The organism is Lutimaribacter marinistellae (assembly GCF_042648365.1).
GTDB lineage: Bacteria > Pseudomonadota > Alphaproteobacteria > Rhodobacterales > Rhodobacteraceae > Lutimaribacter_A > Lutimaribacter_A marinistellae.
Genome location: NZ_JBHRXI010000002.1, coordinates 169,898 through 224,756, shown reverse-complemented (window position 1 = coordinate 224,756; position 54,859 = coordinate 169,898). Strand labels below are relative to the sequence as shown.

Sequence of the window (54,859 nt, the reverse complement as noted above, 5' to 3'; positions counted from 1 at the left end):
ACTGATCGCGGACCAGCACCCAGCCCTCGGAGCGCTGGCTGGCGATATAGGCCTCGCAGGCCTCCCGCTGGGCACGGAGCGAGTTGAACTCCTGCTCCAGTCCTTCCTCGGAGGATTTGCGGGTGTAAACTGAGCAGCGCAGTTTCCGGATAACCTTCGATTTGTCAGCCACCTTGGTCATGACCGGCCTCGCTGACGCTTTAACCCAAAGAAAACGAGCCCGTTCCAGCGCGTACCGGTGATGGCGCGCGCGATGGCCGAGAGCGACCTGTAGGGGCGACCCTGCCAGTCGAAGCCGTCCGCAGTGACGGTGACAATGTGCTCTGGGGGGCCTGATCTGAGTGGTCCAGTTTGATCGTTAGTGCATCACTGGCCTCGGTTCAATCGGGATGAGGGTTTCAGGAGCCGGAGGCCTGTAGCCCAATGCACTGTGGGGTCGTTTGGTGTTGTAGTGGTTCCTCCATCCTTGGATGATGATCTGCGCCTCCCTCACCGAGTAGAATATCTCGCGATTGAGCAGTTCGTCCCGCATCCGGGCGTTGAAGCTCTCGACGTAGCCGTTCTCCCAGGGGCTTCCGGGTTCGATGAAGGCGGTCTTCGCCCAATCTGCGAAGGAAGGGATGTGACCCAAGTCCTCGCGGACATGTTGCGAGCCAACCCACCGGGTCGGAATGACTCGACCGCTCGACAAGGTCAGCGTCGCGCCGAAGATCGTTTCCGCCATGAAGATACCTTCTGCGTGATGCCGCAGCGCGCGGTGTCGGAAATCCGCAGTAATTGCCTTGCTTTCATCGAACCAAGCGTGCACAGGCAGGTAGTCTTCAATGGAGCCGCCCCATTTCTTTACGGACGATAGCGCGTGGTGGTAGGGATGTGCCATTGTCGACCTCCTAGAATGCATATCGTTCGGCGTCGCAGTAGTCTCCGTGAATGAAGAGCTCGCCCGAAATTTTGCGATTGGCCACGTCGAGGCGAAATTCACCTTCTCCGCCCAAACCAATCTCCCAACCGCCATCGAAGTACTCGAAGAGGATGTATTCGATCGCGTCAGAAAGCGTGATGAGGCTTGCCGATCCGCTTTCCCGCCACAGTTCATAGTCGATGTGCGTCACCATTCGGGACGGGACGTCGGTTCTCTCACCCACGGCGATGGCCCAAAAGTCCTCGATCTGTCCGCTGTCGTCATATCCGTCGAAATAGCCCTCGACCGCGTCGATACCCGCCTCGCCGAGTGCCTCGAACAACACGTCGAGATTGGCATGAAACACCTCGTCTTCCGTCATCAAGACGACGGCACATTCTCCGTCCTTCGGGGATACCGGATGATATCCAGGGATTGAGGTTCCCGGGCCCAATGTAATCTCCAAACGCTTCGGTGGATCGCCCATGTCGTCGAAGGGAAACGTGAGCTGGTTGGTGCCATGATTGATCGGCGGGGCTTCGCGGTTTGAACTCCGGGTCGACATCGAGGTCGTCTCCTATCTTGGGAATGGAAGATTTCTGCTTCCCTTCTGAATTGAGTTCGTTCGAAGTCGTGCGGAAATCTTCCGAGCGATTTCTTTGCTTTCCGTCACGTCAGTTTGATTTTGGTCTCGGAGCGGGGCGAAGCCGGACAGCCCGCGACGAGTTACCCTCCCCGGGAGGAACCCGAGTTGCTTGGAGTTGTCACGTTAAGCGGTCGGCGATCGCGTGCTCTCTGATTGCCAAGTACGTCGCAGCGATGCAGGCACCTTCCATCAGCTGCCAACGGCACCGGTTCCCGCCCTCGATCATCGCCCACGCGGTCTGGCTGTATGTCCGGTTCAATCTGAGCCTGCGTGAGGTCGCGGGCCGCCGCTTGTCCGTTGCGGAACTCGTCCGGAAATGGATTGACGCTGCTATCGCGCAATCGAAAGCCGATCGCGAACGCGCCACCTGGATCATGGCGGCGAAAACGGGGCTCGCCGACGAGGCGTGCGATTTGGAGCGGAGTGGTCCAAGGCTTGCTCGCTACCGCCGAGGGTAATAACAGGCTCGCTGCAAGGAAACGCTCACCGCCTGCACGATGCCACCGAACTCGCTTGATATATGTGTAGCGATCTCGAGTCCGGGACGCTCGAGATCCTGTGGGCGCCAGTCGCATCGGGCCAGGTATGGGAGGCGTCACTCCCCGGGTGGAGTATTCGCCTTACAAGTCACCTGACATCATCGTCATGGCCTGGCTTGCGGCATTTCCCGGGACAGAACTCGGACTTGAAGGGCAAGGACGACTTGGCGGGATGGCATCGCTTCTGTCGTAGCCCTGCGTCCTTCGAAAACATGATAATCCTTTTGGTTGCGCAATGCCCGTATTCCGAAACCTCGACAAGCCCGATACGGTGGGAAAGGTAGTTTGTGGAGATCGGAAGCCATGCCGAAGAAGAACAATAGGCAATCGAGCCGGGTGGCGACTGCAAGCGAGATTGATGCCTTTGCAAAGGGGGGTGTGGATACCCTTGGTGCCGGCATGAATGATGAAGGAGAACTTCTGGTGCGGTCCGGACCCGTGTTCATCGACTTCGAAGCGTCATCGTTGAGCAAACGGAGCTGGCCGATCGAGGTTGGGCTCGCGTGGATCGAAACCGGCCAAGTGATCGTCGAAAGCAAGCTCATCAGGCCGCGAGAAGACTGGCCTCTCGACGACTGGAGTTTGAAAAGCGCGCAAATCCATGGGATCGGCTTGGAACCACTCGAGCAAGCTGACTCAGCGGATGCCGTTGCCGCCTGGGTTCTGCAACTGACCGGTGACGCAGTCCTGGTCTCGGACGCTCCGGAATACGACCAGGTCTGGCTCGATCGTTTGCTCGGGAGGGCAGGTCCAGAGGTGCGGAACTTCCATGATGTGTTTTGGCTCGCTTTCTCCCATTCCGGTGTCATAGCGCCAGGGCGACTCCATAAGGTTTACAAGAACAGGGCAAGCCGAAAGTCCATACATCGTGCGGGTTCCGATGCAGCTGATCTCTGCTACGCTTGGCGAGCGGGGCTCGGGAAATGATCCGGCGAAACCGGTTGAGCATGTGCGGTTTGGGACCGAAAAATAAACCGTGTCGATTTGCGATGAGCGCTGGATGTGATCGACGCTTTTGGGCTTCGAGGAGGATCGTGATGTTAATTCGGGCAGGCCGGCGCAAACCGTTGGTCTCGATGATGGTAAGCTCGTCTGGCAAACCTCGGCTTCGTTCAAGCTCGGCCCGCCGGTGAGCTTTGGGGCATGCCGTGAGATACACAAATTCGCTCCGCGCCCAGAACGACGGATGTCGGGGTCTTTTCCCTGAACTCGGCTTGACTGATGTGGGAATAAGTCGAACCTTATCTTGAAGGATAAATCTCACGGATTTGTCCACAGGAGCAGGTAACTTTATCTCACATGATAAATTACTCTTGATTTTGCCAATATGAGCCTTCACTTATCATGCAGGATAAGGAGTGCGACATGGCACGTTCGGCTGAAACCTTAGCGTGGGCAGAGAAAATCGGAACGGGCATCCGGTCGCGGCGCAAGCGCCTTGGGCTGAGCCTGGAGGATCTGTCGCGCCTCTCCGGCTCTACCGTTCCGACGCTCTCACACATCGAGCGCGGCACAAGGGACGTCAAGCTGTCGACCCTGGTGTCGCTATCTCTGGCCCTTAGCACCGAGCTTCCAGCTCTCTTTCAGGTCGACCAGCTCCCGTCCGCCAAGATGACCTCGCCTGATCCGGGGCAGGGCGGCTATGATCTGGAGGATGACTGATGGCGGCGCGCGAAACCATCACCGTTTTCTACGAGAGATTTGCCGTCGGGAGCATTCATCTATCCGCGACCGGAGAGCTTTCCTTCGAATATGATCCCAGGTGGCTCGGCACGCGGGGCAACTTCCCGCTCTCGGTGACGCTACCGCTTCAGCCCGGCCGTTTTACCGATGAAGTCATCACGCCCTGGCTGGCGAACCTGCTCCCCGAAGAGGAGCAGCTGGTCGCAATGTCGCGTGCGCTGGGTCTTGCCACTTCAGATGCGCTCGCCATTCTGCGCGAGATCGGCGGAGACACGGCCGGCGCCATCTCGATCGGCGAGCCCAGCATCCGGAAGGACTGGATCTATACCAGCCTGCAGGATCACTACGGCAGGATCACGGAAAGCGAAGCTCTGGCGCGCCATTTCGAGGACCTCGGCAAGCGGCCCTTTCTTGCTGGCGAGGATGGGGTGCGACTGTCGCTTGCCGGCGGTCAGAAGAAAACCGCTCTGGCCGTGCTCGACCAGGACGGGAAGCCGAAGCTCGGCTTGCCGCAATTGACAGATCTTCTCGCGATTCCCAAGAAGGGAGCGCCCTCAACCATCATTATCAAGCCCGACAATCCCCGCTTGCCCGGCATCGTGGAAAACGAGGCCTATTGCATGACATTGGCTGACCTGATCGGGCTGCCGGTTGCCGAGTGCACCATACTCGATGCGGGCGGCCGGACCGCGCTGGCCATCGCTCGCTATGATCGCGTCCTGCGCTCAGATGGCGCCCTTCGCCGCCTTCACCAGGAAGACTTTGCCCAGGCCAACGGCATCTATCCGGGGCAGAAATACGAGAAAGGCACGGTTCCGGGCCTCGACATGGCAGGCCTCTTGCTGACAGGTCGTCACTTGCCGCCGATCGACGCGCTCGCGCTCCACGACCAGGCGATTTTCAACCTCCTCGTCGCCAATACCGACGCGCACGCCAAGAACTACTCCATGCTCCTTGGCAATGAGCTTTCCATGGCTCCGCTTTATGACGTCTCCTCGGTGCTCCCCTGGGAGCATGTGAACCAGTACCACGCCCAGAAGATCGCTGGTAAACGGCGCAAGCCGGCAGATGTGGCTCCGCAACACTGGGATGAGATGGCTCGAAGCGCCGGGCTGAACGCCTCCGCTCTGCGCCGCCGGGCTGGCGAACTCATCGATGCCATGGTGGCCAATCGCGTCGAAGCAACCGAACGCATCTCGTCTCTTCCCGGGACGACGCCCGAGATGGTCGAGTATGTGGCGGAACTCGTCGAGGGCAACGCATTGCGCATCGGCGGGCGCCTCAGGGCCGCGGCCTGACCCGCATCGTCGCCGCCGACGAAGTGGTTGGGCGAGGATCGCGATGCAGACGATCTGGGTTTCTCCAGTCGTGGCTTCCCCATCGCAACCTCCACGGTCATCCTGGCGAGAAAACTCTCCTTCTACATCCACCAAGATCGTGGGGCATTACCTGCCGACACGGAAAAGGCGATCACCGCGCGCGGGAAACGGAAGCCCTTCACGCAAAGTAGGATGGTACGACTGTGCCTGCGGTCTTGCTATTGCTGGCCTGTCGCCGGATCAACTTGACAAGTCCCGTGGAACTCTTCCCGCATGGCTCCCTGCTCCGCGACGTTGGAGGACGGAAAGAGGTGTTCGAATTTCTCCAGCTTGGCGTCGATGTCTTCGGATCGTTCCATGGCGCTCCCCGTTCCTGCATCCCGACCTGCCGTGTGCGTCTGCCCGCGTCAATGGTTCGGATCCGACGAGAAGAGGTATATTGCGTCCTGGATCGACGCCATCTTGAAGCGACGCGCGGCGTGTGCCGCGTCGCTTCAAGATGGTTCGATTCCCGGACATCGGGCGGCGTGTGCCATCCGAAAGGAATGCTGCATGACTCAGCAGACTCTTGCCCTGTGGCAAGCAAATCTCACGCGTGGCGACGTCGTCGCTTTCCGGTTTCCCCATGAATATGACGGTCCCGAAGATGAGAAGACACGCCCCTCGCTGGTCCTGGGTGTGACCGAGTTAAGTGGCGAGCTCTTCGTCGATCTCGCGTACGGAACATGCCAGCCGCGCTCGAACAAGCGCGGCTGCGTGGTTTCGGTCACCGAACGTGACGAGTTGATCGCGGCCTCGCTCGTCGCGCCGACGAATTTCGACGTCGAACGGCGGCTCACCGTGTCGGTTCGGGACCCCGGGTTCGACGTGCATCCGACGTCTGACACGGCCGTGCTCGGAAAACTCAGTGGCGAGGCGTTGACGCAGCTCCAGCGCGTCACCGACCGGCTGAAGGGGAAGGCCGATCACAGGCCGCGCCCGCGTTTCCGACGCCGCCAGAGCCCTCGTCTGGTCCAGGTAGAGTATCGCCGGCGGGGCCGGACCGTGTCGCGGGAGACGCGCCATGTGTGAGAGACGAAAGAGCGAGGATCCGATGTTGGAGGCCATCTTCGATGCGCTGCAGAAATCCGAGCTCGCGAAGGGGATCTGCCTGCGTCTCGCGATGCTGTTCGGCAAAACGGAGGCCGCAGTGGCACGCGATCTCGCCAGGCGGATCGAGACGGAGGAGATTTTCCAGCCTGCGTATCTCGCCAAAATCGACGCGGTCCTCGGCGCGATGGAGCAAGAGATCGAGGCGGGCGTCGTACGCAAGGTCGAACACCGCGGGTCGCTCGAGCCTGAGCCCTACTGGGGTTACACCGAGGAAGCGTCGCAGCTGTGCGACGATCGCCGCGATCTCGATGCGTTCCGGGTTGCGCTCCGGCGCGTCTTCAACATGCGCCAGGCTGAACTGCTCGCGTTGAAACTCCGCCAAAAGGATCCGGACTGAGTTCGGCCGCGCCTCCTCTCCGGAGGCGCGGCCTTTCCTCGACAATTCCGGGCAGGGGTTTCCCGATCGGGATTGCCCCCAGGGTCCTCGAGTTGTTTGGGAGCGCAGCGTCTCGGTTTCGCCCGGCAGGGACAGGGTTTGGATGAGGATGCCGGGACTTTATCTTGCTGGATATTTTTTGAAGGTTCTCTTCATTCCGGTTCGGCGGATATTTTGACCGCCGGGGATTTGCCAGTCGATTCTCCGCCAACTTTATCGGCAACGGATTCGGCGCTAGCGCAGCCCTTTCTTGCCGCACAAACGCATGATCGTCGCCATAGGTGGCGACGAAGTCCTCTGGGCTGGGCGATTCGAGGTGCCGGTTCATGGTCAAGCGGACTGCCTGTGGAAGGATCTCGAGGAAGAGGCGCGAGTGCTCGCCCCACACCAACCGGCGTGAGGATCGATCCGACGTCGATCGCGGCTGGATGCAAGATCCTTGCCAGGTCTTCCGAGAGTTAGGTCCATTCGGACTTCCAAGACAAGGAGTGCGACTGGGCGCGGTAGGTCGGAACGACGAGATCCTCACCGATCCTGACAAACGGCAATTCGGGAGAGCTCGTCGCGATCCTGCAGACGAGTGCCATGCCTGCCCAAAGTGCATCTTCCTCCTCGTCGAAGGGAAACGCATCAGGGGTGCCAACACAGTCGGGCTGACCTGCAGGAACGTTTCGGAACTGGAGGTTTGCGACCCAGCCGCCGCCGTGCCGCTCGATATGCAAATCTTGCATGTTCTCGACAGTGAAATGCTGCGGCAGGCCGCTTTCCGGCCGTTCGCAGGGGAGCCGTCCGGCGGCGGCCAGTGCCTGCAGGATGAAATCCAGGTTGGAGAGTTGGTCTGGACGCTTGTTGGAGGGCGGGTTGACGTAGGGCATGGCGATAGTCTTTCGTAATGACATGAACGAACGAGACCATTCCCGCCGTTCAGGAGAGACGTGGCTTCGTGCCTCGTGTTTCGGAAATCGGTTTTCGGAAAAATATTGAATGACGTTGAGGAACCCGGGTTTCTGCGCATCGACCGCGAAGGAAAGCCTGCTCCGAACGTTCGTTTCGCCGCCCCCGTCGCGTTGCCTGGAAACGTCTCGGGGACCTCCCCGGAGACACCCGCGAAAGGCCATGGGTTCCCCCCGTACCGAACCAAGTGCACCACAACGAACGGCCTTTCTTCTTTTTCTTAGGTTCAGGATCTGTAATTTGCAGAGCTTGGCGGTGTTTCCCTTGAGGGTTTCAAGGATCTGTCCGCACTGATTGCTTTGAGGCGATCGCGCTGTATCGGGTTTCACAAGGCCGAACGTTGCATTGACTCGAAGCGGGCTTCTGAGCCCATCCGGTAACCTTGGCAGATCGTTCGTCCCTGCGTTCCCTCTCGGGACACCGCCCTCGAATCAGCCGTCCGGCTTCACCGCTGGCAAATGATCTCTATCTCACCTCACGCTTCGAACAAAGTGCCGTCACGCAGCATCGCGTGCAAAATGACGGCCAACCGCCTGGCAAGCGCTACGCGCGCCTTTCTGAGGCCTCGGCGTTTGGCGATCTTCTGGGCCCAGGTTTTGAGGGCGAAGCTGCCACGGCTGCGGGTCAGGATCGAGTTGGCCGCCTCGTAGAGAAGCTTGCGCACCATGCTGTCGCCCTGTTTTGTGATGCGCCCTTTCCAGTCGATTTCCCCGGATTGGTGACGCCTGGGGGCCAGTCCGAAGTAGGCACCGGCGGTGCGGGATTGCCGGAAGCGGTCAGCTTGGTCGATGGCCGCTGCGAATGCGGCGGAAGTTTGAACGCCGACGCCGGGGATGCTCATGAGCTGCCTGCAGGCCGACGATTGGTGAGCGAACTCACGCAAGACACGATCCAGTTGTCTGATCTGTTCCACCAATCCGGCTCTGGCGGTGAGCACCGCGAGACGCTCGAGCCTGAGTCCCACTGGGATTACACCGAGGAAGCGTCACAACTGCGCGACGATCGCCGCGATCTCGATGCGTTCCGGGTTGCGCTTCGGCGCGTCTTCAACATGCGCCAGGCTGAACTGCTCGCGGCGAAACTCCGCGAAAAGGATCCGGACTGAGTTCGGCCGCGCCTCCTTGCCGGAGGCGCGGCTTTCCCTCGACCATTCCGGGCCCCTGGCGAACCGTTTCCGCTGGCTTGCCTGCCGCCAGCGCCCTGAAATCGTTCCTTTTCCGGCGCGCGTTGCGCATGAGGGTCGCGACATCGGAGAAAGTGGCAAGACCGCGCCATGTCGCCGTGGTTCCAACTCTCATGCCGACCAGGCACAGATGATGCGGCCGTTGCCGCAAACGTAATTCAGAAGCGCAAGCGCGATGACAAGCGACTCGTCGAGATCCGATTGCCGTTCCAGGCATTCGGCGTGCAACCCCGTGAGCGAGTCCTCGATCGCGTCGAAACCCGGCAAGTCGTCGATGTTCTTTGGCGGCACTGCCCCCCGCTCGATCAGTGCCGTGGCCGCAAGGTCCAGTTGCTCCTCTCCGACCCAGAAGTCGCAAAAAATCGGGTTCAGGAGATCCCGCTCGTCGGCGGGGAGGGCTTGGAAGAATGTATCGGGGTTTCTCAACGAGAGAACAGTTTTCCGGCTTTTGCCGTCGAGGAAGAAGACATCAAGTCCCATTGCGGTTTTCCTTGTTCAGAGGGTTGGGTGTCGATTGGCGGAACCACGGCTGCGGCTCCGCAGGACATTGGTTTCAGCCGGATTTTCGCGAAACGTGGTTCACGGGAAAAGCGTTTCGAAAGAACCGGATGATTTCCGGCAGCCGGCTCCGCGGAGACCACGTCCGGCGCTTTCGGGCCGTACGCAGGCAAGTGCCCGCAGGATGAAGTCCGGGTTGGAGAGGTTGCCTGGAGGCTGATCGGTAGGCGAGGTGACGTGCGGAATGGTGTTGGTCCTTCGTGACGACATGAACGCACGAGGCCATGCCCCGCCGTTCAGGAGAGACTTGGCGTCGTGCCTCGTGCTGCGGAAACCGGTTTTCGAGAAAATGTTGAATGACGTTGCGGAAACCCGGTCCTCGAGTTTAACTGCGAAGGAAAACCTGAGCGTTCGTTTCGCCGCCCCCGTCGCGTTGCCTGGAAACGTCTCGGGGACCTCCCCGGAGACATCCGCGAAAAGCGTGGGTTCTGGGCCAGCCCGTGACGGCAAAGGTTGAAAGGGTTGTTTCTTGCGACGCTTGGCGTATATACTTTGATATATCCAAGGGGGCTCCTGATGATCGAAACCAAGATCCGCAAAGTCGGCAACTCCGCGGTCATGACACTGACCACCGAAATGCTGACGATCCTCGACGCCAAGGAAGGTGACACGCTTTTCGTTGTGCGCGGCGACGATGGTAGCCTCAAGATCACGCCGCACGATCCTGCGGTCGCTGCTGCACTCGCCGCTGCGGAGATCGTCATGGACGAGAATCGCGATCTGCTGCAGGCTCTCGCATGACGGAGCCGATTTGGGTTCCGCTTGCCGCCGTCATTGCTATCCATGATCGACAGATAACCCGCCACGGCGGCGCCTCCGGCATGCGTGATCGGGCGCTTCTGGAAATGGGCTGCGCCCGCGCGATGAACCTCGCCGCATACACCGACGCCGGCCTTGCGGAGATCGCAGCGGCCTATGCCTTCGGCATCTCCAAGGCACATGCCTTCGTGGACGGAAACAAGCGCACAGCCTTCGTCACCGCGGCCACGTTTCTGCGGCTCAACGGCTACTCTTTCCGGCCAACTCCGGTTGAAGGTGTCCGGGCGATGGAGGATCTGGCCTCGGGGCAAATCAGCGAGTCGGATTTTGCCAAGTGGCTCTCGAGCGGGATGACTTCGATCTGAAGCCTCGAAGGTTTCTTCGGGGCGCACAGTCACTCAAGTGCAAAGCCCCGCTGGAGAATCATCGGGGCTATCAACATTTGCCGTAAGGGGCTGGGGGGTTTCCCCCGCACCGAACCAAGTGCACCACAACGAACGGCCTTTCTTCTTTTTCTTAAGTTTCTCTTTTTTCGGAGGCGTATTTTAGCGATATGTTTCAACAGCTTGCGAGAAGGTACATGCAGTTATGTCAAAGCCGCATGCAGTTTGATCCAAAGAACGTGCAGTTTTTTCTGATCTGCGTGCAGTTTTTTCGCGCGTCGTGCAGTTTTTTCGCGCGTCGTGCAGTTTTTTCAAAAGAGCAGCCGTCCTCTCGGCGGCTCGGCTGCTGAAGAGGCTCCGAACGACGTTCTGCGCCCCGGCATCACGCTTTTCCTGAGCGCAGCTCTCATTCTCCTCTTCGTTACCCGGTCTATGCGGTGACGCCCGGGAACGCAGAGGAAACCGAGAGCTTCCGTTTCCCGGGTGAGCCCATTTTTCAACCGAGGAAACCATCATGTCCGATCCTGAAACGCTTGAGGAATTCAATCCCGGCGATCTTGTCGCATTTCGATTTCCGTATTCCGACAGGGGTTCGAAAACCCGCATCTGCGTGATCGTCGCGCGGGAGCCGGAACATGACGAAGTCGTCGTCGCGTACGGCACCAGAAACCTGCTGCTGCCGAAGCACAGCGCCGAGAACGCATTGATGCTTGTCGGGCAGCCGGACTACGCGGTCGCGGGCCTGCATGGCCCAACGCGCTTTCAGATCGACCGGCGCCTGCGCGTCAAGCACGGCGATGCCCGCTTCGAGCGCTGCAATTCACTGGGCACTGCGAAAATCGGTCGTCTCAAACCCGACCAGACACGCCGGGTCGCCGAGATTTACACGGGTTTGCCACGGGTTCGGCGTCGTGACGAAATCCACGGTGTCCATCCGGCCGAGACACCGAAACGCAGAGCATCCTTCCTTCGTCGCAGGACCACCGGTAAGCGCCCTGCGGCTGCGGTCTCATGATTTCCGGCCGCAGCCCGGCAATGATGCATCTGGAGATTCAAACCGCGTTGTTTCTGATGGACCGGCGCCGGACCCACCTCCTTTTCCACACGAGGAAAAGGAGTTTCCCCATGATCGTTCCCCCCGATGACATCTTCACCACCCGCGAAGCGGCGGAGTTTCTGAGAAAGTCCGAACGACAATTGCAACGCTACCTGAAAGACGAGCGATTGAAGGCGCAGTGGCGAAACGGCCGCTGGCAGATCACCGCGCTGTCGCTCTGGAAATTCCAAGGCATCGAGCAGGAAATGCAATCGATTTGGATCGATTACTGCGTTCGCATGTCGGAAAACGACGGTGAATAAAGTGTCATATTTTCAATGCCTTATTCCTTTCGGGGAAAGAAGTCGGTCTCCATTGTGTGGGAATGTGGACCACCCGCTGTGCCCCGGTGTCGCCGGATGTCGCCCCGGGTCGCGCGGTGGCGCGGCAGGGCAGGGGGTGTCCGCCCCTGTCGTGGGGGTCAGCGATGGTCCGCAAGCCCGTTTCCGTCGTGAACGAGTTTCCGGACCATTGCTGATCCCCAACAAGAAAGGAAAGAAAAATGCTGGACAATGCTCAAACTGGCGGCTCGACCGCGGACGTGATTGCGGTATTGCGGCTGACGCAGATGAGCGCCAACACGCGGGCGGCAACCATCGCCGCCGTGCGCACCCTGCGCGCGGCGCTGACCGGGGGACCGGACCTGGCCGCGTCGGATTTCTTCCATGCGCTCGAATATGTCACGCCGGAGTTGCGTGAGAAGCTCGGCGCGCGGCATAGTCAGATACTGAGCGATGTCCGCCGCGCGGAGCGGGCCTGGGCGGACATGTCGCGCCGGGAGCTGGCTTTGCGGCTGCGGGGGCGGCTGCCGACGCTCGAAGATGCCATTGCCGCATCCGGGTCGGTTTTGCGGCAGGATGCTGCGCAGCGAACGGAAAACGCATTGCGGCAGCTGGCTGCGAAACAAGCCACCGCGCCAGGTGAGATTACGGCCACCGCGGTGGTGATCGAGCCGCTTCTCCGGAGGCTGCGGCCGGAAGACCTGAACGTGACTTCGGCGAAATCGCTCAAGAACAAGCTCACGTTGATCCGTTCTGCGGCAAAGCTCGTGGATCCCAATGCGGTTTCGGGGCGCGAAGCGGATGTCGAGACCCTTCCCAAGGTCTGGCGGGAGTTTTTGAAGACGCTGGCGGATCGGACACCGGATCATGCGCAAGCCGAACTCGCGATATTCCGACGTCTGGCGCTGCGGGCTGACCGCGAGGGGTTGGTTCCGGGCGAGGTCCATCGAAGCTTCCTCGAAGACTTCACGGCACAGGAAATCGCCACGAAGTCCGACAGCCATCGCGAGAAGCTGCGCCGGGCGGGCCGGATCTGGACCGAGGCAGTCGAAGAAACGGGCCTGGCGGCCGCGCTGTTCGAAAATGCAGGGTCAGGGAAACGGTTGCCGGACGTATCCTGGTCCGACGTGCCCGAAGCCATCCGGGCACGAGTAGATGCACTGACGGACCGAATGGTGGCGCCGCAAGGCGATCTGCCCTGGTCATCCTTCATCGAAGAGGACGAAGACGATCTGGGGCTGGGGGATCTGGTGGTCGGCGGCGCGGTGTCGGAACCGATGCTGGCGCGCGAGCCCGGAACGCAGCGCAACCTGCGCGACGCGGTGAAGCGCGTGTGGCACGCTTCTGAAACTGCCGCGGCGGTCAAAACAAGGCCGCGGGTGCTCGAGGACCTGTTCACACAAGAGTGCCTGCTGGCCACCGTTGCGGCGATCCGTGCGAAGCGCAGGGCCCGCGTCGAAGCGCGGGGGGAGAGCTGGGAAGCGCACAAGAAGGGACGCTACGAATGCTCGATCGTGCAAGCGCTCTACAGCGTCGGTAAGTCCTGCGATCTGCACGAAGCGCTCCTGGAACCGGTACGGGCGCTGACGATCAAGCTCGATCCCAGCGTTGTCGGGTCCAAGCTGAAAGCCGACGGCTCCGTTGGCTACGTCTACGAAGACCGCAAGATCGGCAGACACCACGAGAACATGCTTCGCCAGTTCAACGACGACTCGGCGCTCCGGCGCTGGTTCGAGGCACCGGGCGAATTGTGGAAACAGGCCGAACGCTGGGTCCGGCAGGGCAGGGAGAGGCCGACCCTGGCGCAGGCTGGTCTGGCGCGGTCTGCGGTGATCGCGCAGCTCGAACAGCGCGTCACGCCGCTGCGACGGAGCAATCTCGCCCGCCTCCGCGCTTTCGGCGACCAGAGCCATCTAAGTCTGCCGATCGGAGAAGGGGAAGGAACGTTGATCCTGCCGGCTGCGGAAATGAAGAACCTGCGATCGGTGCATGTCACCATCGATCCCGAGACCGTGCGGATGCTGAAACGGTTCATCGCCGTCTATCACCCGGTCTTTGCGGAACACGCCGGGGCGCATCCGGAGAACGAGCACCTGTTTCCAGGGGCCGCGCGCGAACGCAAGGAGCGCGGCGAAGGGGGCGGCTACGCACCGGGCTTCGGCTACATGACGAAGGAGAAACTCAGCCAGCGTTTCCGGCAGCATGTCTGGAAGCACTGCCAGCTCCGCATGGACCTGCAAGTGATGCGGCATATCGCGGGGAAGGTGATCCTCGATATGGATCCGAGCGCAATGGGCCTCGTGCAAGAAGTCCTCGGTCACAAGAAGATCGAGACGACGCGGGCGTATTACGCCGAGGTCAGCAAGATCGTCGCGCAGAAGAACTACCTGAAATTGCTGGACCAATACAGCCGCCGGGTGATGTCGCATGTCGATTTCCGGGTCGCTCTGGAACAGGATCTGGAGAACTGAACCATGCCGAAACACCGACTTTCCCTCCCCCCGTCAAATTGGCCGGACGACATACGTGCGAGGTTTGACGCGGCTTTTGCCAAAGCTTCGAAATACCAACGGCCGCGGCTTGAGCAAGGCCTCGGCCGCTGGCTTCGGGCTGCGGCGCAGGACGATCTGCCGCCCGATTTGATTACGCCGAGCCTGGTCGAGCGAAGGCTGGGGGATCTGCGTCCGGAAATGCAGGGCGCCGCCCGCCAGGCACTGCAGGCGGTCTTCCCGGAGGACAATGTCTTCGGGCGTGAAGCCAGAGTCGAGGTCGAGAGCAAGCGCGCAGCCCTGCAGCGCGAGATCGCGCGCAACTGGCACCGTTTGCCGGAACCCTGGCAAACGGCCGCAAGGCCCAAGCTGTTTTTCTGCGCAGAAGGGCTGAACGACGGGCTGCTGGTCGAGGCCTGGACGGTCGATACGCTGCAATCGCGGTTGCAATCCGCCTGGGCTTTCTTCGATTTCTGCCGTGAGAACAGCCTGCCCGAGGATGTCACCCGGCGGACGGTGCCGCTGCGCCTGGACGCGCGCCAGCGCGCGTTCCGCAGGGGCGAGGTCGCGATTTCAACGGTGCGGGGCGAGATGCAGAGTCTGAAGCTGATGGGATTGGCCCTGTTCCCCGACCGCGACTGGGGCTGGATGGATCCGGTGCTCAAGCTCCTGAAGAAGCAGGCCGCATGGCAGCCGTCGCGCAATGACGGGCGGATCGTCGATCTCGCCGAGCTGCGTGCGGCGGCTCTGACTTGCGCCGATGTGGCGTTGCGCCAACACGAGGCGGCGGCGGCTCACAAACCGCGTATCCGCGCGAACAAGCTCGCGCGCACCGGGTTGGCGCTTAGCCTGCTCGTGAATTCACCGATCCGTCGCGAGTCGCTCGCGACGCTCGATCTGAAAGAAAACTTCGATCCGGGGCTGACGACGCTCTACCTTTCGCCGGAGGAGACGAAGGACAAGAAGCGCGACCAGAGGCTGTTGACGCGTGACTTGCGTCGGCAGTTGCAGGATTACGTCGCGCATCACCGCTCGGTCGTGGCGCCGGCGCAAGAAACGGCACTTTTTGTCGGCAGCCGGGGGAAACCGGTGGCGCGGGGCTACCTGAGCCAGTCGCTGGGCGATCAATGCGAAAAGCTTTTCGGAAAGCGCGTGACGCCGCAGGTGATCCGCAACATCATCGCGGGTTTCATTGTCTCTCAAGCGCCGGAGCAGGCCGCGCTGGCATCCGAGGTCCTGAACCACACAACCCCGGCGACGACGGAGACCTATCGAGCCAATGCAAGCCAGGTCCAGGCGGGGCACAAGCTGCGCGAGGCCAATGACAGGGGCAGGGTAACCAGCGGCGCCCAGGACACCCCGCGCGCAAAGCGCAAGGTCCGAACCAGGCGGCCGGTTCGGGCCCGGCGACAGGGCAGGGCGGGATAAGGACAGTTCAGCGGGCGCGACCGGCCAGACGGCATCCCGCCCGCAGAGCAGTCGCCTGAAACGCGAGCCGCCTGAACGGGATGGTCGCAACCCGGCTACCGGCCCGCCTGTCGAGGGGAAGCCCGAGAAGGTTTGACGAGCAACCCCCTCGGTCGGAACGTCGAACGATCAACTTTGGCATTCGGCAAAAACTCCGAACAAGGAGCCGTCGCGAAGGAAGTACTGACGTTCGAGACGCGCGGCATCCGCTGGCTCGAGATCGAATTTCAGGTAGAACTCGGTTGTGAGAAAATCGCTTTCGATGAATTTGGTTTCCTGTCCCGGGTAGGCGGTGGCCGCCGCCAGGGCCACCTTCTGAATTGCAAGCCGTTCAACCATCTGCTGGTAGGACGCATTCGTGCTGCGTCGCCAGATCAACAACATCTCGGCAACGAATGCGGCGATCGCGCCGATTGACAGGCTCATGACAATGCGGTTCGGCACGCTTTCCCCGAACCAGCTCCCCTCCACGGCCGATTTGAAACCGACAAAATCCGGGTGCTGCGTGATCGTCTCGTAAGCCGTTGCATGTTTCAGGTAAGCCTCGAAGAAGGCCTCCGGCACACCATCACAGCTTTCTTGCAGGAGGATGGAGCCAGCTTCCGCCATCGCGAAAAGCAGGGTTGAGATCAGGTCCACAGAACAGCACAGATCGCCGACATAGTGGTTTCCTGCATCTGCGATGGCCAGGCCAATGGGGTCGGAGATAAGTTGATTGGGCATTTCGTTTCCTCAGGTTCAATGTTTCAAGGTGACAGTGAAGTGGAACCGAGGCGGAATTCTGAGAAACGGGTTTTGAACTTTTTTGCAAGTACACGGCGTAGGCCGCCGTCAGATGGCTTGGCGTAGCTTTGAGGACTGGCAGTACCGATGTGGCGGGGTTAGAACCTACGAGGCGGCCATATCGGGTCGCCGGCTCGGAAGATTGACAGTGTTCACCTTCGCGGTGTCGATCAGCGAAAAGATGCTGTCCCAGCTGACGGTTTCCTGCGCGGCAGAGACCGACGAACTCTAAGCCTTACGGAATCCCTGAATGGAGGATTAGACCGGTTTTCAGGACGGGTCCTCGCCGCGCAGAATGCGCCAGAAAAACGTGGGATTAACCTGTCTCAGCTTCACTCTCGAGAGGCGTTGCGCTCCTTGCGGTGCGATTTATTTTCAGAATTTTTTGGTGGCGTAGAGCTTTTGGATTAACCATGCGGGTGGCCCAGCTTGGCAGCCTTGTGTCCTCAAGGTTCCGGCAGAAGATCGCGTTCGCCGCCTCGTAGAGGCATTTGCGGCCGAACCGATCTCCGCGTTCTTACGCCCGTCCGTTTCGGCTGATCTCGCGCAACTCGTAGCGCCTCGGTGTCAGTCCGAGATAGGCGCTGGCACTGGAGGATGGGCGGAACCGGGCGGCAGCGTCGAAGGCAGACACGACCGCCATGGCGGTGATCGGCCCCATTCAACATGCGGATCCTCTCCGGGATCTCGGGCGAACTGGTCGGCTACCTCTACGAGTGGAACAATGGCGATCTGCAGCCTGCCTGGTTCGATGACAAGGTACAGGACGTGCTCTTCGAACCTATCTCGGCGACAGCGTAGCCTGTTTGACGGGGCAGGATGTTGCACGATAGCGTAGTACTAGAAGCTTATCCAAAGCCCTTCAGGGCCATTGTTGCGCCGCATGCATGACGCGGAGCACAGTGACCATTGTCGGCTCTTCGGAACACACGACGAGGTAGTTGGGTTGGACAACCAGCTCGCGGGTTCCCGGCACTCTGCCGGGGCGGCAGCGCTTCGGGTGCTCGGCAAGTTGAGCGACCTTGGTTTGGGTATCATCCATGAGCTACAGCGCGGCCGCGGGATGATCATCCGAGATGTAGTCGACGATCGCCATAAGGTCTTCGACCGCGACCGCCTTCCACTCAACTCCTGTTACGCGACGACCTCCCGTCGATCAGTGCGCGCGTCTCTGCCATGACCTTGTCGTGCAAAACCGTAGGCCGGTCATCGGCAAGGGCCTCCTGAACTTTGGCGCGAAACCAGGCGTCATAGGCGTCGGGATCGGTCGTGAGGCCCGCTGGCAATCCTCCCTCGGCAGCGACACGCGTCAGCAGAATGCGCACGGCGTCGGAGAGAGTCAGCCCGACGCCGGCAAGAGCATCCGAGGCCTGAGCCTTGAGCTGATCGTCGACCCGGACGTGAAGCATAGATGTTTGAGCGGGCATGGTCCGTCCTCCTGTGCTGCATTTGCTGTATCTCAATTGAGATACTATTCAACAGTGCAGCGACAACCACACGGGTGTTTTCCTCGCGTCTCCAGCACAGGAGCATCGTTATTTATTAACTCATGGCGTTCGAAGCGCATGCGGCCCGCGATCTGTTCGGGAGACCAGCCGGCCTTCAGCCCGACCTCAACGGCATCCTTCTGGTGCGGGTAGATGCTCACCTTGCGGTGCAACGCGCGGCGCTGCTTGTATACGTCGTGAGCGTTCACCGTGTAGTAGCCGTCCCCGTTGACCCTCTATCTGAGGGACGGGATCGACCAGTTTGCCGGGCAACGCGCCGGGAGCCAGTCGCAGCGACTTCGCTCGGGCGGTAGGGGAGGCTCGGGCAATGCCGATGTCACGAACTATCCCGGCCAGGTTCTTATGAATCTGAACTGGACACTGCCGGTAGCGGTATCGTCGCGCAGGTGGGCCCGCGTTTCCTTCTGGATCAACCCGGACGGCTCGCTGGGTTCGGTCGACATTATCGACGGATTCGGTTCGTCGGAGATCGACAGAGCCGCCAAGACACAGGTGCGCCGCGGTGTTCCATTTCCCAAACCTCCGCAGAGGAAAGGCCGGCTACTGACATTCGTTTACTGGACCTGTCACGCTTTGATGCCGCTCCGGTTCCGGCCGGCCCACCTGATGACGCCGGCCGAGCTGGAGAAAGCCATTGCGGAACTACGACGGCGCTGCATGAGCAATCCGAAAGCGGTCAACCGGCTGGACAGTCTAAAGAAGTTCCTTTCCGAGAAGTCGCGGCGAAAGACCGAAACAGCAATTGACAGAGCCAAACGCCTGCGCACACGGATCGCGTGGGAAACGGCGCAAGACAAACTGGAAAAGAAGAAGAGGCTCGGCCGGTATGCGGACCCGGCACTTCGATACTGGAAATTAAGACCGCCCGAAATTCGCGCCAAACGAATTTTTTCTGTGAAAAATCGTAGTTTGTGGCCTTCTCCGTTTTGATCAGTTCAGGGGTGGATTCATCTTCTACAGGAAGGGGCAAGAGCAGCCGGAAACCCTTCCCGGCAAGGAAAAGGAAGAACAACATGAAGATCGAGAAGAATACTGCAGACTATGCTCTTTACCTCGAAGAGCGCTCCATCTGTTTTTCGCGCGAATGGTCCCAGACCAATGCCACGGTGCCGCGCCGCCTGATCGAGCGCGCCGGCCTCATGTTCGAAACCGTCCAGGGGCATTGCCAAGTTATCTGCAGTGGATTGGAACAAGCGTGAGAATCGCGCAATCAGGCCGATATTTCGGCAGCATAACCTTCCCACAGTTTGAACGCGTCGGCTCTGGCATGGCGGTAGGAGAGAGCGGAAAGGCGATAGCGGCGGGGACGAAAGATCGTACTGATTGGGTCGTTGGCGACGAGAAATCGTTGTGCCTGGCGTGGTGACTTGAACCGACCCATCATATTTTCTCGCTTTCGCGTTGCCCGGTGTAACCCTTCGATCCTGTTGTTAAGACCCTTGTGCGCCCGGTGGTCGGCGTCCGGAGTGATGGCCTTGATCGGCTTGGTATAGCTGCGCAGCTTGCCCGTGACCACGACACGCGGTTCGCCATAAGCTGCAACCAGTCGGCCGAAGAAACGCATGGCGGCTTTGGCGTTGCGGCGAGGCTGGATCAGAATGTCGAGTACATCTCCATTGCCATCGATTGCACGCCACAGCCAATTTCTAACGCCGTTGATCGGGACGACCATTTCGTCCATATGCCATTTGTCGTGCGGCCGAGGCCGGTCGCGTCGGATGCAAGCCGCGAACTGAGACGCGAAGAGGTTCACCCAGAGACGAACCGCTTCACGACTGAAAATGACGCCACGCTCCGCCAAAAGGTCCTCGACATCCGCCGTGCTGAGAGCAAACCGGTGATATGCCCACACCGCATAGGCGATGGCTTCGCGAGGAAAACGGAAGCCCTTCAGTCGCGGCAATGAGGTCGGTATGGTTATGGTAACGCGCTATCCGAGAAGCACAACGCGAACAACTTGGCAATGCCGTTTGGACTGCAGGGCTTCGGCGAGATCATCGGCCGTCCGTCCGTAGGGCGAATGTTCCGGTCAGTTGCCAAGTGCCGCTTCGAGTTCGGCCAGTTTGGCGGTTGCCTCTGCAGGAAGGCTCTGAAGGGACGAGAGCAGTTCTGTGATCAGGTCTTTCGATCGCGCGGAAAGGTTACTGGCTTCGACGGTTGCGAGCGCGTTGTCGAAATTGATCCCTTCTTCGGTCACGACGCCTGAAGATTTCCACTCTTCCATCAGCCGGCGAAGCTCCTCCTTGGTTTCCTGCGCCGATGAATTGACTTGCTCCATTACGGTCGCAGCCATGTTGATCGCGCTGTCTTGAAGCTCGGTGGTAGCGGCTTGCAATTCGTCAGCCGCGGCATCGCGTGCCTCATTGGCCGCATCGCCAAGCGCCTTCACTGCATCTTCCACGGCTCCCGAAGCTTCTCCGACAGCGTCCGACAGTCTTTCCTGGGGAGTTGGCTCGGGGCGTGTCAAAGCGAAAATGGCAATACCTATGGCGGCGACGGCGAGGATCCCGATGATTGCGGTCTTGTTCATTTTCCAGTTTCTCCATCTTTTCCTGATGAAAAGGCGGTTCCAAAAGCCAATCGCCGCCCTTCCATTGTGCCACCGATCGGGTCGATTGGGATGCGACCCGAAAAGAGGACACGCTTGATGCTACTCTAACAGCTCAGGATCTCCAGAGCGCCAAGTTTGTCGAACCAAGGCTCCAGACGTTCCAAGGAGCGCATTATCACGTTGAAGCCTTGGCCCGGCACGGTCTGCGCTCACTTGTGTTCCCACCCGTCCGGCGCCTCGGATGCGAAACAGATGACAAAGCTGCCCTCTTCATTTGCTTTGAGTCCCGGCTGGTTCGCGTCGATACCACCCGACTGCTGATTTGGTTCAAGAACCGATCGCGTCTGCACGCTGTGGAGTACTAATGATGCTCTACACTGCATTGAATTGGATCATTCGACTTTTTCGAGGTCGCCCAAAATCCAGCCGCTCTCCAACCAACCCTCTTCCGGGCCGTAGAGACGGAACAGAAGGAAGTAGGGTTCGGTGGTCGGGATCCAGTTGCTTTCCTTGCCCTCCGGCGCTTCCGGGCCGAAATAGATGTCATAGGAGCCATCGTCATTGGCTTGCATGGTGTCGGCATCGCGTTCGGACAGCCCGACAGGTTCGACATTTCGGATGAAGCTTTTCGTCTCCATCGAGTAGACGATGACGGACCAGAAATCTTCGGCTGGCGTATCTGCCGGTACGCTCAGCTTGTACGTGGTATCGTGGTCGTACATCTCGCCGTCGCTGTCGCGCAGGCCGGTCAGGTAGAATGTTCCGCCACCGAGTTGTTTCGGCAGGTAGGTGATCCAGAAATAGCTGCCGCCGGCACGTGCATCGACCAGCACCTCTGTATCTGTCTCGTATGGGAAACCAGCCTCAGGTTGACCTTCGGCGAAGTCCCATATCAGCCATTGCGACTTGAGTTCATCATTCTCGTCGACCCAAAGCGGTATCATCGCTTTGCCCGGCGTCACGAAATAATGCTGCATCGAGGCGTAGGCCAGCAACAGGCCCTCTTCCATGGCCTGCAATTGTCGTTCGGTTGGCTCGAACGGCTTCCCTTTCTCGATCCCCAGATCCTTGAGAAGGTTCACCATCACCTTGTCCTGAGGACGGATCGGGTTGTTCTGAACGTAGTCGTTCAAGTCCTGAAAGAAGGTTTCGTTGTAGTAAGGTAGCGAGTCGTAGGGCACCTCGGACGCTTCGTGATAGGTGTTCGGGGGCGGATTGTCGGCCTCTGAAAGATAATAGATCCTGATGGTCTGAGCGTATTCCGCAGCGTCAGCATCCGTCCCGCCGTTGGTCAACTTGGGGCGAAATGAAAATCCGGACTCGTAGGTATCGGTCTCGAAAGGAAGATACCCGGCCTTGGTGAGGTCCTCGATCGACATCTCGCCGTCATAGCCGGGCGGAAGCAGAAGATACTTGCCGCCGGCGCCTTCATCGAACCCGTCCGGGCCCACATCGACGATCGGTACGTCCCAGGCATTCACGATTGTACCGAAATAGTTGACCTTGTCGGTGGCCGCCGGAACCTCGATTACGAGAGGCCCCGGTTGCGTCGTCATCGAGGACCACGCATAGGCTGTTACGTCATTGGCCGTCAGAAAGCCGTGTTTCGAGTCCATCGGTTTGTTCAGATAGACAACATCGTTGTAATCGCCCCCAAGGTCGCGGCGGATGCCCTTGAGGAAGTCGATCATGCCCGTGGCAGGCATGCCCCAGATCGCCGTCTGGGTGGCGCGCTGCACCATGATCTTGTACTCGATGTCTTCGATTTCGGCGGACCGGTCGAGGATATCTCCGGTATCGTTGAACGACTGGGCCGTTACGGGAGTAGCGGCAACGCCCATGCCGACCGCAACGGCCAGAAGTTGCATCGAAACGCCTCTGAAAAATGGCTGGAGTGGTCCCATGTCGCAAAGCTCCCTGTTGTTTCAGAAAGATTTGCATATCTGGAAAACGGATGCGTATCATTTCACGACAGGGGCCCGAATGCGGGGAATGACCGGGTGGCCCCATCACGGACGATTTCGGCAAAAGCGTTGGGTGCGGCGTTGGATCGGGTTCCCTCGTTCAGGCAATTTCATTCACGGATAGCGACTGCATCGTGCCCAGATCCACCGCAAGCTTGGCTGCCTGCCATGCGCCTCGTAGAGTGCTGGATATGGGATACGTGACGTCGCTTTTCGCACGCAAGGTGGTCGCTGCAGCGGGCGAAGGAATTGATGCTGCATCGATACTGTCCAGCATCGGTCTCACTCTCGATGATCCTTTGGACACCGGGAAGATGGTTCCTGCCGAGCGGTACTATGACATGCTCGAAATGATCGCCGAACGGATTGACGTGACGGACCTTCCGGTGCGGACAGGAGCCTCGATGTGGCTTGACGACTACGGCGCGCTTGGGCTGGCGTTCAAGGCGGCGACCACGCTCAGGGCGTCTTATGCGAGGGTGGAACGTTATGCGCGTCTGTGGACCAGCGTTGTCGAATACGAGCTGCAAGAAACGACCGAAGGTACCCTCTTTATCATGCGTCGAGCGGGCGAGCGGCGCCTTGGGATGCGGCTTTCCAACGAGACAACTCTGGCGAGCGCCGTCTCCATCGCAAGGCAGGTCTGCGCGGAGCCGCTCACGCCTGTGGAGGTGCTGCTGCGGCATCCTGCGCCTCGCTCGATTGCTGCACATGAAGACTGGTTCGGTTGTCCGGTCCGCTTCGGGGCGCATCTTGACGCCCTCCTCTATGCCGACGAGACACTGGACCGGCCCAACATCCTCGGAGACGAGGGCATCTCACGCTATCTCATGACGCATCTCGACGCTGAACTGTCAGAGATCACCCACGAGCCCGAGTTGATAGAGCGGGCCAAAGCCGCCATCGCCCAGTCTCTCAGCGATGGAGTGCCAAAGATGCCCGAGATCGCCCACAGCCTCGGGCTGAGTGCGCGGTCCTTTCACAGGCGCCTGTCCGAGCACGGGATGAACTTTCAGAGCCTGACCGACGAGACCCGTCGCGGTCTCGCAGAGGGGTTGTTGCGTGACGCCCGCCATTCCCTGACAGAGATCGCCTTTCTCACAGGCTTTTCCGAGCAGAGCTCTTTTACCCGCGCGTTCAAACGCTGGGCCGGAACGACGCCCGCGAATTACCGTAAGGATATGGCCCATCGCTGACAGGCGTTCTGGCGACGGCGGTCAAAAGGCTGGCATCGCCGGTCAATACCGTTCGTCCCGCCCGCGGGTATCCCTTGGCTACCGAAACTCAAGTCAAGGAGACACCCAATGCAAGATCGCCCCATTCTCGTAATCGGTGCAACCGGCAAGACCGGCCGCCGTGTCGCCAGCCGGCTCGAAGCGCGCGGGATTTCGGTACGCCATGGTTCGCGCAGTTCCGCCACGCCGTTCGATTGGGAGGCACCAGAGACCTGGGCGCCAGCCCTGCGCGGTGCCCGGGCTGCCTATGTCACTTACTTCCCCGATCTTGCTTTTCCCGGTGCCGTGGAAAAGCTTGAATCTCTTTGCGAGACGGCGCGCGATGTGGACGTCGAACACATCGTTCTGCTTTCCGGCCGCGGCGAAAGACATGCGCGCATGGGCGAAGACGTAGTTCGGCATGCCGGAATCGATTTCACCATCGTTCGCGCCGCCTGGTTCGCGCAGAATTTTTCCGAAGGCTATTTGCGCGATCCGATCCTGGCCGGCGTGCTGCCGATGCCCGGTGGCGATGTCGCCGAACCCATCATCGATATTGACGACATCGCCGATGTCGTCGTCGCGGCGCTTACCGACGAGAAGCACAAAGGCGAACTCTACGAGGTGACGGGCCCGCGGGTGATGACCTTTGCAGAGATGGCAGCGGAACTGTCGCAGGCGACCGGCAGAGAAGTCCGGCATATCCCGATCAGTTTCGACGCGTTCCACGCGAACATCGCGCAGGCAGCCGGTCCCTATGTGGCCGACGTGTTCACCGCTATCGCGCGCGAAACACTGGACGGGCGCAATGCCCATGTCACCGACGGCGTGATGCGCGCACTCGGCCGCGGCCCCCGCGATTTTGCGGATTTTGCCCGAGACGCCGCACGAACCGGCACTTGGACAAGCGCCGCCTGACATCAGCGTACGCAAGGAGCATGCCATGAAACCCACATTGTTCGAGAAGATTGCGCTCGGTCTCTCCGGCCTCACCGCGTTTGCCGTCGGTGCATCCATCCTGTTCATGCCGCACGCCTTCTACGCCAGTTATGGCATCGCCCTTGGCGACGATGCCGACCTGCTGAGCGAATTGCGTGCGCCCGGTGCCGGCCTTGTCGGTTTCGGCTTGCTGATGTTGCTCGGCATCCGGCGGCATGCGCTCCTGCCCGTTTCCATTGCGGCGGCGCTGACGGTTTTTATCGCCTTCCCGATTGGCCGGTTCGTCGGACTCGCGGTTGATGGCCCTCCGTCCGGCAACGTCATCGTCGCACTCGTGGTGGAACTGATCGTGGCCGCATTTTGCCTTGCAGCCTTTCGCCGCCGCATATGGCAACCGGCGTCTCGCCCTTCCACTGCGCAACCGGTGCGCTGAAACGATCGAGGCGGTGTGGTGCTTGATGCCCCACCGCCTCACTTCCAGCACCGATGCCTGCATCCTTCATTCGATGAGACCTCTCCCACCCCGAAACTGCGCTGATGGCTAACGTCGTCCCCGGGTTTCAGAACGGCATCAGGCGGGATGGATGGTGGAAGGTATGGAAGACCGTAGTACTTCGCGCATTGTCGATTTTGCTACAGATTTGGCGAAGTCGTAGTCAGTGACGAAAGCGGCAAAGCACCAAGCCGTCAGATCGTCATGGCCCGTCCTGCGACATGGCGGCCGTCAATCGGCAGCGTACGCGGTTGAAGCTCTCGCGCGATGTCCGTCTTTGGCCAGGTAATCATGATTACCGCACATCCCCGTAACCCGGCGGCTTCGATGATCTGCGGTAACGTTTCCAAGGTCGCTTTGAGAAGACGTTGGCCTGGTTTCGAGACCTCCGCCGCGATGTCGACCGATGCGTCTGCCGGTAGACCCTTGTCCATGAGGGCCGAAGCCATGCGCGCGGCGTGGCGCACGCCCATGTAAACCGCCATCGTTGTCCCCGGAGCGCTCAGGCGCGTTACATCGGGAAGGGGATCAGTGTCGCAGCCGCTGGCAGTTGCGAAAATGAGCGCATCCGAAACATCCCTTTGCGTCAGGCTTTGCCCAAGCGCTGCGCCTGCGGCCGTAGCCGCGGTGACACCGGGGACCAGCTCGATCGGAATCGAGGCGGCATTCGCAGCGTCGATTTCCTCGGTCGCGCGACCGAAAATCCCGGGATCACCGGATTTGAGGCGTACCACGCGTTTTCCCTTGGCGGCTTCCGCAACGATAATCTGGTTGATGCGGTCCTGCGGCCAGGAATGTGCACCGACATGCTTTCCCACAAAGACACGTTCGGCATCCCGGCGCGCCAGTTCGAGCACGTCTTCGTCGACCAGCCGGTCGTAAAAGATCACATCCGCCTCTTGCAACCGCTCGACTGCGCGCAGTGTGAGCAGATCGCGCGCACCGGGTCCTGCGCCCACGAGGCTGATATGGCCCGTGGCGGTGATTTCGGGCGGCCCCCCTGCCTCGATGGCTGTCTTGATTGCGCGGGCGGCCTTGCGTTCCTGCCCTTGAACCCACGCATCGCGCGGTACGCGCGCATTGACCGATCTTCGCAGTCGGCCCGCCAGCGCGCCGATGTTTTGCGGCAGAATTTGTTCAAGCCGCGTCTTGATGTCCCTCGTCAACACCGGTGACGTGCCTTCGGACCCGATGGCAACAACCAGCCGATCGCGATCCACGATTGCAGGCGTGGTCATGTCGCAAAGATCGCGAATGAACATTGGAAAGGCTTTCATGGCAGGTCTCCTTTCAGGCGGCGGGCCGTGAGCGGCGATGTGTCCAAAGATCGTTTGCCAGCACATCGGAGTCGCGATGGCCGAGCGTGTCCAGCGCAAGCGCGGCGGTCGCGGTCACGAGCGTGGCCTCAAACCCTGTCGTGCTCGCGCCGGCCCAAAGGTCCGGCAAGCTGCGGTCGCTTGCTTCGGCCAGTCGCAGCGTTTCCCGGCGCAAGGCTGGAAGGGTCGCGTCCCACACCCGGCCATCCCGCAGGCCGAACACGGCCAATTCCTTGGCCGGGTTGCGTTCGAACTCGCCACCCGCGCCCTTGATCACGCTGAGCGAAGACCAGCCCCGCAATTCAGCTGCTTCCGCCTGCAGAAGGCGGTAAGAGGGATGGAACACGCCTTGCACGCTCGCCCCTGCGCGGGCCGGGTTCAGCATCCGGCAGACCGTGTTGATGCACGACCGCAGGCCCAGCACATCACGCAGGTTCAGCAGTCGAAACAATCGCGGGTGCAAGTACTCGAGCGGCAGATAGGCTATCCCGTCGCGGTCGAGCAGATGTGCGGTCTCGTCGACGCTCTTGGCAAATCCGATTCCCGCATCTGCCAGCCCGGCACGCACCTTTGGGTCGCCGCCATTCCAGCCATGCAGCAGCACCCGATGCCCCGCTTGGGCGACCAGTTTTGCCGACAACAGGAACCATGGCTGGCCACGAGTCCGACCTGCAGCATAGCTGGGCCAGTCCAGATCAATGGCGGGCAGGGCAGGGGACACCGCCGCGGCGGAATCGGCAAAGCCTGCGATCTCTGCCGCGGTCTCTCCTTTCATGCGCAACAGCATCAGCAGCGCGCCTATCGCTTCGGGGGCGGCGTGGCCCGACAAGATCAGCCGCATCGACTCTTGCGCCTCGCCCCTGGTCAGGCTGCGCGACCGACCCGGCCCGCGACCAAGGATGCGCACGTATTCCGCAAGGCTCATTCCGCCGCCTCCCTTTGCCGGATCGACTGCAACAGGGTGGCGATTTCCGGGCGGCAAGAGCCGCAATTCGTCCCGGCGCCCAGGGCCGCGCCCACGGCCTCGACGCTCGCTGCCTTGCCGCTCTCGACAGCGTCGATGATCGAGTTCACGCCGATCCCGAAACAGGAACACACTACTGGCCCGGGGTCCGGCACATCTGCGGGCGGGCGACCGGTCAGGACGCTGTCAGCTGCTGTGCCGGGCACGGTTGACAGGTAATCGCGCATTACGGCGACAGGTTCGGGCGCCACGAACAGCGCACCCAACACGATGCCTTTTTCATGCAGCACGATGCGGGCCACGCCGCGCCCGTGATCGGCGACCGACACGGCTTGGGCATCTGGCGCATCGAAGAGTCTGCGCGCCTCGCCCTCCCAGTCCGCAATGGCGGCGGCGCCGGCCAGTTCGGCGCGATAGCCGTGCCGCGTGCGCGCAAGTGCCCAGTAATCCGATCGCAGCGCGATCTCGCGGGTGCTGACCGCGAACCCATACCATGCTGCATCGAACCGGCTGACAGCCACCACGCTTGCCTTGCTTTCGGGTTGGCCCGAGACCGGATCAGTGGCAGCCGCAACCAACGCATCGATCCGTGCCGACGGGGCAGTCTCTCCGGTCCAGTGCATCGGCGCGAAGACTTGGCCGGGGTTCACGGTATCGGTCAGGCGTGCGCGCAGAATGGCCGTGCCTGTCGGGCTGGTCAGTCGCACGAGGTCGGCGCGTGCAATACCAAGACGAGAGGCGTCGCCGGGGTGGATTTCGGCGAAGGGCTCCGGCAGATGCGCCGCAAGACGCGGGCTGAGCCCGGTGCGCGTCATCGTGTGCCACTGGTCGCGCAGCCGCCCGGTGTTGAGCCGGAAAGGATAGCGCGGTTCGGTTTTCGCCGCGGGGGGCCGCCAGCGTACAGGCAGTAGCTTTGCCTTGCCGTCGGAATGAAAAAACCGCCTATCTGCGAAAAAGCGTCCGCCCCTGCGCGAAGCCGTGACGGGCCAGCGCACGGGCGCCAACGTGGCGTAATCCCGGTCACTCAGCGCTGCGAATGCCGAGATATCGAAATCTCGCCCGAAATGGCTTCCAAGCGACGAAAGCGCCGCATACTCGCGGAAAATCTCTGCCGGACTGCTGTAATCAAAAGCCGCGCTATACCCCATGCGCCGACCGACCTCGGCCAGAATCTCCCAATCGGGCCGCGCCGCGCCGGGCGGCGGCAGGACCGCGCGCTGGCGGCTGATCGTGCGATCCGAGTTGGTGACGGTGCCATCCTTCTCGGCCCAGGCCGTCGCGGGCAGGAGAACGTCGGCAAGACGCGCGGTGTCGGTCTGCTCCGTGATGTCGCTGACCACGGTGAACGGGCAGGCGGCGATGGAATCGCGCACCGCGTCCGCCTCGGGCATCGACACGGCGGGGTTGGTGTGAATGATCCACAGCGCCTTGATCCGCCCGTCGCCCACGGCGCGGAACATGTCCACTGCCTTGAGGCCCGGCGCATCGGGAATGCGCGGCGCATCCCAGAAATCGCGTACGGCGGCGCGGTGGTCTGCGTTTTCGATGTCGAGATGACAGGCGAGCATGTTTGCCAGACCGCCAACCTCGCGCCCGCCCATCGCGTTGGGCTGGCCCGTGACCGAAAGCGGCCCGCAACCGGACTTGCCGATACGGCCGGTGGCAAGGTGGCAGTTCAGGATGGCGTTGACCTTGTCCGACCCGCTGCTGGACTGGTTCACGCCCTGGCTGTAGATCGTGACGACCTTCTCGGTACGCATCCAGAGTTCGCAGAACTTGTCGATCCGGACCCTCTCCAGTCCGGTCACGGACGGATCGTCGGAAAACGCCGCGTGCAATGTATCGTCAAATCCGTTCGTATGCGCGAGGAACCCTTTGTCCAGCGCGCCGCCTTCGTAGAGCTTCACAAGCAGCCGGTTGAACAGTGCCACGTCGCTGCCCGGCTCCAACGCCAGATGCATGTCCGCGCTGTCGCAACTGGCGGTGCGGCGCGGGTCGATCACCACGATTTTCGTACCGCGCGCCTTTCGCGCGGCCAGCACGCGCTGATGCAACACCGGATGGCACCATGCCAGGTTCGAGCCGACCAGAACCACCAGATCCGCCGCGTCGATATCCTCATAGGTGCCGGGCACCGTGTCAGTGCCAAAGGCGCGCTTGTGCCCGGCCACCGACGACGCCATGCAAAGCCGCGAGTTCGTGTCGATATTGGCCGAACCGATGAACCCCTTCATCAGCTTGTTGGCGACGTAGTAATCCTCGGTCAGCAATTGCCCGGAAACGTAGAACGCCACGCTGTCCGGCCCGTGTTCCGCGATCGTTTGCGAGAATCGCGAAGCGACCAGACCCAGCGCGCTGTCCCAGTCGCTCTGCCGCCCGTCGACACGCGGCGTCAGGAGGCGCTGATCCAGCCCCACCGTTTCGCCCAGGGCCGACCCTTTGGAACACAGCCGCCCGAAATTCGCGGGATGATCGGGATCGCCACGCATATCGAGCCCGCCCTGCCCATCCGGGCGCAGCAGTACGCCGCAACCCACGCCGCAATAGGGGCAGGTGGAGCGTGTTTCCGGCAGGCCGGAGCCGTCCATCACGCGGCACTCCGCGCGACAAGGCGCGCACCGTCGATCAGCACGCGCCCCGCCTCGACGCGCGCCGGATACGTCGCGATCTGTCCGTCCTCGTCCTGCGCCTGCCCGGTATTGAGGTCAAATACCCAGTTGTGCAGCGGGCAGGTCACGGATTGCCCGTGCAAGATGCCTTCGGACAGTGGCCCGCCCTTGTGCGGGCAGGTGTCCGAAGCTGCAAACACCTCGTCCTTGTCCGTGCGGAAGATGGCGACGCATCCCAGTGCCGTCTTGAGCTTGCGCGCGCCGCGCAGGGGGATGTCGTCGATGGCGCAAATGTCGATCCAGCTCATTCCGCGGCCTCCAGTGTCAGATCGGCAAGCGGCTGGAACCGCTCGGCCTGTTTCGCGTGTTCTGCCCAGGGGTCCTTGCGGTAGATGCTCTGGCTCAGTTCGAACGCGTCGACCAGACGCGCGCGTTCCCCGGGACTGGCGAGCCTTTCCTTGACCCAGTCGAGCCCCACCTTCGCGACCCATTTATAGGGCCGGTCGAGATACCTGGCGTTCTCTCGGTAAAGCTGGATGAAAGCGGTGGTCCATTCGATGGCCTCTGCTTCGGTCGGGACATCGACCAGTCTTTCGGTTTCCTTGACATCCATGCCCGCCGCACCTGCGACACCGACCTGGTAGCCGGAGTCGACGCAGACGATACCGACATCCTTGCAGGTGGCTTCGGCGCAGTTGCGAGGGCAGCCACTGACCGCAAGCTTGACCTTGTGCGGTGTCCAAGCCCCCCACAGGATCTGTTCCAGCTTGATGCCCAGGCCCGTGGAATCCTGCGTGCCGAAACGGCAATGATCCGTGCCGACGCAGGTTTTCACCGTGCGCAGCCCCTTGGAGTAAGCATGCCCCGAGACCAGCCCGGCCCGGTTCAGATCGGCCCAGATATGCGGCAGATCCTCGCCGCGCACGCCCAGCAGGTCGATGCGTTGACCGCCTGTCACCTTGACGGTTGGGACGTTGTATTTCTCGGCCGCGTCGGCGATGGCGCGCAGTTCGGCCGGGTTGGTGATCCCGCCCCACATGCGCGGCACGACCGAAAAGGTGCCATCCTTCTGTATGTTGGCGTGTTTGCGCTCGTTCACGAACCGGCTTTGTGGATCGTCCCTGTATTCGAGCGGCCAATCGGCCAGCAAGTAGAAATTCACCGCCGGACGGCAGACATGGCAGCCGTTGCGCGTTTTCCAGCCCAATTCCTGCCAAACCGTTTCCTGGCTTTTCAACTCCTGCGACTTGATCAGGCGGCGTACATCCTCGTGCGTCAGGTCGCTGCATCCGCAAATCGGCTGCGCGGTGGGCATCTGGAAATCGTCGTCCAAAGTGACCTGCAACAGCTGTTCCACCAGCCCGGTGCAGGTGCCGCAGGATGCGCTGGCCTTGGTCGTGGCCTTGATGCTCGCCAGATCGGTGGCACCGCCGGCGATGGCATCGACGATCGTGCCTTTGCAAATGCCGTTGCAGCCGCAAATCTCCGCCTCAGGCGGCAATGCTGCAACGGCTGACAAAGGGTCCGATTGGGTCCCCCCCTGCATGGCCGGGCCGAAGATCAGCGTATCGCGCATCTCATCGATGTCGGTTTCGTCCTTGATCAGGCCGAAGAACCAGTTTCCGTCTGCGGTGTCGCCATACATCACGGCACCCACCAGCCGATCGCCTTCGATCACCAGCCGTTTGTAGACGCCCCGGCTGGGATCGCGGAAAACGATGTCCTCGCGCCCTGGTGCATCCGCGAAATCCCCCGCCGAGAACAGATCGCAGCCCGTCACCTTGAGCTTGGTTGCCACGTCCTTGACGACAAAAGCGTCGGGCTTGCCCAGCAGGCTATGCGCCAGCACTTTTGCCTGATCGTAAAGCGGTGCGACGAGGCCAAAAAGGTGCCCGTCAAACTCCACGCATTCCCCGACGGCATGGATGTCGGGGTCCGAGGTCTGCATCTGCGCGTTCACCTCGATCCCCCGCGCGACCTCGAGTCCCGCATCAGAGGCAAGCCTGGTCTCGGGCCGGATGCCCACGGCCATTACGACCAGGTCGGCGGGCAGGGTTTCGTCGCCTTCGAGCAGTACCGCTTCGGCCCGGCCATCCCCGATGATCGCCTTTGTTGATGCCTGCGTGCGAATGGTGATGCCGCGCTTTTCCAGATCGCGGCGCAGCAGGTAGCCTGCCGCCTCGTCGAGTTGCCGCTCCATCAGATGACCCATCAGGTGCACGACGGTGACGTCCATTCCACGTTCGGCCAGCCCCGCCGCGGCCTCCAGCCCCAGCAATCCGCCGCCGATAACCACCGCCTTGCCGCCCTTGGTGGACGCCTCGATCATCGCGTTCGTGTCGTCGAGATCGCGATAGGTGATCACCCCGGGAAGATCCTTGCCCGGAACCGGGATGATGAAGGGCGCTGATCCCGTGGAGATGATGAGCTTGTCATATGGCACATGTCCGTTCTGACCCTCCACGACCTTCATCTCGGGGTCGATCTTGACCACGTGCTCGCCAAACCGGCAGGTCACTCCGTGCTGCGCATACCAGTCGCCGTCATGGGTAACGATGTCCTCGTAGGTCTTTTCGCCTGAAAGGACCGGGGACAGCATGATGCGGTTATAGTTCCCGCGCGGTTCGGCATTGAACAGCGTGATTTCGTAAGCGCCTGGGTCGGTCTCGACCAACGTCTCGATAACCCGGCCCGAGGCCATGCCGGCTCCGATGATGACAAGTCTCTGCGTCATGGTGTTCACTCCGCCGCCATGGCCTTGGGGGCCGGTTTCCTGGGCTTTGCGCCGTGTTCGTACTCTTCGAGGAAGTCGAGAACCTCCTGCCGGTAGGCGTAGTAGTCGGGATGCTTGAGCAGCGCCTTGCGCGTGCGCGGGCGCGGCAGGTCGACCGAGGTGATCTTGCCGATGGTCGCCTGCGGGCCGTTCGTCATCATCACCACGCGGTCGGCCAGCAGGATCGCCTCGTCCACGTCGTGGGTGACGCAGATCGCCGTGACCTTGGTGCGCGACCACACCTCCATCAGCACTTCCTGCAGCTCCCAGCGGGTGAGGCTGTCGAGCATGCCGAAGGGTTCATCGAGAAGGAGCAGTTTGGGCGACAAGGCAAAGGCGCGCGCGATGCCGACGCGCTGCTGCATGCCGTTCGACATGTCCGAGGCGGGCTTGTCCATCGCGTCGGCCAGCCCGACACGTTCAAGATAGTATTCCACCACTTCCTGCCGTTCGGCCTGGTTGGCCCTGGGATAAACCTTGTCGACCCCGATGGCGCAGTTTTCCCGCGCGGAAAGCCAGGGGAAGAGGTTGGGCGACTGGAACACCACCGCGCGCTCTGGATCTGCGCCTTCGACGTGGCGGCCATCCAGTTTGATCGCGCCTTTCGAGATCGGGTTCAGCCCGGCGGCCATGGTCAGCACCGTGGACTTGCCACAGCCCGAATGCCCGATCAGGGAAATGAACTCGCCCCGATCGATCTTGAGGTCGAAATCCTCCACCACGGTTAGCGGGCCTTTTGGGGTCGGGTAGATTTTGTGAAGTTGACTGAAATCGAGGAAACGGTCATCGATCAGCCCTTGCTGCGCTGTCTTGACCGCGGCGGGCACGCCGTGAATGGGCGTCACGTCCGGAAGTGAGCGCGTGCCTTCGACCTTGGCCTCGATCCCCACGTCCATGAGGTATTTTGTGACGTCTGCGCGCAGGCGTTTGAAAGTGTCGTTCCCGTTCATCTCCATCCGGTCGCGGGGGCGGGGGATCGTGACCTTGAACTCCTGTCCCAGCGTGCCATCCGGGTTCAGGGCGATGATACGGTCGGCAAGGATAATCGCCTCGTCGACGTCATTGGTGATCAGCACGCAGGTTTTCTTGTCGGCCTCCCAAATCCGCTCGATCTCATCAGCCAGATTGGCGCGGGTCAGCGCGTCAAGCGCCGACAGTGGCTCGTCCAGCAGGAGCATGTCCGGGTTCATCGCCAGCGCGCGGGCCACATTGACCCGCTGCCGCATACCTCCAGACAGCTCAGCCGGGCGGCGCGTGGCAGCATGGGAAAGCCCGACCATCTGTACGTAATGGGCGACCTTCTCGGCACGCTCTGCCTTGCTCAGGTTCGGAAACACCGTGTCGACCGCCAGCCCGACATTGCCGTTCACCGTGAGCCACGGCATCAGGCTGTAGCTTTGAAAGATCACGCCGCGTTCAGGGCTGGGGTCGGTGATCGGCGCGCCGCGAAAGGTGATGCGGCCCTTGGAGGGCTTTTCCAGCCCCGCCATCAGGTTGATCAGCGTCGTCTTGCCGGTGCCCGAGAAACCCAGGAGAACAAGGAACTCTCCCTCCTGTACATCGAGATTGATGTCTTTCAGGACATGTGTGGCGTGCGTACCCGAGCCAAAACTCTGGCTGACGTTTTCAAGCGAAAGGAGACCCATGGCGCTCACCGATTGTTCGTGAAGGTAAAGAGCGACTGCAGCGCATACATCACCCGGTCCAGCAGGAAGCCGATGATGCCGATGGTCAGCACGGCGACCATGATCTTGGCGAGGCTCGACGAAGACCCGTTCTGGAACTCGTCCCAGACAAATTTGCCGAGGCCGGGGTTCTGCGCCAGCATCTCGGCCGCGATCAGCACCATCCACCCAACGCCGAGGCTCAGACGCAGGCCGGTAAAGATCAGCGGCAGCGCGGAAGGCAGGACCAGCTTGGTGATCTTGGTCCAGGTATTCATCTTCAGCACCTTGGAGACATTCACCAGGTCCTTGTCGATGCTGGCCACACCCAGCGACGTGTTGATCAGCGTCGGCCAAAGCGAGCAAAGCGTCACGGTCACGGCAGAGATGACGAAGCTTTTGGGCAGCAGGCCATCATTCGAGGCCGCCAGCGCCGAGACGATCATCGTCACGATGGGCAACCATGCCAGCGGCGAGACAGGTTTGAAGATCTGGATCAGCGGATTCAGCGCCGCGTTGGCGGTGGGCGAGAGTCCCGCGAGAATACCCAAGGGTACGGCCACGACGGTGGCGATGAGAAAGCCAAAGAACACCGTCTGAATCGAGGTCCAGATTTGCTGATAATAGGTCGGCGCGCCGGTATAGGCCCGTTCGATGGGCTCTTTGCCTTGTTCAATGCGCCGGTCGTTCAGTTGCGCGATCTTGGCTTCGAATTCTTGCCTGCTTTCCGCCTTGACGCGCGCGTCTTCATGTAGGTTCACCGCTTCGGTCCAGACCTGTGCCGGGCCGGGAACGGCGCCGAGGCTTGTCTGCACCTTTGGCGCCAGTGTCCCCCAGAGAAGCAGAAAGGCGCAGATGGCGAGTATCGGTACGGCAAGCAACCGCCAGATATCCTTCATCTGTGCGCGCGGGTTGTCCCCGGCAGCAGCCTTCAGGATTGGCGTGACCCAACTTAGCCCCAATACCTGAAACCATTTGTCGGCGGCGTTGATGCGGGTGAAGAGCCGCGCACGCCGCTCTTCGCGCTCAGCGGCCTCGGAAAAATTCGGATCGACGGTTGTCATCGGAAAAAACCTTCGCTTTTGCGGAAGCAGAGTGTGGGTCGAAGCCCAACCTTGCGCCTGGTCTGTGCGTCGGGTGGGTTTTCAACCCACCCTTCGCCGCGTCAGCCTTGGACTTCGCTGCCGACGACACGCTGTTCGCCTTTCAACCCGATCGGCAAGCTGTCGAGATAGGCGTTGGGAGCGCGGCCGTCATAGGGAATGCCGTCGATGATATCGGCCGCGGGCGTCGGTTCCTTGTAACCGTCGCTTTCCCAAGGGAAATCAGCCTCATTGGCCAGGCCTTCGTCGACAAGCAGGCGTGCGGCTTCAAGGTAGATTTCCGGTTTGTAGACCGACTTTGCGACCTCGTCATACCAGCTGTCCGGCTTAGCTTCGTCGATCTGGCCCCAGCGCCGCATCTGCGTCAGATACCAAACCGCATCCGAATAGAACGGGTAGGTCGCGTTGTAGCGGAAGAAGACGTTGAAGTCGGGGATGTCGCGCTTGTCGCCCTTTTCGAACTCGAAGAAACCAGTCATCGAGTTGGCGATCACGTCGTAATCCGCGCCCACGTATTCAGCGCGGCTGAGGATCTCGACCGCTTCGGGACGGTTGGCGTTGTCGTTCTCATCAAGCCAGATCGCAGCACGGATCAGTGCCTTGGTCACGGCAAGCGTGGTGTTAGGGTATTGCTCGGCGAATTCTGCGGTAATGCCGAAGACCTTCTCGGGGTTGTTCTTCCAGAGTTGGTAATCGGTGATGACCGGCACGCCGATGCCCTTGAACACGGCCTGCTGGTTCCATGGCTCTCCCACGCAATAGCCGTAGATCGTACCGGCCTCGAGCGTTGCAGGCATCTGAGGCGGAGGCGTCACCGACAGGAAGACATCCGCGCCGATCTGGCCCGTCACGTTCTTGGGCGAGTAGTAGCCCGGATGCAAACCGCCCGCGGCCAACCAATAGCGCAATTCGTAGTTATGGGTCGAAACCGGAAAGACCATACCCATGTTGAAGGGTTTGCCCTCGTCGCGGAACTCTTCGACAACCGGGGCGAGCGCTTCGGCAGAAATCGGATGCTGTGGGCGGCCATCCTCCATCTTGGGAATATGCGGCAGCATCTTTTCCCAAACCTCGTTCGACACGGTAATGCCATTGCCGTTCAGGTCCATGGAGAAGGGAGTTATGATATGGGCCTCGGTTCCGAAACCGATGGTCGCGGCAAGCGGCTGACCGGCCAGCATGTGAGCGCCATCGAGCTGACCGTCGATCACACCGTCCAGCAGCACTTTCCAATTGGCCTGCGCCTCGAGGGTGACGAACAGGCCCTCGTCAAGGAAATAGCCGTTTTCATAGGCGACGGCGAGCGGGGCCATATCCGTCAGCTTGATGAAACCAAAGGTCAGTTCATCTTTTTCCAAGTCCAGAAGTTCGGCAAAGCCCGGGCTTGCCAAAGCGGTCGTGGTCGCAAGACCGATCAGGATCTTTTTCATCCGTTGTCCTTTCTCGATGCCCGGGAGGGAGGAGGACCCGGGCAGAACGCAAAAAAAGGCCGTTCACCAACCGCCGAAGGAATTCGGCGGAAAGCGAGCGGCCTTGCTCAGAGTTTCCCTGTCATTGGGAGAATTCGGTGCGACCCACCCCGTTGCAGGTCGACGACTCAACCATGCGGCAGTGCAGCATTCGTTGTCACGACATTTCGAGACATACAGCCAGAATGTCGCAGCAACACGTCGGGCCTGCTCAAAAAACGATCAATCGGACAGATCAGGGTCAAAAACCGCGCCATCAAAGAAACGATCCGGCAGCAGGTTCATTCGTCCGCGCGTGGATGCGACCGCAGTCGGATGATGAATCACACCTTCGAGTTTTTCCGAAGCTCCGGGTAGGTCAGCATCGGTCTGCGCCATGTGTTGGCGGTATAGATCTGACCGGAATACACGGGCGGCTGCGTTCAAATCAGCGTCAAGCCCGTGGAATCGTGCGAGCCGGGAAGCGATCCATTTCGCTTGGCTGCGCCATGGAAAACTTGCGGCGGCCCCGTGAAAGCGCAGGAAATCGTCATTCTGGCGCTGCTCGCCCTGGCCGGAAAGAATCATGCGACCCGACAAAGCGCGATCAATCAGTTCGGCCGGCAGATCGAGATAGCCTGGCCGGGACAGGATTTCAGCTGCGGCGATCCGGCTTTCGGGCTTTGCCAGCCAGCGTCCGGCATTCCAGACGGCCCGGATCACGCGACCCAGAAGATCAGGTTCGTTCTCAGCCCAGTCCGTGCGCGTCGCCAGAACCTTTTCCGGGGCACCTTGCCAGATCGCCTCTCCAGGCAGCAGAAGTGCTCCAACACCGCGATCCACAGCGACCGATCCCCAAGGTTCGCCCACGCAGAATGCGTCGATATCGCCCGATGCCAGCGCATCGGCCATCAGCGGCGGTGGTACGGTACGGAACTCGATGCGCTCGGTGCCAAGTTGCGTGCGTTCGGCCCAGTAGCGCAGCAATTCGACATGCATGGAGAACAGGAACGGCACACCGACCACGAGGTGGCCGTCATGCGCCGCGTCCAACGCTTCGGCAGCGCCACGTGCATCGGCGAAGTCGAACCCATAACCTGTCGCGCGCAGACGGTCTTCGAGCGGGCTGCCCAATCCGATCACGTTGCCGTTGACCGACAGGACCGACACCGCCGAAAGCGGGGTGGTCATGCCTCCCAAACCAAGTTTCATGGCGATGGGAACGGCCGACAGCAAATGCGCCGCGTCCACCCGGCCGAAAGCCAGCATATCTCGAAGTGATGACCAGGAGGGCGCCGCTATGAGATCGAGAGCAATCGCCTCGGCGTCTGCAAAGCCCAATTCCTGCGCGATTATCAGGGGGGCCGCATCCACCAGAGGCATATAGGCGACAGGAATCGTGACACGCCTCATCCCAGCAGCCCTGATGCCGTCACAAGCGCTTCGGCCACGTCGGCGACCCGGCGGCCCTGATCCATCGCCGTCTTGCGCATAAGAGCATAAGCGGCGTCCTCGTCGATGCCCTTGGCCTTCATCAAAAGGCCCTTGGCGCGGTCGATCACCTTGCGTTCCTCCAGCGCGCGGCGCGTTTCGGCCAATTCCTGCCGCATCTGACGGACCATGCCGAAACGGGCGACTGCCGCGTCGATGACAGGCTTGAGACGTTCGGGTGCCAGCCCGTCTACGACATAGGCCGATACACCGGCCTCGATCGCGGCCTTCGCCAATCCGCCAGCCGAACCGGAGACAAACATCGCCACCGGTCTTTCAAGCGGGCCGGACGCGAGGGTCAGTTCCTCCAGCATGTCACGGGTCGGGTTGTCGATATCGATCAGCACGACATCGGGCGCGTGGGTGGCGATCGTGCGGGCCAATCCGCTGTAATTCCCGATCACGAAAACCTCACAATCGCCGATATCCTTCAAGGCATCGACAATCCCGATCGCGCGATCCCGGTCCTCTTCGACAACCACGATGGTGAGTTTGGTCTGCATGATGCGTGATTGCATCACCTGTGACGAGGCGACAAGAACCGGGTCGTTCCAAGAGCCGCAATTCCGGTGGGGATCGAAAGGCCAGCATTCGTCTGCTCAATCCGCGGGCAAACCGCGATGATTTTGGTCGCTTTGACTGTTGACCCGGTCGCGCTCAGATCCTTCTTCGCATGAAGGAAACTGCGGCACTTTACCTTCGCGGGCACGCATGTTCGCGGCATAATGCGTGTTATGGTAATAAATGGAGGCGCTAGGATAGCGCATTGCGCGGTACTCGAACTCGAAGCTGTCAGTCCTCTTTGACAGGCTGTGCCCGCGACCCGGTGTTCGTTCCGACGGTTTGATTGCGCCAAGATCAAGGCTCTCGACCTTCTGAAAGGCCGTATCGTCGAAAAGACCTCCTGATGGGCGGACGGCTCGCTCCGCTCGAATTGGTGACAGAAGGTCGCGATCCCCGTCAGCGGTAAATCAGAGTGCTGAGAGGCAGATCGCTTCCAACGGAGCCGCGATACATTCCCTCACAATTGAACGGCATGGCGATGTTTCCTGCGCCGTCGATTGCGATGACACCGCCCGTGCCGTCATTCGGAGCGAGGTCATTCATGACGACATGTTCTGCAGCCTGGGATATGCTTTCTCCGAGATGCCGCATCCGGGCGCTGATTTCAGCGGCGGCGGTCCATCGCGTGAAGATTTCACCATGTCCGGTACCGGAAACGGCACAGCTGGCGTCATCTGCAAAGGTTCCGGCACCGATACAGGGCGTATCACCGACGCGACCCGGAGCCTTCGCGGTCATCCCGCCAGTCGAGGTTGCTGCGGCGACATGGCCGTGAATGTCGCGTGCCACTGCTCCAACCGTGCCATGGCGACGGGCGGGGTCATCGTTCTCCTCGCCCTTCTCGCGCATTTCCAACGTCGTCTTGAGTGCATCCCATCGAACCTGCGTGAAGAAATACTGCGCCTCTTCGAAATCAAGGTTGGCATCCCGCGCGATCCTGACAGCGTTTTCACCGATCAGCATAACATGCTCGGTTCGTTCCATGATGGCGCGAGCCGCTCTTATGGGATTGCGCGGCCCAAAAAGCCCTGCGACGGCGCCGGCATTTCTGTTTGAACCGTCCATGATGGCTGCATCCATCTCCTGCTTGCCTTCGGCTGTGAACACGGCGCCGCGACCTGCGTTGAACAGGGGTTCATCTTCAAGTGCACACACTGCCTCCGTGACAGCGTCGAGCGCAGTGCCGCCTTTTTCGAGCACGGCCTGCCCGGCTTTGAGGGCGCGGGAAAGGCCCGCGTGGTAGGCGGATTCGAGGTCAGGCGTCATCTTGGATTTCAGGATCGTTCCGGCGCCGCCATGTACGGCAAGTGCATAAGTCATGACTGTCCTTCCAGTCCGGCCGTGCGGGCGCAATGGCGCGCGATGTCGGCATGAGTGGCGACCCAGCAGTCGCCTTTTGCGGCAATGCGGTCGAGTAGGGATTCGAGAATGAACATGCGGCTTCGGTAGCCTATGACGTGCGGGTGCATCGTCAGCAGGAACAGGCCCCCTTCGGCATAAGCACCTTCGAATTCTCGGGTGAAGATGTCGAGAACAGCCTCGGGTGGCGTATAGGGGCGCTGCGCGCCGAAACGGTTCATCATGAAATAGACCGCGTCATCGCGAATCCATTCGACGGGCAACTCCACCATCCCCGTTGGTTCGCCGTCTGCGACGATTTCATAGGGGTCATCATCGGCAAACAGAGAGCTGTCGTACAAAAGACCCATCTCACGGGCGATGGCCAGCGTGTTCGGGCTGTAATCCCACGATGGCGTTCGCATGCCGACCGGACGGACACCGGTGATGGTTTCCAGTGTATCGGACGCGCGCAGCATGAGGTCCCGCTCGGTCGTCGCGTCGAGGCGCGAATTGACTTCGTGAATCCAGCCGTGCAGTCCGATCTCGTGTCCATCTTGTACAAGTGCCTGTTGTTCTTCGGGGTGAAGCAAGGCCGAGACCGCCGGGACGAAGAAACTTGCCTTGAAGCCGTGCCGGTCGAGGGCAGCGCGAATGCGCGGCAATCCGCGGCGGGTACCGAATTCGCCCCAGGAAAGGCGCGCGGGGGACAGGCCACCATCGCGCAATTCGTTCGTTTCGTGATCGCTGTCAAAGGACAGGGCAACGGCGCAGCGTGCACCGCCGGGCCATGTTGCCGGTTTCAGGTTGCGACCGGCTCGAACCTGATTGACCGTGGTGCGCCAGGTCGCCTCGTCCCACTCGTGCGGCTCGCTCATGCATGACCTCCGTCAACGGACAGGATCTGCCCGGTGATCCACCCCGCCCGATCCGACGCCAAAAAGGCGACGGCGTCCGCGATGTCATCGGCGCGGCCAAGCCTGCGCATATGAATGCCCTCGATAATCTGTCTTTGCCGGTCCCGGCCGAACGCATCCCACTGCCGTTCGGTTGACGGGTTCGACAGGACGAAACCTGGTGCGACGGAATTCACCGTGACACCATGTGGGCCAAGCTCCAGCGCAAGCTGGCGTGTCAGCCCGACCAACGCGTGTTTTGCCGAGGCATAGGCCTGAATCCCGGTCAGGCTTGGCCGCAGGCCAGCCCCTGACGAGATGGTCACAATGCGACCCCAGCCTCGTGCTTTCATTCCGGGTGCCACGGCTTGAGAACACCACATAGCGGCATCGACATTCGCCGCGAAAATCACCTGCCAGTCGGCTTCCGAGATCTCTTCGACCGGACGACCGGCTTGACCGCGGACACCGCCCGCAGCGGTTACGAGTCCGTCGATGCGCCCATGTTGCGCCTCGATCTCGGCCATCAGGGCATGTGCGCTATCGCGGCTTCCGAGATCGGCGCTGTGGGTGGTTGCTTGGCCCGAAATAGAGGTCAGGCCGTCCGCGTCGATATCTATTGCAGCCACCGTCGCGCCGGCCTCGGCAAGGCTGGTGACGATGGCGCGCCCGATCCCTTGTGCCGCTCCGGTTACGGCGAAAACGCGATTCGCAAAGTTCAGATGCATAGCGGCACCATGAGATCGAGAAGGTCAGTGGATTGCGTGCGTCGGCCTTCTTCAATGTCGTGGATCAATTCCACGAGGCGGGACAGGGCTGGTGTCTTCAATCCGTGTTTGTGGCCAAGCTCGACCAGCAGCCCGACCTGTGCATCGACCTCGGTGCGCCGCTTGCGAATGGCGAGATCGCGCCAGATGCCTGAATGGGTCTTTGCGGTGTGCCGGTTGTGCTCGATCATTGCGGCCAGCGACGCATCCATCCCGTCCTGTTCCGCGGCCAGAAACGCGCGCGGATCAAACCCGTTGAAACCGAGCGGACTTATGTTTTGCGCATCGGCAAGGCACATGACCTCGTGCCCAAGCGCCTGATAGACAGCCCGATGGTTCGGCACGGCCATCGCATCCGACATCGACAAAGGCGTAAGGGCCGTCGCGAAAAGCAAGGCACCATATCCCAGCTTACCCCACAGGTAGCCCCAGATGTTGTCGGTCAGAACGGCGTCCGGCTCGACGATGGAGAGGAGCGCGTGCAGGTCCTGAACACGGTCACTGATCTGCCCGTCAAGTTCACCAACCGCCACAGCGGCCCGGTTTCCGTAAAGAATACGCCCCGGTTCCAGCCAATCCGCCCCGAAATTGACAAAGCAGCCGATCGTGTTCTCGGTGCCAATGCGTTCGGCGATAATGCTTTCGTTCAGTCCGTTCTGGGCCGAAACGACGTAGCCCCCCGGCGCCAGATGCGGGACGAGCATGTCAAGCGCGGCCTCGGTGTGATGTGCCTTTACCGCAAGGATAATGCGCGAATACTGTCCCTCCAATTCGTCCGGCGTGCTGGCCGGCAGGATCTGCGTGAAGGTTTCAACCGGGCCTTCGATATGAAGGCAGTTCCGACGCATGACATCCACATGTTCCGCAACGATGTCGACCATGTGCACCGCGTGTCCGGCACGAGCCAGATAAGCGCCGAGGATGCCCCCGATTGCACCGGCACCCCAGATCAGGATCGGCTCACTCATGTCCAGTCGCCCTCGAGCAGGCTGCGTGTTTCCTCGACAGCCGTGGCCCAGAGTTTGTCGGTGTCGGCCTCGGGCTTTTGATACACACCGCCGTAATTGCCATCTCCGATCAGCTCGCGGACGCCGGCCGCGTTGCGGTCGCGCAGCTTTTCGAACGGGACAAAGGGCTTTTGCGCCTCGGGCATCTCCCGACCGTCGAGACGGGTCCAGGGGAAGTTCTCCATCCAGGACGCGTGCGATGCGACTGGGTCGATCTCTTGCACGCAGGCCCATGTCTGGGGCGCGCGCCACCAGTCGTGAAAGCGGCAACGGGCACCTTCGTTAGCTTCCATCCATTCCATCGTGACGGGTTGAACCGGGCTGTTGCCGCCATGGCCGTTCACGATGAGAATGCGGCGAAATCCCGTCGCGTAGAGACTGTCCAGAATGTCCCGCAGCAACGCTGCGTAGGTTGCAAGCTTGAGCGATACCGTTCCCGGAAATGCCATGAAGTAAGGGGTCAAGCCGTAGGCGACTGCCGGGAAAACCGGAACGCCCAGTGGTTCTGCGGCATCGGCCGCGACCTTTTCTGACAGAATGGAATCTACGGACAGGGACAGATAGGCGTGCTGCTCGGTCGAGCCCAAGGGCAGGACGCAGCGATCGTCTGTTTCGAGATAGCGTTCAACCTCGAACCAGTTGCTTTCGGAAATCTTCAAGAATTCTGCCCCTTTTGGTCTCGTGTTCGGCTGCGACAGGCGTCGATCGCCTGCAACAGGTCTGTTTCAATGGCGTGGCTGTCCGGCGTGTGCCGGTATTCGATGGCGGTTTGATCGGGCCGCATGTCGTGGCGCAAATCCTCAGCCCCGGTCGAGTGGATGACCACATCGGCGCGCGCCACCACGTCCGACAGGCCATCGTCCTGCCAGACGGCCGAGGTGATGCGGGTGACATGTGGTGCAAAGCGCATGATGCCCGAGCGCATGTTCGGCAGAAACTCGGGAAAAAAGGACACGATCGCGACCTGCGCCTGCGGCGAGATCGCGGCGAGAGCAATTCGCGTTTCTTCGTTCGGAATAAGGGTGATTCCGATAACCGGAAGCCCCGGGAAATAGGACTGCGCCTCGACGCGAAGGGTTCGAGGGGCCACTACAAGCCCGATCCCCTCGGGTCGGTTCCGTGCCAGTTGCTCGGTCGTGCGCGCGATGATTTCGTCCCCGTCCCGCAGGTAGGGCCTGATGTCGTCTGCGTAAGCTTCGGTCGCGTCCTGGAACGTGCCAAGCATGAGAATGCGGACATGCCCGGGGTGGTCCGGAGCGGTCGACACGCGGTAAGCCAGTTCTGCGCGTGACAGGCCCACCTCATCCCCAAGGCGCACCAACTCGCCAATTCGCCGCTCGATCTCGCGGAGTGATTTCGCCTGATGGTGGCACACTCCACCATCGGCCACGAAGGTCCCCGCTCCGACACGGCCTTCGACATGTCCCGCGCCTTGCAGTGCTGCGTAAACATTGCTCACGGTGACGGGCGACAGCCCCAGGTGGCTTGCCAGTTTCCGCACCGAGGGTAGGCGGGTGCCGGGCGGGATGTCGCCAGACGCGATCCCGTACTCCAATGCGCCCCTCAGTTGGACCGAGACCGAGACCGAAGAGGTCTTGTCCAGTGCGAGGGCAAGCCGTTCGAAGGTGCTGCCGATATCCGATAAGTCCTGGTCCATACCGTATCATTGCAGTATAACAGTGTGCTGCTCAAGCAATTTTGTACTATAGCCCAGATAATATTAGAATTTTTGTTGTTTTGGGAAGAATTGGGTTGACGGATCCTATCAAATGCTACCGTAGTGTATCACACAGATATAACAGTCCAACGGAGAGAATACATGCTCAGACATTTGCTCAAGGCGGGAGTTGCCACAGTGGCGTTGCTGTCAGTTGCGCCCGCGGCGTTTTCGCAGGAGTTGGTCATCGGACTGCGGGCCGGCCCCGATTCCATCGACCCGCACTGGTCGACGCTCGGCAGCCAGGCAGAAGCATTGCGGCACATCTATGATACGCTGGTCGATGTTGACGACACGCTGCAGCTCAAGCCAGGTCTCGCCGAAAGCTGGGAACCCATCGATGACACAACCTGGGACTTCAAGCTGCGCGAAGGTGTCACGTTCCACGACGGAACACCCTTTACCGCCGAGGACGCCAAATTCTCGATCGAGCGTATTCCGGACGTGACTGGCCCGATGTCGATGACGCTGTATACCAAGTACGTGGACTCGGTCGAAGTGATCGATGACTACACCTTGCGCGTAAAGACCAAGGGAATTGCGCCTGCGCTGCCGAACGACTTCACTCGCCTGTTCGTCGTCCCGTCCGAGACCGGCGAAGGAGTGGGCAACGAAGAGTTCAATTCCGGCGCTGCAGCAGTTGGTACCGGACCCTATCGCTTTGTCTCGTGGGAGCCCAAGGGCGACCTTGTTCTGGAACGTTTCGAAGATCACTGGCGCGGTGAAACACCTTGGGAACGTGTCGTGCGCAAGGAAATTCCTGACGATGCCGCGCGTGTTGCTGCTCTGCGCTCTGGCCAGGTGGACCTGATCAACTACGTGCCTGCAACCGATTACCTGTCGATGCAGAACAATTCTGATGTCGAAACCTTCATTTCGGATTCGGTCTACATCCTGAATGTACAGCCTTCGGTGAAGGATGAGGAGCCGCAGCCGATCCGCGTGAACGGCGAAGAGGTCGAGGGAAACCCGCTTCAGGACTTGCGCGTCCGCAAGGCGCTTGACCTTGCTATCAATCGTCAAGTTCTGGTCGATGTCGTGCTTGAAGGCCTGGGCACGCCGGCCAACCAGCTGATGCCCGAAGGTTTTTTCGGCTACACGGATGAGCTGGGTGACAAGGAATACGATATCGAGCAGGCCCGCGCGCTGCTGGCTGAAGCCGGCTATCCGGACGGTTTCGAGGTTGATTTCACCTGCACAAACAACCGTGTGCCCGGTGATGCTGTCGTGTGTGAGGCTTTGGCGCAGATGTGGTCGCGTCTTGGTCTGACGGTGAATGCGCAGGCGCTCAACGGCACGGTGTTCTTCCCGGCGGCGGCAAAGGAGGAATACACCATGGCGATGTCTGCCTGGGGGACACTGACCGGCGAGGCGGCGTACACCTATGGTGCGATGATCCACAGCAAGGACCCGGAAAAGGGCTTCGGCAACTTCAACCGTACCGGCTATTCGAACCCCGAATTCGACGAAGTGTTCGTTCGCGGGACGCAGACGCTGGATACCGAGGAGCGTCGCAAGCTCTATGAAGAAGCGTCGCGTATCGCGATGGATGATCGCGCGTTGATCCCGACGGTGATCCTGCAGTCCGTGTGGGCCGCGGACGCTGGCATGTTGACCTTTACGCCGCGTGTCGATCAGGAAACCCGGGCCTACGAGATCCAGCCTGTCGGCGAACAATAACCCGAACCGGGCGTCCCTGATCGGGGCGCCCACCCCCACACTCAGCGAGGCATCATGCTCGGATTTGTCATCAGTCGGCTCTTGCAGGCGATTGTCGTTGTTTTCGCGATGTCGATCATCGTCTTCGTGGGCGTCTACGCGATCGGCAATCCGATCGACGTGATGATCGACCCCGGAGCCACCGCGGAGATCCGCGAGAACCTGATACGCCAGTACGGTCTCGATCAGCCGCTGTGGCGGCAATACTTAACGTTTCTCGGGAACGTCGCTCAGGGCGATCTGGGTCAGTCCATGGTCTACAATACCTCGGTCACCGGGCTTGTTTTCTCGAGGTTCCCCGCGACGCTGGAACTGGTACTGGTTGCGATCACGCTCGCCACGGTGATCGGTATCCCCGCGGGTATCTATGCTGGCTACCGTCCCGACAGTGCTGCCTCGAAGGCCATCATGGCCCTGTCGGTTCTCGGCTTTTCGGTTCCCACTTTCTGGATCGGCATGCTGCTCATCATGGGTTTCGCGGTCGAGCTTGGCTGGCTGCCGTCAGGGGGGCGCGGCGAAGAGGGGACGATCTTTGGCATTTCGACCTCGCTGGCAACCGCGAACGGCTGGAGCCACGTGATCCTGCCTGCACTCAACTTGTCGCTTTTCAAGATGGGGCTGATGATACGTCTGGCCCGAGCCGGAATGGTAGAGGCAATGCAGACAGACTACGTCAAGTTTGCCCGCGCACAGGGCCTGCCCGACCGGCAAATCGTCTTCAGTCACGTTCTGCGCAACATCTCGATCCCGATCGTGACGGTGTTCGGTCTGGAACTCGGTTCGACGCTTGCCTTCGCCGTGGTGACTGAAAGCGTTTTCAATTGGCCCGGCGTCGGCAAGCTGATCATCGACTCGATCCTCCAACTCGACCGCCCTGTCATGGTCACATACCTGATCCTCGTCGTGATCCTGTTCGTAATCATCAACTTCACCGTCGATATCGTTTACGCCCGGCTCGATCCGCGCGTCCGGTTGGGAGGCTCGAAATGAGTGAAATCGCCGCCACCGCGGGCGAAACGCACGCCGAACCTGCTGCAGCGCCGATCGAAACGCGCGCCATGCGATTCAAGAACTTTTGGTCCGATTTCTGCGCCTCCAAGGTGGCCGTGGCCGCGCTCGTCGTGATCTTTACACTGCTCGTGTTGGCATTTGGCGCTCCTCTGGTCGCGCCGCAGGATCCGTATGACATGGCGATGCTTGACTGGCTCGACGCGTTCTTGCGTCCCCGCGAGATCGGAACCGGCGGTTACGTCCACGTCCTGGGCACTGATAATGCGGGTCGTGACATGCTGTCGGCGATTTTCTACGGGCTGCGTACCAGCTTTACCATCGGTCTGTCGGCAGGAGCCTTGGCGCTGATCATCGGGATCACCGTCGGGCTGACGGCCGCCTACTTTGGTGGGCGCGTCGAGTCCCTGCTGATGCGGGTCGTCGACTTGCAGTTGTCAATGCCCGCCATCCTGTTGGCACTGGTTCTGGTGGCCGTGCTGGGCCAGGGGGTCCTTCAGATCATCCTTGCGCTCGTCGTCGCGCAATATGCGTATTTCGCGCGTACTGCGCACGGCGCCGCGACAGTTGAACGCGGCAAGGATTATGTCGAAGCCGCGCGTGGCACGCCGCTCCCGACCTGGCGCGTGCTTTTCAAGCATCTGCTGCCAAATGTGCTGCCGCCGCTGATCGTCGTGGCAACGGTTCAGGTGGCCTCTGCAATCGCGCTCGAGGCGACGCTGTCCTTTCTCGGCGTGGGCCTGCCTTTGACGGAGCCCTCATTGGGATCGCTCATTTCCAACGGCTTCAAATATATACACTCGGATCGCTACTGGCTGTCCATCTACCCGGGGATCTTCTTGATGATCACTGTTGTCGCCATCAATCTGGTCGGTGACCAGGTCCGCACCGTACTTGACCCGAGGCGTGCCCGATGAGTGCGGCACTCGACGTTCAGGGCCTGACGACGCGTTTCGAGACGCGCGGGGGTATCGTCACGGCGGTCAACGATGTCAGCTTCTCCGTAGAACCCGGCCGCATCATGGGCCTTGTGGGGGAAAGCGGTTCGGGTAAGTCCGTCACCGGTTTTTCGGTTCTCGGCCTTATCGACGAACCTGGGCGCGTTACCGATGGCAAGGTGATGGTCGAGGGAACGGACCTGCGCAACCTCTCGCCCGAGCGATTGCGGTCCATGCGGGGGCGCAAGGTTTCGATGGTGTTCCAGGACCCGATGATGACGCTGAACCCTGTTCTGCGGATCGGTGATCAGATGGCGATGGCCGTGCGGGTACACGAACCGATGTCCAAGACAAAGGCTCTCGAGCGGGCCCGCGAAGCGTTGGCTACCGTTGGCATCCCCTCGCCCGAAGAACGGCTCGCGGCGTATCCGCATCAATTGTCCGGCGGAATGCGTCAGCGTGTGGCCATCGCAACGGCCCTACTCCACAAGCCCGCGGTCATCATCGCAGATGAGCCGACCACGGCGCTCGACGTGTCGATCCAAGGTCAGATCCTCGCCGAAGTGCGCCGCTTGGCCGACGAAACCGATACTGCGATCGTCTGGATCACACATGACCTTGCCGTCGTGTCCTCGCTCGCCGACGACATCTGCGTAATGTATGCAGGCAAGATCGTTGAACGTGGCACCGCCGAGGAGGTGATCGGTCAGCCCCGCCATCCCTATACACGTGGTTTGCTGGATTCCGTTCCGGGCCAACACGCGCCCGGCACACATCTGCCGCAGATTCCAGGGTCAACGCCGCAGCTGTCGCAGCTTCCATCGGGCTGCCCGTTCCGCAACCGCTGTTCTCGCGCGACCCAGGTCTGCAAGACTGTGCCGCCCCTTGCGCGTTTCGGCGACCACACCGCACTTTGCCACCACCCTCTGGAGACGACATGACCGCGCCGCTTCTTGAAATCGACACTGTCTCCAAGCGCTTTCCGTTGAAGGTGTCCCTGGCTGACAAACTGGCTGCGCGTCTTGCCGGACGCCGCGCCGGAGGGGCGGTTCATGCCGTGACCGATGTCTCGCTGACGGTCGCCCGCGGTGAAGTTGTCGGGATCGTCGGTGAATCGGGATGTGGCAAGTCCACCCTCGGGCGTATCGTTTCGGGTATCTACGCTCCGACCGAAGGCAGTGTCCTGCTTGACGGGCAGCCGGTGGCCACCGGGCATGAGGAACATGTCAACAAGCTTACGACCCGGGTTCAGATGATCCATCAAGATCCCTTCGCCAGCTTGAACCCCCGCATGAAGGTGGGAGAAACCATCGCAGAGGGGCCGCGTACCCACGGTATTCTCTCGGCTTCCGAGGTCGGCGAGAAAACACGTGCATTGCTTGAACAGGTCGGTCTCAGAGGTGACTACGCCGATCGTCTGCCGCACCAGTTTTCCGGTGGTCAGAGGCAGCGGATCGCTATCGCGCGTGCATTGGCCATGCAGCCCGACCTGCTGGTCCTCGACGAGGCGGTGGCGTCGCTTGACGTGTCGATTCAGGCTCAGGTGCTCAACCTGTTCCTCGACCTGCGCCGCGATCTTGGTCTGACTGCGCTTTTCATCAGTCATGACCTGTCCGTGGTTCGGCATGTCTGCGATCGGGTGGCGATCATGTATCTTGGCCGAGTGGTCGAATTGGCCTCTGCCGAACGGCTATATGCCGAACCAAAGCACCCCTACACTCAGGCGCTGTTTGCATCGGTGCCGACCTTGGGCGCCGGGCGGCAGGATTTCCGGCCGATCAAGGGTGAAATCCCATCGCCCATTGATCCACCCGCGGGCTGTGCCTTTCATCCACGCTGCCCGTTTGCCGGACCGCGATGCCGGACAGAGACACCCGGACTGACCGATGCGGGAACGGGCCGTCGCGTGGCTTGTCACTTGAACGATGGTGGCGTCGACCAGGTCGCGGCGGCATGAGCGATCTGAACTCTCTTGTGGCCCGCCTGAACGATGTGCTCTGTGCCGTGAATGCATTGGTTTGGGATTCCCGCACCATGATGCCGAAAGGTGGCGCTGAAACACGGGGTCACCAGATCGCAACGCTCAAGGGTGTGGCGCGGAGCATGATCCTGTCCAGTCAGATGCGCGACGCCGTCAATAACGCCCTCGAACGCACATCCTCGCATGATCCAAGTGATCCGGAGCGTCGCGCCGCGGAGGCGGTTCAAGATGCGATCTTGCATCACGAGCGTATCCCCGCCGACCTTTTGCGCGCGCAAGCCGAGCAGAGCACCGTGGCCGGCGCCGCCTGGGCGCAGGCGCGTGCTGCATCCGATTTCGAGATATTCAAGCCATACCTGGAACGCACTGTCGCGCTCGCCCGCGAACAGGCCGCTGCGATGGGGTATCGGGACCATCCCTATGACCCAATGGTTGCACTATTCGAACCCGGAGAGACGGCCGCAACGCTCGCCACTTTCTTCAAGGAGTTGCGCTTGGGGCTTTTGCCCATTCTGGATGTCGCGAGAGGGCGCCCCAAGCCGCGGACCGACTTCCTGTATCGCGACTTTCCCGAGGCCGACCAACAGGCCTTTGCGCAGGAAACAGCGCGCGCGTTGGGTCTCGATGGCTCGCGCAGCAGGCTCGATACGACTGTGCATCCGTTCGAGATCAGCTTTACCCGCAATGATGTCCGTATCACGTCGCGTTGGGTTCGCAACTATCTGCCGATGTCGATCTTTGGCTCGATCCACGAAACGGGTCATGCGCTCTATGAATTGGGGGCGGATCCCGCATTCACCAGAACAGCGCATGCCACGGACATGATTGGACTTTATGCAGTGGCCGGAACGAGTTTCGGCATGCATGAAAGCCAATCGCGCCTGCTGGAAAATCACGTTGGCCGTAGTGCTGCCTTCTGGTCGCGCAACTTCGACAGGTTACGCAGTACCTTTCCTGATCAGCTTTCAGATGTCAGCGAGGCTGAATTCGTCGCAGCGGTGAACCGGGTCGAGCCCGGCTTTGTTCGTGTAGAGGCGGATGAGCTTACCTATGACATCCACATCATGCTTCGCGTCGAGATCGAAATGGCGCTGATGGATGGAATGCTGGAGGCCGCGAATGTTCCCGAGTTCTGGAACGCAGCCATCAAGCGCGATCTGGATCTGACAGTGCCCGGCGATGATCTTGGCTGTCTACAGGATGTTCACTGGTCTTCGGGGTATATCGGATCGTTTCCCACCTACACGATCGGCAACGCGACGGCGGCCCAGATAATGGCGCATCTTGATGTTACAAGACCCGATATCCGCGAGGAATTGAACGATGGCGAAACCTCCGCCCTGCGCGAAGCGTTGGGGGAGCTTGTCTGGCGTCACGGCAGATCGCGCAGTCGGCGGGACATCCTGGAATCCATCGGGTCTACACCCAATGATCCGACAGCCTATCTGAACTATCTCGCGGGGAAATTTGCGCCGTCCCTGGCGACCTCCGGCGTTTGATAGATTCATGTCCACATCGAAGATCCATGCGGGCGTCGCGGCCGTAGACAATCTGCGGGGTGCCGTTCTCCTTGCTCTGGCCGCCTTTATGTTCACGCTTGAGGCCACACTCGTGAGAGCCACGGCACCGGTCGCGAACGAGGCGCAGATCGTGTTCTTTCGGTCCGCATCGCAGCTGTTCGTGTCGCTCGTAATCATCTGGCGGGCCGGAAGCTGGGGTCAACTAGCGACGTCCCGGCCCGGTCTGCATGTGATCCGCGGACTGACCAGCCTTGCCATGTGGTGGCTGTACTACACCAGTTTTCGTATTCTCGACCTCGCGCTTGCGACCACCCTGACCTTCACGACCTCGCTTTTTGTCGTTGCACTGGCGGCACCGCTGCTCGGGGAACGGGTCGGACGGGTACGGTGGGCCGCGACGATCATCGGCTTTCTTGGCATTGCAATTGCCGTCGCTCCCACTGCCGATACGTCGATGATGGGAGTCGCGACGGGTTTGTTCGCCGCCGCGGGCGGCGCGGCAATCGTCATCCTGAACCGCCTGCTTGGCCGGACAGAGAATACGATGACGATCATGGCATGGATCGGATTGGTCACGACAATCGGCGCGATACCGTTTGCATGGTTGCTTTGGGAGCCGCTTGCCTTGCGCGATGCCCTTCTGGTCTGCATCGCCGGGCTTTTGGGTGCGTTTGGGATGCTGCTAACGATCGAAGCCTACCGCGTGGGAGAGGCCAGCGCACTGGCGCCTGTCCCTTACACCCGTTTCGTTTTTGCGGCGGTCTTTGGCATAGTCCTTTTCGGCGAGGCGCCGGCGGGTACGCTTCTCATCGGTGCCACCCTCGTTGTCGGGGCTTCGATCCTTTCCGTACGCCACGAAATGCGCCAAGGCCTGACCGCGCCGCATCGCTAGGGTCCGCAGGCTTTGTTCCTGGTTGGCGGCACGGCTCATGGCTCAAAACAAGCGGCAAAGATATCTGTTCCATTCGTGATGGCGTGCCTTGCGCCTGTGACAGCCACTATGCAGCTATGTTGCGGAACTGCATCCTGACAAAGCTGCCCCATCTTCAAGCTGACAGACGCTTTTCGACCTGCACAAGGGCGTCGTGTATCAGCAGTGCCATCAATCCGGTAATGACCCCGCCCTGCACCACAAAGGCCGTGTTGTTGGTCAGAAGCCCGGCGATGATCACCTCACCCAAGGTGCGCGCGGCCACGGTCGAACCGATGGTCGCAGTTCCAAGCGCGATGACCACGGACAGCCGGATGCCGGTCAGGATGACCGGCAGTGCCAAGGGCAGTTCGACCGAGATGAGTTGTTGCGCTGGGGAAAGGCCGATGCCCCGGGCTGCCTCCATCGTTACCGGTGGCAGTGTGCGAAACCCGGTAACGGCATTGTCGAAAATCGGCAGCAACCCGTAAAGAAACAACGCGACCAAAGTCGGCCCTGCACCGAACCCAAGCGCCGGTACGGCAAGTGCCAGCACCGCCACGGGAGGAAAGGTTTGGCCGATATTCGTCACCGTGCGCGACAGCGGCAGGAACGCGGCACCACCGGGTCGGGTCACGAAAACCGCGAGACCGACCGCCACGATCGTGGCTGCCACCGATGCCGCGAAAACCAGACCCAGATGACTGAGTGTCAGTGACAATAGCGAACTGCGTTCGTAGATCACCGGACCGCCGGGTGGCGCGAACGGCGCCAACAGGGGTGTGAACCACGAGGGTTTCAACACCATCGCCAGAAAAAGCGTGACCAGGGCGGACCGCAATATCAAACCGGTCCTCATGCGGGCTGTTCCGCCTTTGCCCGGATGGCCTTTAGCGTGATCCGCCCGCCCTGCACGACGGGCAGCGCATCGCGCCCGGACCACAGGCAGGCCGACAGCGCGTCGCGCAGGGATGCGGCGGCGTCAATGGCCGCTCCGGGCGCGTCGCCGGGTTCCGAGACATCGGCAACCGGAATGAGCGAAAGCAATCGCAGGGGGCGGTCCACTTCGCCCAGCATTTCACCGACGAAACGGGTCGCGGGACGAGCGATGATGTCGGATGGCGGCGCATATTGCACCAGGCGCCCCGCATCCATAACGGCCACCTTGTCACCGAGGCGGATGGCCTCCTCCATGTCGTGGGTCACCAGGATGATCGTCGAGCCCAACTGTCGCTGGATACGGGCCAGATCCTCTTGCGCGCGATGCCGGATGATCGGGTCGAGCGCACCAAATGGTTCATCCATCAACAGAAGATCGGGTCGCGAGGCCAACGCCCTGGCGACGCCAACGCGCTGCTGCTGTCCGCCCGAGAGTTCACGCGGATAGCGATGTCGAAATTCCTGGGGCGGCATCGAAAACAGATCCAGAAGCTCGTCAACGCGGTCGGTGATTTGAGCTTTGGGCCAATTGAGCAGTCGTGGCACCGCCCCGATGTTGCGCGCGACCGTGTGGTGGGGAAACAACCCGTTGCCCTGAATGGCATAGCCGATCCTTCGCCGCAGGAGGTGCGGCGTCATGCCGGACGTGGCTTGGCCATTGATGCGGACCTCGCCGCCGCTTGGTTCTTCCAGCCGGTTGATCATGCGCAACAGCGTGCTTTTGCCGGAACCCGAGGTGCCCACCACCACCGTGATCGTTCCGGTTTCGACAGTCATCGAGACATTGTCGACCACCACCTTGTGGTCGAACGCCTTGGTCAGCCGCGTGATTTCAATCATCTTCTTGCCTCTGGAATGGGGCGGGAAAGGTCGGTGACGATGTCCATAACCGCGGCCGACAGAAGGGCCAGCAACACCGTGGGCAATGCACCCAGCAGGATCAGGTCGG

General features: G+C 61.0%; 57 protein-coding genes and 4 pseudogenes (2 of these 61 cut by a window edge). 26 read left to right on the top strand and 35 right to left on the bottom strand.

Annotation, left to right across the window (positions count from 1 at the left end; all coding sequences use genetic code 11):
- The 4 genes and pseudogenes from ACFORG_RS04050 to ACFORG_RS04035 all read right to left on the bottom strand — a co-directional run.
- The coding region annotated (locus tag ACFORG_RS04050) for a recombinase family protein (protein WP_386734111.1) crosses the window boundary (this coding region is incomplete at its 3' end): on the bottom strand, window positions 1-181 show 181 of its 1,289 nt. 1,108 nt of the annotated region lie to the left of the window's left edge.
- Window positions 178-324 (bottom strand): annotated as a pseudogene (locus ACFORG_RS04045) (DUF2924 domain-containing protein); the annotation flags it as partial. The pseudogene ACFORG_RS04045 and the gene ACFORG_RS04050, both read right to left, overlap by 4 nt.
- Before the next feature lie 34 nt (window positions 325-358).
- Entirely contained in the window at window positions 359-880 is a 522-nt protein-coding gene (locus tag ACFORG_RS04040) for a DUF6915 family protein (protein ID WP_386734110.1), read from the bottom strand.
- Window positions 881-890: 10 nt separating this feature from the next.
- Entirely contained in the window at window positions 891-1,283 is a 393-nt protein-coding gene (locus ACFORG_RS04035; RefSeq protein ID WP_386734109.1) for a DUF6878 family protein, read from the bottom strand.
- Between the two features lie 437 nt (window positions 1,284-1,720).
- Here ACFORG_RS04035 and ACFORG_RS04030 point away from each other — a divergent pair.
- The 4 genes and pseudogenes from ACFORG_RS04030 to ACFORG_RS04015 form a co-directional block, all read left to right on the top strand.
- Window positions 1,721-1,867 (top strand): annotated as a pseudogene (locus ACFORG_RS04030) (IS6 family transposase); the annotation flags it as partial.
- 522 nt (window positions 1,868-2,389) lie between these two features.
- Window positions 2,390-3,013, top strand: a complete 624-nt coding sequence (locus ACFORG_RS04025) for a 3'-5' exonuclease (RefSeq protein ID WP_386734108.1) — start codon at window positions 2,390-2,392, stop codon at window positions 3,011-3,013.
- Window positions 3,014-3,451: 438 nt separating this feature from the next.
- The gene (locus ACFORG_RS04020; protein ID WP_386734107.1) at window positions 3,452-3,748 is read left to right on the top strand and encodes a helix-turn-helix domain-containing protein; all 297 of its coding nucleotides are present in this window, start codon (window positions 3,452-3,454) and stop codon (window positions 3,746-3,748) included.
- Complete coding sequence (locus ACFORG_RS04015; RefSeq protein WP_386734106.1) at window positions 3,748-5,067, top strand: type II toxin-antitoxin system HipA family toxin; 1,320 nt, start codon at window positions 3,748-3,750, stop codon at window positions 5,065-5,067. Before ACFORG_RS04020 ends, ACFORG_RS04015 begins: the two co-directional genes overlap by 1 nt.
- 239 nt (window positions 5,068-5,306) lie before the next feature.
- Here ACFORG_RS04015 and ACFORG_RS04010 read toward each other — a convergent pair whose 3' ends face one another.
- Entirely contained in the window at window positions 5,307-5,447 is a 141-nt protein-coding gene (locus ACFORG_RS04010; protein ID WP_386734105.1) for a hypothetical protein, read from the bottom strand.
- Window positions 5,448-5,640: 193 nt separating this feature from the next.
- On the opposite strand from ACFORG_RS04010, the gene ACFORG_RS04005 reads away from it, so the two are divergent.
- Together ACFORG_RS04005 and ACFORG_RS04000 are read left to right on the top strand one after the other, a co-directional pair.
- The gene (locus ACFORG_RS04005) at window positions 5,641-6,159 is read left to right on the top strand and encodes a hypothetical protein (protein ID WP_386734104.1); all 519 of its coding nucleotides are present in this window, start codon (window positions 5,641-5,643) and stop codon (window positions 6,157-6,159) included.
- Between the two features lie 22 nt (window positions 6,160-6,181).
- Window positions 6,182-6,577 (top strand): hypothetical protein, encoded by a 396-nt coding sequence (locus ACFORG_RS04000; protein WP_386734103.1) that lies wholly within the window; start codon window positions 6,182-6,184, stop codon window positions 6,575-6,577.
- 497 nt (window positions 6,578-7,074) lie between these two features.
- Here the strand turns inward: ACFORG_RS04000 and ACFORG_RS03995 are convergent, their stop codons facing one another.
- Both ACFORG_RS03995 and ACFORG_RS03990 read right to left on the bottom strand, forming a co-directional pair.
- Window positions 7,075-7,899, bottom strand: coding sequence for a hypothetical protein (locus ACFORG_RS03995; protein WP_386734102.1), 825 nt, complete (start codon window positions 7,897-7,899; stop codon window positions 7,075-7,077).
- Window positions 7,900-8,045: 146 nt separating this feature from the next.
- Window positions 8,046-8,432: pseudogene (locus tag ACFORG_RS03990) on the bottom strand (transposase); the annotation flags it as partial.
- Between the two features lie 3 nt (window positions 8,433-8,435).
- Here ACFORG_RS03990 and ACFORG_RS03985 point away from each other — a divergent pair.
- Entirely contained in the window at window positions 8,436-8,675 is a 240-nt protein-coding gene (locus ACFORG_RS03985) for a hypothetical protein (protein WP_386734101.1), read from the top strand.
- A gap of 189 nt (window positions 8,676-8,864) precedes the next feature.
- On the opposite strand, the gene ACFORG_RS03980 is transcribed toward ACFORG_RS03985, so the two are convergent.
- Window positions 8,865-9,233, bottom strand: a complete 369-nt coding sequence (locus ACFORG_RS03980; protein WP_386734100.1) for a hypothetical protein — start codon at window positions 9,231-9,233, stop codon at window positions 8,865-8,867.
- A gap of 594 nt (window positions 9,234-9,827) precedes the next feature.
- Here ACFORG_RS03980 and ACFORG_RS03975 point away from each other — a divergent pair.
- The 6 genes from ACFORG_RS03975 to ACFORG_RS03950 all read left to right on the top strand — a co-directional run bounded on the left by ACFORG_RS03975 (window position 9,828) and on the right by ACFORG_RS03950 (window position 15,747).
- Entirely contained in the window at window positions 9,828-10,052 is a 225-nt protein-coding gene (locus ACFORG_RS03975; RefSeq protein WP_386734099.1) for an AbrB/MazE/SpoVT family DNA-binding domain-containing protein, read from the top strand.
- Window positions 10,049-10,435, top strand: a complete 387-nt coding sequence (locus tag ACFORG_RS03970) for a type II toxin-antitoxin system death-on-curing family toxin (RefSeq protein WP_386734098.1) — start codon at window positions 10,049-10,051, stop codon at window positions 10,433-10,435. Before ACFORG_RS03975 ends, ACFORG_RS03970 begins: the two co-directional genes overlap by 4 nt.
- 532 nt (window positions 10,436-10,967) lie before the next feature.
- Window positions 10,968-11,468: a hypothetical protein gene (locus ACFORG_RS03965; RefSeq protein ID WP_386734097.1), complete on the top strand. Its 501-nt coding sequence runs from the start codon at window positions 10,968-10,970 to the stop codon at window positions 11,466-11,468.
- 110 nt (window positions 11,469-11,578) lie between these two features.
- Window positions 11,579-11,812, top strand: a complete 234-nt coding sequence (locus ACFORG_RS03960) for a helix-turn-helix domain-containing protein (RefSeq protein ID WP_386734096.1) — start codon at window positions 11,579-11,581, stop codon at window positions 11,810-11,812.
- Window positions 11,813-12,051: 239 nt separating this feature from the next.
- Entirely contained in the window at window positions 12,052-14,301 is a 2,250-nt protein-coding gene (locus tag ACFORG_RS03955; protein WP_386734095.1) for a hypothetical protein, read from the top strand.
- A 219-nt stretch (window positions 14,302-14,520) separates the two neighbouring features.
- Window positions 14,521-15,747 (top strand): hypothetical protein, encoded by a 1,227-nt coding sequence (locus ACFORG_RS03950; RefSeq protein ID WP_386734094.1) that lies wholly within the window; start codon window positions 14,521-14,523, stop codon window positions 15,745-15,747.
- A gap of 168 nt (window positions 15,748-15,915) precedes the next feature.
- Here ACFORG_RS03950 and ACFORG_RS03945 read toward each other — a convergent pair whose 3' ends face one another.
- The gene (locus ACFORG_RS03945; protein ID WP_386734093.1) at window positions 15,916-16,509 is read right to left on the bottom strand and encodes a hypothetical protein; all 594 of its coding nucleotides are present in this window, start codon (window positions 16,507-16,509) and stop codon (window positions 15,916-15,918) included.
- A 577-nt stretch (window positions 16,510-17,086) separates the two neighbouring features.
- Entirely contained in the window at window positions 17,087-17,230 is a 144-nt protein-coding gene (locus ACFORG_RS03940) for a transposase (RefSeq protein ID WP_386734092.1), read from the bottom strand.
- 5 nt (window positions 17,231-17,235) lie between these two features.
- On the opposite strand from ACFORG_RS03940, the gene ACFORG_RS03935 reads away from it, so the two are divergent.
- Window positions 17,236-17,370 carry a hypothetical protein gene (locus ACFORG_RS03935; RefSeq protein ID WP_386734091.1) on the top strand — a complete coding sequence of 45 codons (135 nt, stop codon included), beginning with the start codon at window positions 17,236-17,238 and terminating at the stop codon, window positions 17,368-17,370.
- Between the two features lie 61 nt (window positions 17,371-17,431).
- Here ACFORG_RS03935 and ACFORG_RS03930 read toward each other — a convergent pair whose 3' ends face one another.
- The 3 genes and pseudogenes from ACFORG_RS03930 to ACFORG_RS23805 all read right to left on the bottom strand — a co-directional run.
- Window positions 17,432-17,611, bottom strand: a complete 180-nt coding sequence (locus ACFORG_RS03930; RefSeq protein ID WP_386734090.1) for a type II toxin-antitoxin system RelE/ParE family toxin — start codon at window positions 17,609-17,611, stop codon at window positions 17,432-17,434.
- An 82-nt stretch (window positions 17,612-17,693) separates the two neighbouring features.
- Entirely contained in the window at window positions 17,694-17,996 is a 303-nt protein-coding gene (gene relB / locus ACFORG_RS03925; RefSeq protein ID WP_386734089.1) for a type II toxin-antitoxin system RelB family antitoxin, read from the bottom strand.
- A gap of 122 nt (window positions 17,997-18,118) precedes the next feature.
- A pseudogene (locus tag ACFORG_RS23805) lies at window positions 18,119-18,277 on the bottom strand (IS30 family transposase); the annotation flags it as partial.
- A 7-nt stretch (window positions 18,278-18,284) separates the two neighbouring features.
- Here ACFORG_RS23805 and ACFORG_RS03920 point away from each other — a divergent pair.
- Window positions 18,285-19,007, top strand: a complete 723-nt coding sequence (locus ACFORG_RS03920) for a TonB family protein (RefSeq protein WP_386734088.1) — start codon at window positions 18,285-18,287, stop codon at window positions 19,005-19,007.
- A gap of 83 nt (window positions 19,008-19,090) precedes the next feature.
- On the top strand, window positions 19,091-19,276 hold the full coding sequence (locus ACFORG_RS03915; protein ID WP_386734087.1) for a hypothetical protein: 186 nt from the start codon (window positions 19,091-19,093) through the stop codon (window positions 19,274-19,276).
- An 11-nt stretch (window positions 19,277-19,287) separates the two neighbouring features.
- Here ACFORG_RS03915 and ACFORG_RS03910 read toward each other — a convergent pair whose 3' ends face one another.
- From ACFORG_RS03910 to ACFORG_RS03900, 3 genes are all read right to left on the bottom strand, one after another.
- Window positions 19,288-19,998, bottom strand: coding sequence for an IS6 family transposase (locus ACFORG_RS03910; protein WP_386734115.1), 711 nt, complete (start codon window positions 19,996-19,998; stop codon window positions 19,288-19,290).
- Window positions 19,999-20,106: 108 nt separating this feature from the next.
- Complete coding sequence (locus ACFORG_RS03905) at window positions 20,107-20,607, bottom strand: hypothetical protein (protein WP_386734086.1); 501 nt, start codon at window positions 20,605-20,607, stop codon at window positions 20,107-20,109.
- A 413-nt stretch (window positions 20,608-21,020) separates the two neighbouring features.
- Complete coding sequence (locus ACFORG_RS03900; protein WP_386734085.1) at window positions 21,021-22,532, bottom strand: DUF1214 domain-containing protein; 1,512 nt, start codon at window positions 22,530-22,532, stop codon at window positions 21,021-21,023.
- Window positions 22,533-22,726: 194 nt separating this feature from the next.
- Between ACFORG_RS03900 and ACFORG_RS03895 the strand changes: the two genes are divergently transcribed.
- The 3 genes from ACFORG_RS03895 to ACFORG_RS03885 all read left to right on the top strand — a co-directional run bounded on the left by ACFORG_RS03895 (window position 22,727) and on the right by ACFORG_RS03885 (window position 25,178).
- Complete coding sequence (locus ACFORG_RS03895; RefSeq protein WP_386734084.1) at window positions 22,727-23,788, top strand: AraC family transcriptional regulator; 1,062 nt, start codon at window positions 22,727-22,729, stop codon at window positions 23,786-23,788.
- A 108-nt stretch (window positions 23,789-23,896) separates the two neighbouring features.
- Window positions 23,897-24,724 (top strand): NmrA family NAD(P)-binding protein, encoded by an 828-nt coding sequence (locus ACFORG_RS03890; protein ID WP_386734083.1) that lies wholly within the window; start codon window positions 23,897-23,899, stop codon window positions 24,722-24,724.
- 25 nt (window positions 24,725-24,749) lie between these two features.
- Complete coding sequence (locus tag ACFORG_RS03885) at window positions 24,750-25,178, top strand: DUF4345 domain-containing protein (protein ID WP_386734082.1); 429 nt, start codon at window positions 24,750-24,752, stop codon at window positions 25,176-25,178.
- Window positions 25,179-25,432: 254 nt separating this feature from the next.
- On the opposite strand, the gene cobA is transcribed toward ACFORG_RS03885, so the two are convergent.
- From cobA to ACFORG_RS03805, 16 genes are all read right to left on the bottom strand, one after another.
- Complete coding sequence (gene cobA / locus ACFORG_RS03880) at window positions 25,433-26,515, bottom strand: uroporphyrinogen-III C-methyltransferase (protein ID WP_386734081.1); 1,083 nt, start codon at window positions 26,513-26,515, stop codon at window positions 25,433-25,435.
- Between the two features lie 13 nt (window positions 26,516-26,528).
- Window positions 26,529-27,479: a glycosyl transferase family protein gene (locus ACFORG_RS03875; RefSeq protein ID WP_386734080.1), complete on the bottom strand. Its 951-nt coding sequence runs from the start codon at window positions 27,477-27,479 to the stop codon at window positions 26,529-26,531.
- A complete protein-coding gene (locus ACFORG_RS03870; RefSeq protein ID WP_386734079.1) occupies window positions 27,476-30,106 on the bottom strand; it encodes a molybdopterin-dependent oxidoreductase in 2,631 nt (876 codons plus the stop codon). Before ACFORG_RS03870 ends, ACFORG_RS03875 begins: the two co-directional genes overlap by 4 nt.
- Window positions 30,106-30,435 (bottom strand): nitrite reductase small subunit NirD, encoded by a 330-nt coding sequence (nirD, locus tag ACFORG_RS03865; RefSeq protein WP_386734078.1) that lies wholly within the window; start codon window positions 30,433-30,435, stop codon window positions 30,106-30,108. Before nirD ends, ACFORG_RS03870 begins: the two co-directional genes overlap by 1 nt.
- Window positions 30,432-32,861 (bottom strand): nitrite reductase large subunit NirB, encoded by a 2,430-nt coding sequence (nirB, locus tag ACFORG_RS03860; RefSeq protein WP_386734077.1) that lies wholly within the window; start codon window positions 32,859-32,861, stop codon window positions 30,432-30,434. The genes nirD and nirB overlap by 4 nt, the downstream gene beginning before the upstream one ends.
- 5 nt (window positions 32,862-32,866) lie before the next feature.
- Window positions 32,867-34,546, bottom strand: coding sequence for an ABC transporter ATP-binding protein (locus ACFORG_RS03855; RefSeq protein WP_386734076.1), 1,680 nt, complete (start codon window positions 34,544-34,546; stop codon window positions 32,867-32,869).
- Between the two features lie 5 nt (window positions 34,547-34,551).
- Window positions 34,552-35,628 carry an ABC transporter permease gene (locus tag ACFORG_RS03850; protein WP_386734075.1) on the bottom strand — a complete coding sequence of 359 codons (1,077 nt, stop codon included), beginning with the start codon at window positions 35,626-35,628 and terminating at the stop codon, window positions 34,552-34,554.
- Between the two features lie 101 nt (window positions 35,629-35,729).
- Window positions 35,730-37,097, bottom strand: a complete 1,368-nt coding sequence (locus tag ACFORG_RS03845; protein ID WP_386734074.1) for a CmpA/NrtA family ABC transporter substrate-binding protein — start codon at window positions 37,095-37,097, stop codon at window positions 35,730-35,732.
- A 261-nt stretch (window positions 37,098-37,358) separates the two neighbouring features.
- On the bottom strand, window positions 37,359-38,528 hold the full coding sequence (locus ACFORG_RS03840) for an ABC transporter substrate-binding protein (protein WP_386734073.1): 1,170 nt from the start codon (window positions 38,526-38,528) through the stop codon (window positions 37,359-37,361).
- On the bottom strand, window positions 38,525-39,109 hold the full coding sequence (locus ACFORG_RS03835) for an ANTAR domain-containing response regulator (RefSeq protein ID WP_386734072.1): 585 nt from the start codon (window positions 39,107-39,109) through the stop codon (window positions 38,525-38,527). The genes ACFORG_RS03840 and ACFORG_RS03835 overlap by 4 nt, the downstream gene beginning before the upstream one ends.
- Before the next feature lie 457 nt (window positions 39,110-39,566).
- Window positions 39,567-40,490: an isoaspartyl peptidase/L-asparaginase family protein gene (locus ACFORG_RS03830; RefSeq protein WP_386734071.1), complete on the bottom strand. Its 924-nt coding sequence runs from the start codon at window positions 40,488-40,490 to the stop codon at window positions 39,567-39,569.
- The gene (locus ACFORG_RS03825; protein ID WP_386734070.1) at window positions 40,487-41,386 is read right to left on the bottom strand and encodes a polysaccharide deacetylase family protein; all 900 of its coding nucleotides are present in this window, start codon (window positions 41,384-41,386) and stop codon (window positions 40,487-40,489) included. Before ACFORG_RS03825 ends, ACFORG_RS03830 begins: the two co-directional genes overlap by 4 nt.
- On the bottom strand, window positions 41,383-42,132 hold the full coding sequence (locus ACFORG_RS03820) for an SDR family NAD(P)-dependent oxidoreductase (protein ID WP_386734069.1): 750 nt from the start codon (window positions 42,130-42,132) through the stop codon (window positions 41,383-41,385). The genes ACFORG_RS03825 and ACFORG_RS03820 overlap by 4 nt, the downstream gene beginning before the upstream one ends.
- Complete coding sequence (locus ACFORG_RS03815) at window positions 42,123-43,139, bottom strand: ketopantoate reductase family protein (protein WP_386734068.1); 1,017 nt, start codon at window positions 43,137-43,139, stop codon at window positions 42,123-42,125. The genes ACFORG_RS03820 and ACFORG_RS03815 overlap by 10 nt, the downstream gene beginning before the upstream one ends.
- Window positions 43,136-43,837, bottom strand: a complete 702-nt coding sequence (locus tag ACFORG_RS03810; RefSeq protein ID WP_386734067.1) for a creatininase family protein — start codon at window positions 43,835-43,837, stop codon at window positions 43,136-43,138. Before ACFORG_RS03810 ends, ACFORG_RS03815 begins: the two co-directional genes overlap by 4 nt.
- Window positions 43,834-44,835 (bottom strand): GntR family transcriptional regulator, encoded by a 1,002-nt coding sequence (locus ACFORG_RS03805; RefSeq protein ID WP_386734066.1) that lies wholly within the window; start codon window positions 44,833-44,835, stop codon window positions 43,834-43,836. Before ACFORG_RS03805 ends, ACFORG_RS03810 begins: the two co-directional genes overlap by 4 nt.
- A 162-nt stretch (window positions 44,836-44,997) precedes the next feature.
- On the opposite strand from ACFORG_RS03805, the gene ACFORG_RS03800 reads away from it, so the two are divergent.
- From ACFORG_RS03800 to ACFORG_RS03770, 7 genes are read left to right on the top strand one after another with little or no spacing between them, the layout of a single operon-like run.
- Entirely contained in the window at window positions 44,998-46,575 is a 1,578-nt protein-coding gene (locus ACFORG_RS03800; RefSeq protein ID WP_386734065.1) for an ABC transporter substrate-binding protein, read from the top strand.
- 54 nt (window positions 46,576-46,629) lie between these two features.
- Complete coding sequence (locus ACFORG_RS03795) at window positions 46,630-47,604, top strand: ABC transporter permease (RefSeq protein ID WP_386734064.1); 975 nt, start codon at window positions 46,630-46,632, stop codon at window positions 47,602-47,604.
- Entirely contained in the window at window positions 47,601-48,539 is a 939-nt protein-coding gene (locus ACFORG_RS03790) for an ABC transporter permease (RefSeq protein WP_386734063.1), read from the top strand. Before ACFORG_RS03795 ends, ACFORG_RS03790 begins: the two co-directional genes overlap by 4 nt.
- On the top strand, window positions 48,536-49,501 hold the full coding sequence (locus tag ACFORG_RS03785; RefSeq protein WP_386734062.1) for an ABC transporter ATP-binding protein: 966 nt from the start codon (window positions 48,536-48,538) through the stop codon (window positions 49,499-49,501). The genes ACFORG_RS03790 and ACFORG_RS03785 overlap by 4 nt, the downstream gene beginning before the upstream one ends.
- Window positions 49,498-50,517 carry an ABC transporter ATP-binding protein gene (locus ACFORG_RS03780; RefSeq protein WP_386734061.1) on the top strand — a complete coding sequence of 340 codons (1,020 nt, stop codon included), beginning with the start codon at window positions 49,498-49,500 and terminating at the stop codon, window positions 50,515-50,517. The genes ACFORG_RS03785 and ACFORG_RS03780 overlap by 4 nt, the downstream gene beginning before the upstream one ends.
- Window positions 50,514-52,040, top strand: coding sequence for a carboxypeptidase M32 (locus tag ACFORG_RS03775; RefSeq protein ID WP_386734060.1), 1,527 nt, complete (start codon window positions 50,514-50,516; stop codon window positions 52,038-52,040). Before ACFORG_RS03780 ends, ACFORG_RS03775 begins: the two co-directional genes overlap by 4 nt.
- Window positions 52,041-52,047: 7 nt before the next feature.
- A complete protein-coding gene (locus ACFORG_RS03770; protein ID WP_386734059.1) occupies window positions 52,048-52,953 on the top strand; it encodes a DMT family transporter in 906 nt (301 codons plus the stop codon).
- Window positions 52,954-53,107: 154 nt separating this feature from the next.
- On the opposite strand, the gene ACFORG_RS03765 is transcribed toward ACFORG_RS03770, so the two are convergent.
- The 3 genes in view from ACFORG_RS03765 to ACFORG_RS03755 are tightly spaced (each overlapping or abutting the next) and all read right to left on the bottom strand, a layout consistent with a single transcriptional unit that may run on beyond the window.
- The gene (locus ACFORG_RS03765; protein ID WP_386734058.1) at window positions 53,108-53,830 is read right to left on the bottom strand and encodes an ABC transporter permease; all 723 of its coding nucleotides are present in this window, start codon (window positions 53,828-53,830) and stop codon (window positions 53,108-53,110) included.
- Window positions 53,827-54,750: an ABC transporter ATP-binding protein gene (locus ACFORG_RS03760; RefSeq protein ID WP_386734057.1), complete on the bottom strand. Its 924-nt coding sequence runs from the start codon at window positions 54,748-54,750 to the stop codon at window positions 53,827-53,829. The genes ACFORG_RS03765 and ACFORG_RS03760 overlap by 4 nt, the downstream gene beginning before the upstream one ends.
- Window positions 54,747-54,859, bottom strand: the end of a protein-coding gene (locus ACFORG_RS03755; RefSeq protein ID WP_386734056.1) for an ABC transporter permease. It continues 958 nt past the right edge of the window; only the last 113 of its 1,071 coding nucleotides appear in the window; the start codon falls outside the window, past its right edge; its stop codon occupies window positions 54,747-54,749. Before ACFORG_RS03755 ends, ACFORG_RS03760 begins: the two co-directional genes overlap by 4 nt.

What these genes read in the sequence shown, in the direction of transcription:
- ACFORG_RS03855 (WP_386734076.1), bottom strand. Translation starts at nt 34,546, where the DNA reads ATGGGTCTCCTTTCGCTTGAAAACGTCAGCCAGAGTTTTGGCTCGGGT.
- ACFORG_RS03885 (WP_386734082.1), top strand. Translation starts at nt 24,750, where the DNA reads ATGAAACCCACATTGTTCGAGAAGATTGCGCTCGGTCTCTCCGGCCTC.
- ACFORG_RS04015 (WP_386734106.1), top strand. Translation starts at nt 3,748, where the DNA reads ATGGCGGCGCGCGAAACCATCACCGTTTTCTACGAGAGATTTGCCGTC.
- ACFORG_RS04020 (WP_386734107.1), top strand. Translation starts at nt 3,452, where the DNA reads ATGGCACGTTCGGCTGAAACCTTAGCGTGGGCAGAGAAAATCGGAACG.
- ACFORG_RS03955 (WP_386734095.1), top strand. Translation starts at nt 12,052, where the DNA reads ATGCTGGACAATGCTCAAACTGGCGGCTCGACCGCGGACGTGATTGCG.
- ACFORG_RS03980 (WP_386734100.1), bottom strand. Translation starts at nt 9,233, where the DNA reads ATGGGACTTGATGTCTTCTTCCTCGACGGCAAAAGCCGGAAAACTGTT.
- ACFORG_RS03820 (WP_386734069.1), bottom strand. Translation starts at nt 42,132, where the DNA reads ATGCATCTGAACTTTGCGAATCGCGTTTTCGCCGTAACCGGAGCGGCA.
- ACFORG_RS03970 (WP_386734098.1), top strand. Translation starts at nt 10,049, where the DNA reads ATGACGGAGCCGATTTGGGTTCCGCTTGCCGCCGTCATTGCTATCCAT.
- ACFORG_RS03870 (WP_386734079.1), bottom strand. Translation starts at nt 30,106, where the DNA reads ATGGACGGCTCCGGCCTGCCGGAAACACGCTCCACCTGCCCCTATTGC.
- ACFORG_RS03775 (WP_386734060.1), top strand. Translation starts at nt 50,514, where the DNA reads ATGAGCGATCTGAACTCTCTTGTGGCCCGCCTGAACGATGTGCTCTGT.
- ACFORG_RS03830 (WP_386734071.1), bottom strand. Translation starts at nt 40,490, where the DNA reads ATGACTTATGCACTTGCCGTACATGGCGGCGCCGGAACGATCCTGAAA.
- ACFORG_RS03840 (WP_386734073.1), bottom strand. Translation starts at nt 38,528, where the DNA reads ATGAGGCGTGTCACGATTCCTGTCGCCTATATGCCTCTGGTGGATGCG.
- ACFORG_RS03915 (WP_386734087.1), top strand. Translation starts at nt 19,091, where the DNA reads ATGAAGATCGAGAAGAATACTGCAGACTATGCTCTTTACCTCGAAGAG.
- ACFORG_RS03845 (WP_386734074.1), bottom strand. Translation starts at nt 37,097, where the DNA reads ATGAAAAAGATCCTGATCGGTCTTGCGACCACGACCGCTTTGGCAAGC.
- ACFORG_RS03770 (WP_386734059.1), top strand. Translation starts at nt 52,048, where the DNA reads ATGTCCACATCGAAGATCCATGCGGGCGTCGCGGCCGTAGACAATCTG.
- ACFORG_RS03760 (WP_386734057.1), bottom strand. Translation starts at nt 54,750, where the DNA reads ATGATTGAAATCACGCGGCTGACCAAGGCGTTCGACCACAAGGTGGTG.
- ACFORG_RS03940 (WP_386734092.1), bottom strand. Translation starts at nt 17,230, where the DNA reads ATGGGGCCGATCACCGCCATGGCGGTCGTGTCTGCCTTCGACGCTGCC.
- ACFORG_RS04000 (WP_386734103.1), top strand. Translation starts at nt 6,182, where the DNA reads ATGTTGGAGGCCATCTTCGATGCGCTGCAGAAATCCGAGCTCGCGAAG.
- ACFORG_RS04035 (WP_386734109.1), bottom strand. Translation starts at nt 1,283, where the DNA reads ATGACGGAAGACGAGGTGTTTCATGCCAATCTCGACGTGTTGTTCGAG.
- ACFORG_RS03960 (WP_386734096.1), top strand. Translation starts at nt 11,579, where the DNA reads ATGATCGTTCCCCCCGATGACATCTTCACCACCCGCGAAGCGGCGGAG.
- ACFORG_RS03780 (WP_386734061.1), top strand. Translation starts at nt 49,498, where the DNA reads ATGACCGCGCCGCTTCTTGAAATCGACACTGTCTCCAAGCGCTTTCCG.
- ACFORG_RS03765 (WP_386734058.1), bottom strand. Translation starts at nt 53,830, where the DNA reads ATGAGGACCGGTTTGATATTGCGGTCCGCCCTGGTCACGCTTTTTCTG.
- ACFORG_RS03795 (WP_386734064.1), top strand. Translation starts at nt 46,630, where the DNA reads ATGCTCGGATTTGTCATCAGTCGGCTCTTGCAGGCGATTGTCGTTGTT.
- ACFORG_RS03905 (WP_386734086.1), bottom strand. Translation starts at nt 20,607, where the DNA reads ATGAACAAGACCGCAATCATCGGGATCCTCGCCGTCGCCGCCATAGGT.
- ACFORG_RS03875 (WP_386734080.1), bottom strand. Translation starts at nt 27,479, where the DNA reads ATGAGCCTTGCGGAATACGTGCGCATCCTTGGTCGCGGGCCGGGTCGG.
- ACFORG_RS03900 (WP_386734085.1), bottom strand. Translation starts at nt 22,532, where the DNA reads ATGGGACCACTCCAGCCATTTTTCAGAGGCGTTTCGATGCAACTTCTG.
- ACFORG_RS03935 (WP_386734091.1), top strand. Translation starts at nt 17,236, where the DNA reads ATGCGGATCCTCTCCGGGATCTCGGGCGAACTGGTCGGCTACCTCTAC.
- ACFORG_RS03790 (WP_386734063.1), top strand. Translation starts at nt 47,601, where the DNA reads ATGAGTGAAATCGCCGCCACCGCGGGCGAAACGCACGCCGAACCTGCT.
- ACFORG_RS03825 (WP_386734070.1), bottom strand. Translation starts at nt 41,386, where the DNA reads ATGAGCGAGCCGCACGAGTGGGACGAGGCGACCTGGCGCACCACGGTC.
- ACFORG_RS03930 (WP_386734090.1), bottom strand. Translation starts at nt 17,611, where the DNA reads ATGGATGATACCCAAACCAAGGTCGCTCAACTTGCCGAGCACCCGAAG.
- ACFORG_RS03815 (WP_386734068.1), bottom strand. Translation starts at nt 43,139, where the DNA reads ATGAGTGAGCCGATCCTGATCTGGGGTGCCGGTGCAATCGGGGGCATC.
- ACFORG_RS03890 (WP_386734083.1), top strand. Translation starts at nt 23,897, where the DNA reads ATGCAAGATCGCCCCATTCTCGTAATCGGTGCAACCGGCAAGACCGGC.
- ACFORG_RS04025 (WP_386734108.1), top strand. Translation starts at nt 2,390, where the DNA reads ATGCCGAAGAAGAACAATAGGCAATCGAGCCGGGTGGCGACTGCAAGC.
- ACFORG_RS03800 (WP_386734065.1), top strand. Translation starts at nt 44,998, where the DNA reads ATGCTCAGACATTTGCTCAAGGCGGGAGTTGCCACAGTGGCGTTGCTG.
- ACFORG_RS03975 (WP_386734099.1), top strand. Translation starts at nt 9,828, where the DNA reads ATGATCGAAACCAAGATCCGCAAAGTCGGCAACTCCGCGGTCATGACA.
- ACFORG_RS03945 (WP_386734093.1), bottom strand. Translation starts at nt 16,509, where the DNA reads ATGCCCAATCAACTTATCTCCGACCCCATTGGCCTGGCCATCGCAGAT.
- ACFORG_RS04005 (WP_386734104.1), top strand. Translation starts at nt 5,641, where the DNA reads ATGACTCAGCAGACTCTTGCCCTGTGGCAAGCAAATCTCACGCGTGGC.
- ACFORG_RS03850 (WP_386734075.1), bottom strand. Translation starts at nt 35,628, where the DNA reads ATGACAACCGTCGATCCGAATTTTTCCGAGGCCGCTGAGCGCGAAGAG.
- ACFORG_RS03785 (WP_386734062.1), top strand. Translation starts at nt 48,536, where the DNA reads ATGAGTGCGGCACTCGACGTTCAGGGCCTGACGACGCGTTTCGAGACG.
- ACFORG_RS03965 (WP_386734097.1), top strand. Translation starts at nt 10,968, where the DNA reads ATGTCCGATCCTGAAACGCTTGAGGAATTCAATCCCGGCGATCTTGTC.
- nirD (WP_386734078.1), bottom strand. Translation starts at nt 30,435, where the DNA reads ATGAGCTGGATCGACATTTGCGCCATCGACGACATCCCCCTGCGCGGC.
- ACFORG_RS04040 (WP_386734110.1), bottom strand. Translation starts at nt 880, where the DNA reads ATGGCACATCCCTACCACCACGCGCTATCGTCCGTAAAGAAATGGGGC.
- cobA (WP_386734081.1), bottom strand. Translation starts at nt 26,515, where the DNA reads ATGAAAGCCTTTCCAATGTTCATTCGCGATCTTTGCGACATGACCACG.
- ACFORG_RS03835 (WP_386734072.1), bottom strand. Translation starts at nt 39,109, where the DNA reads ATGCAGACCAAACTCACCATCGTGGTTGTCGAAGAGGACCGGGATCGC.
- ACFORG_RS03950 (WP_386734094.1), top strand. Translation starts at nt 14,521, where the DNA reads ATGCAGGGCGCCGCCCGCCAGGCACTGCAGGCGGTCTTCCCGGAGGAC.
- nirB (WP_386734077.1), bottom strand. Translation starts at nt 32,861, where the DNA reads ATGACGCAGAGACTTGTCATCATCGGAGCCGGCATGGCCTCGGGCCGG.
- ACFORG_RS03805 (WP_386734066.1), bottom strand. Translation starts at nt 44,835, where the DNA reads ATGGACCAGGACTTATCGGATATCGGCAGCACCTTCGAACGGCTTGCC.
- ACFORG_RS04010 (WP_386734105.1), bottom strand. Translation starts at nt 5,447, where the DNA reads ATGGAACGATCCGAAGACATCGACGCCAAGCTGGAGAAATTCGAACAC.
- relB (WP_386734089.1), bottom strand. Translation starts at nt 17,996, where the DNA reads ATGCCCGCTCAAACATCTATGCTTCACGTCCGGGTCGACGATCAGCTC.